The sequence below is a fragment of the Fulvivirga sedimenti genome, from assembly GCF_020328055.1.
Genome location: NZ_JAIXNE010000002.1, coordinates 922746 through 980416, shown reverse-complemented (window position 1 = coordinate 980416; position 57671 = coordinate 922746). Strand labels below are relative to the sequence as shown.

The 57671-nt window shown below is 44.6% G+C and carries 48 protein-coding genes (2 of these 48 cut by a window edge); 33 read left to right on the top strand and 15 right to left on the bottom strand.

Annotated features, from left to right (window positions below; genetic code table 11):
- Positions 1 to 43: the 3' end of a succinate dehydrogenase/fumarate reductase iron-sulfur subunit gene (locus LDX50_RS10700; RefSeq protein WP_225698442.1), read on the top strand. The gene continues 707 nt to the left of window position 1, outside the view; the window shows 43 of its 750 coding nt (coding positions 708-750); its start codon lies beyond the left edge, outside the window; its stop codon occupies positions 41 to 43.
- A gap of 67 nt (positions 44 to 110) precedes the next feature.
- Here LDX50_RS10700 and LDX50_RS10695 read toward each other — a convergent pair whose 3' ends face one another.
- Positions 111 to 695, bottom strand: coding sequence for a TroA family protein (locus LDX50_RS10695; RefSeq protein ID WP_225698441.1), 585 nt, complete (start codon positions 693 to 695; stop codon positions 111 to 113).
- Between the two features lie 86 nt (positions 696 to 781).
- Between LDX50_RS10695 and LDX50_RS10690 the strand changes: the two genes are divergently transcribed.
- Genes LDX50_RS10690 through LDX50_RS10680 form a run of 3 tightly spaced genes read left to right on the top strand, consistent with a single transcriptional unit; the run spans position 782 to position 7685 of the window.
- Positions 782 to 1933: a THUMP domain-containing class I SAM-dependent RNA methyltransferase gene (locus LDX50_RS10690; protein ID WP_225698440.1), complete on the top strand. Its 1152-nt coding sequence runs from the start codon at positions 782 to 784 to the stop codon at positions 1931 to 1933.
- Positions 1934 to 1962: 29 nt separating this feature from the next.
- A complete protein-coding gene (locus LDX50_RS10685) occupies positions 1963 to 4257 on the top strand; it encodes a patatin-like phospholipase family protein (protein ID WP_225698439.1) in 2295 nt (764 codons plus the stop codon).
- Positions 4258 to 4316: 59 nt separating this feature from the next.
- Positions 4317 to 7685, top strand: a complete 3369-nt coding sequence (locus LDX50_RS10680; protein ID WP_225698438.1) for a methylmalonyl-CoA mutase family protein — start codon at positions 4317 to 4319, stop codon at positions 7683 to 7685.
- On the opposite strand, the gene LDX50_RS10675 is transcribed toward LDX50_RS10680, so the two are convergent.
- A complete protein-coding gene (locus LDX50_RS10675; protein ID WP_225698437.1) occupies positions 7686 to 8207 on the bottom strand; it encodes a YfiT family bacillithiol transferase in 522 nt (173 codons plus the stop codon).
- A gap of 92 nt (positions 8208 to 8299) precedes the next feature.
- Between LDX50_RS10675 and LDX50_RS10670 the strand changes: the two genes are divergently transcribed.
- From LDX50_RS10670 to LDX50_RS10650, 5 genes are all read left to right on the top strand, one after another.
- Positions 8300 to 9316 carry an LIC11966 family surface protein gene (locus LDX50_RS10670; protein ID WP_225698436.1) on the top strand — a complete coding sequence of 339 codons (1017 nt, stop codon included), beginning with the start codon at positions 8300 to 8302 and terminating at the stop codon, positions 9314 to 9316.
- A 74-nt stretch (positions 9317 to 9390) separates the two neighbouring features.
- Complete coding sequence (pyrR, locus tag LDX50_RS10665) at positions 9391 to 9939, top strand: bifunctional pyr operon transcriptional regulator/uracil phosphoribosyltransferase PyrR (RefSeq protein ID WP_225698435.1); 549 nt, start codon at positions 9391 to 9393, stop codon at positions 9937 to 9939.
- A gap of 1 nt (position 9940) precedes the next feature.
- A complete protein-coding gene (locus LDX50_RS10660; protein ID WP_225698434.1) occupies positions 9941 to 10867 on the top strand; it encodes an aspartate carbamoyltransferase catalytic subunit in 927 nt (308 codons plus the stop codon).
- Positions 10868 to 10927: 60 nt separating this feature from the next.
- Complete coding sequence (locus LDX50_RS10655; protein ID WP_225698433.1) at positions 10928 to 12298, top strand: cystathionine beta-synthase; 1371 nt, start codon at positions 10928 to 10930, stop codon at positions 12296 to 12298.
- A 174-nt stretch (positions 12299 to 12472) separates the two neighbouring features.
- Positions 12473 to 13477 carry an HAD family hydrolase gene (locus LDX50_RS10650; protein ID WP_225698432.1) on the top strand — a complete coding sequence of 335 codons (1005 nt, stop codon included), beginning with the start codon at positions 12473 to 12475 and terminating at the stop codon, positions 13475 to 13477.
- A 3-nt stretch (positions 13478 to 13480) separates the two neighbouring features.
- Here the strand turns inward: LDX50_RS10650 and LDX50_RS10645 are convergent, their stop codons facing one another.
- From LDX50_RS10645 to LDX50_RS10625, 5 genes are all read right to left on the bottom strand, one after another.
- A complete protein-coding gene (locus tag LDX50_RS10645) occupies positions 13481 to 15280 on the bottom strand; it encodes a serine hydrolase (protein WP_225698431.1) in 1800 nt (599 codons plus the stop codon).
- Between the two features lie 146 nt (positions 15281 to 15426).
- On the bottom strand, positions 15427 to 15588 hold the full coding sequence (locus tag LDX50_RS10640; RefSeq protein WP_225698430.1) for a DUF1328 domain-containing protein: 162 nt from the start codon (positions 15586 to 15588) through the stop codon (positions 15427 to 15429).
- A gap of 44 nt (positions 15589 to 15632) precedes the next feature.
- Positions 15633 to 16283, bottom strand: coding sequence for a hypothetical protein (locus LDX50_RS10635; protein ID WP_225698429.1), 651 nt, complete (start codon positions 16281 to 16283; stop codon positions 15633 to 15635).
- A 5-nt stretch (positions 16284 to 16288) separates the two neighbouring features.
- On the bottom strand, positions 16289 to 16876 hold the full coding sequence (locus LDX50_RS10630) for a hypothetical protein (RefSeq protein WP_225698428.1): 588 nt from the start codon (positions 16874 to 16876) through the stop codon (positions 16289 to 16291).
- Positions 16873 to 17325, bottom strand: coding sequence for a heme-binding domain-containing protein (locus tag LDX50_RS10625; protein WP_225698427.1), 453 nt, complete (start codon positions 17323 to 17325; stop codon positions 16873 to 16875). Before LDX50_RS10625 ends, LDX50_RS10630 begins: the two co-directional genes overlap by 4 nt.
- Positions 17326 to 17400: 75 nt before the next feature.
- Between LDX50_RS10625 and LDX50_RS10620 the strand changes: the two genes are divergently transcribed.
- A complete protein-coding gene (locus tag LDX50_RS10620; protein WP_225698426.1) occupies positions 17401 to 20847 on the top strand; it encodes a pyruvate carboxylase in 3447 nt (1148 codons plus the stop codon).
- Here LDX50_RS10620 and LDX50_RS10615 read toward each other — a convergent pair.
- A complete protein-coding gene (locus LDX50_RS10615; protein WP_225698425.1) occupies positions 20831 to 21580 on the bottom strand; it encodes a lysophospholipid acyltransferase family protein in 750 nt (249 codons plus the stop codon). The genes LDX50_RS10620 and LDX50_RS10615 overlap by 17 nt on opposite strands.
- Positions 21581 to 21704: 124 nt before the next feature.
- Entirely contained in the window at positions 21705 to 22469 is a 765-nt protein-coding gene (locus LDX50_RS10610; protein ID WP_225698424.1) for a carboxypeptidase-like regulatory domain-containing protein, read from the bottom strand.
- Between the two features lie 104 nt (positions 22470 to 22573).
- Here LDX50_RS10610 and LDX50_RS10605 point away from each other — a divergent pair, with 104 nt between their 5' ends.
- Positions 22574 to 24376 (top strand): OmpA family protein, encoded by a 1803-nt coding sequence (locus LDX50_RS10605; RefSeq protein WP_225698423.1) that lies wholly within the window; start codon positions 22574 to 22576, stop codon positions 24374 to 24376.
- On the opposite strand, the gene LDX50_RS10600 is transcribed toward LDX50_RS10605, so the two are convergent.
- Positions 24377 to 26338 (bottom strand): M1 family metallopeptidase, encoded by a 1962-nt coding sequence (locus tag LDX50_RS10600; protein WP_225698422.1) that lies wholly within the window; start codon positions 26336 to 26338, stop codon positions 24377 to 24379.
- A gap of 102 nt (positions 26339 to 26440) precedes the next feature.
- On the opposite strand from LDX50_RS10600, the gene LDX50_RS10595 reads away from it, so the two are divergent.
- From LDX50_RS10595 to LDX50_RS10565, 7 genes are all read left to right on the top strand, one after another.
- On the top strand, positions 26441 to 26797 hold the full coding sequence (locus LDX50_RS10595; RefSeq protein WP_225698421.1) for a single-stranded DNA-binding protein: 357 nt from the start codon (positions 26441 to 26443) through the stop codon (positions 26795 to 26797).
- Positions 26798 to 26867: 70 nt separating this feature from the next.
- On the top strand, positions 26868 to 28865 hold the full coding sequence (locus LDX50_RS10590) for a BatA domain-containing protein (protein WP_225698420.1): 1998 nt from the start codon (positions 26868 to 26870) through the stop codon (positions 28863 to 28865).
- Between the two features lie 24 nt (positions 28866 to 28889).
- On the top strand, positions 28890 to 30143 hold the full coding sequence (locus tag LDX50_RS10585; RefSeq protein ID WP_225698419.1) for a dihydroorotase: 1254 nt from the start codon (positions 28890 to 28892) through the stop codon (positions 30141 to 30143).
- A 1-nt stretch (position 30144) separates the two neighbouring features.
- Positions 30145 to 30675, top strand: coding sequence for a DUF4199 domain-containing protein (locus LDX50_RS10580; protein WP_225698418.1), 531 nt, complete (start codon positions 30145 to 30147; stop codon positions 30673 to 30675).
- A gap of 4 nt (positions 30676 to 30679) precedes the next feature.
- Positions 30680 to 31210 carry a DUF4199 domain-containing protein gene (locus LDX50_RS10575; RefSeq protein ID WP_225698417.1) on the top strand — a complete coding sequence of 177 codons (531 nt, stop codon included), beginning with the start codon at positions 30680 to 30682 and terminating at the stop codon, positions 31208 to 31210.
- Between the two features lie 10 nt (positions 31211 to 31220).
- On the top strand, positions 31221 to 32180 hold the full coding sequence (locus LDX50_RS10570) for a glycosyltransferase family 2 protein (protein ID WP_225698416.1): 960 nt from the start codon (positions 31221 to 31223) through the stop codon (positions 32178 to 32180).
- On the top strand, positions 32180 to 33145 hold the full coding sequence (locus LDX50_RS10565; protein WP_225698415.1) for a glycosyltransferase family 2 protein: 966 nt from the start codon (positions 32180 to 32182) through the stop codon (positions 33143 to 33145). Before LDX50_RS10570 ends, LDX50_RS10565 begins: the two co-directional genes overlap by 1 nt.
- Here the strand turns inward: LDX50_RS10565 and LDX50_RS10560 are convergent.
- A complete protein-coding gene (locus tag LDX50_RS10560) occupies positions 33132 to 33911 on the bottom strand; it encodes a class I SAM-dependent methyltransferase (RefSeq protein WP_225698414.1) in 780 nt (259 codons plus the stop codon). The genes LDX50_RS10565 and LDX50_RS10560 overlap by 14 nt on opposite strands.
- Positions 33912 to 34064: 153 nt before the next feature.
- Here LDX50_RS10560 and LDX50_RS10555 point away from each other — a divergent pair, with 153 nt between their 5' ends.
- The 4 genes from LDX50_RS10555 to LDX50_RS10540 all read left to right on the top strand — a co-directional run bounded on the left by LDX50_RS10555 (position 34065) and on the right by LDX50_RS10540 (position 38707).
- Entirely contained in the window at positions 34065 to 35348 is a 1284-nt protein-coding gene (locus tag LDX50_RS10555; RefSeq protein ID WP_225698413.1) for an efflux RND transporter periplasmic adaptor subunit, read from the top strand.
- A 37-nt stretch (positions 35349 to 35385) separates the two neighbouring features.
- Positions 35386 to 36675, top strand: a complete 1290-nt coding sequence (locus LDX50_RS10550; RefSeq protein ID WP_225698412.1) for an ABC transporter permease — start codon at positions 35386 to 35388, stop codon at positions 36673 to 36675.
- Complete coding sequence (locus tag LDX50_RS10545; RefSeq protein ID WP_225698411.1) at positions 36668 to 38155, top strand: TolC family protein; 1488 nt, start codon at positions 36668 to 36670, stop codon at positions 38153 to 38155. The genes LDX50_RS10550 and LDX50_RS10545 overlap by 8 nt, the downstream gene beginning before the upstream one ends.
- A 153-nt stretch (positions 38156 to 38308) precedes the next feature.
- Positions 38309 to 38707: a hypothetical protein gene (locus LDX50_RS10540; protein ID WP_225698410.1), complete on the top strand. Its 399-nt coding sequence runs from the start codon at positions 38309 to 38311 to the stop codon at positions 38705 to 38707.
- A gap of 3 nt (positions 38708 to 38710) precedes the next feature.
- On the opposite strand, the gene purB is transcribed toward LDX50_RS10540, so the two are convergent.
- Entirely contained in the window at positions 38711 to 40054 is a 1344-nt protein-coding gene (gene purB / locus LDX50_RS10535; protein WP_225698409.1) for an adenylosuccinate lyase, read from the bottom strand.
- Positions 40055 to 40328: 274 nt separating this feature from the next.
- Between purB and LDX50_RS10530 the strand changes: the two genes are divergently transcribed.
- Positions 40329 to 41444, top strand: a complete 1116-nt coding sequence (locus tag LDX50_RS10530) for a ferredoxin--NADP reductase (RefSeq protein ID WP_225698408.1) — start codon at positions 40329 to 40331, stop codon at positions 41442 to 41444.
- A 2-nt stretch (positions 41445 to 41446) separates the two neighbouring features.
- On the top strand, positions 41447 to 43174 hold the full coding sequence (locus tag LDX50_RS10525) for a M3 family oligoendopeptidase (protein ID WP_225698407.1): 1728 nt from the start codon (positions 41447 to 41449) through the stop codon (positions 43172 to 43174).
- Here LDX50_RS10525 and LDX50_RS10520 read toward each other — a convergent pair.
- Together LDX50_RS10520 and LDX50_RS10515 are read right to left on the bottom strand one after the other, a co-directional pair.
- The gene (locus tag LDX50_RS10520) at positions 43171 to 43662 is read right to left on the bottom strand and encodes a hypothetical protein (RefSeq protein WP_225698406.1); all 492 of its coding nucleotides are present in this window, start codon (positions 43660 to 43662) and stop codon (positions 43171 to 43173) included. The two genes, LDX50_RS10525 and LDX50_RS10520, sit on opposite strands and share 4 nt — an antisense overlap.
- Positions 43663 to 43710: 48 nt before the next feature.
- Positions 43711 to 45114 carry a type III PLP-dependent enzyme domain-containing protein gene (locus tag LDX50_RS10515; RefSeq protein WP_225698405.1) on the bottom strand — a complete coding sequence of 468 codons (1404 nt, stop codon included), beginning with the start codon at positions 45112 to 45114 and terminating at the stop codon, positions 43711 to 43713.
- Positions 45115 to 45254: 140 nt separating this feature from the next.
- Here LDX50_RS10515 and LDX50_RS10510 point away from each other — a divergent pair, with 140 nt between their 5' ends.
- The 7 genes from LDX50_RS10510 (at position 45255) to LDX50_RS10480 (ending at position 53347) form a co-directional block, all read left to right on the top strand.
- Positions 45255 to 46172, top strand: coding sequence for a dimethylarginine dimethylaminohydrolase family protein (locus tag LDX50_RS10510; RefSeq protein ID WP_225698404.1), 918 nt, complete (start codon positions 45255 to 45257; stop codon positions 46170 to 46172).
- An 11-nt stretch (positions 46173 to 46183) separates the two neighbouring features.
- Positions 46184 to 47146: a citrulline utilization hydrolase CtlX gene (gene ctlX / locus LDX50_RS10505; protein ID WP_225698403.1), complete on the top strand. Its 963-nt coding sequence runs from the start codon at positions 46184 to 46186 to the stop codon at positions 47144 to 47146.
- A gap of 3 nt (positions 47147 to 47149) precedes the next feature.
- Positions 47150 to 48121 (top strand): deoxyhypusine synthase family protein, encoded by a 972-nt coding sequence (locus LDX50_RS10500; RefSeq protein WP_225698402.1) that lies wholly within the window; start codon positions 47150 to 47152, stop codon positions 48119 to 48121.
- A 2-nt stretch (positions 48122 to 48123) separates the two neighbouring features.
- Complete coding sequence (locus LDX50_RS10495; RefSeq protein ID WP_225698401.1) at positions 48124 to 49683, top strand: bifunctional GNAT family N-acetyltransferase/carbon-nitrogen hydrolase family protein; 1560 nt, start codon at positions 48124 to 48126, stop codon at positions 49681 to 49683.
- On the top strand, positions 49665 to 51449 hold the full coding sequence (gene argS / locus LDX50_RS10490) for an arginine--tRNA ligase (protein WP_225698400.1): 1785 nt from the start codon (positions 49665 to 49667) through the stop codon (positions 51447 to 51449). Before LDX50_RS10495 ends, argS begins: the two co-directional genes overlap by 19 nt.
- Positions 51430 to 52356, top strand: coding sequence for a 1,4-dihydroxy-2-naphthoate polyprenyltransferase (locus LDX50_RS10485; protein WP_225698399.1), 927 nt, complete (start codon positions 51430 to 51432; stop codon positions 52354 to 52356). The genes argS and LDX50_RS10485 overlap by 20 nt, the downstream gene beginning before the upstream one ends.
- A gap of 139 nt (positions 52357 to 52495) precedes the next feature.
- Positions 52496 to 53347 carry a universal stress protein gene (locus tag LDX50_RS10480; protein ID WP_225698398.1) on the top strand — a complete coding sequence of 284 codons (852 nt, stop codon included), beginning with the start codon at positions 52496 to 52498 and terminating at the stop codon, positions 53345 to 53347.
- Here the strand turns inward: LDX50_RS10480 and LDX50_RS10475 are convergent.
- Positions 53344 to 53886 (bottom strand): hypothetical protein, encoded by a 543-nt coding sequence (locus LDX50_RS10475; protein WP_225698397.1) that lies wholly within the window; start codon positions 53884 to 53886, stop codon positions 53344 to 53346. The two genes, LDX50_RS10480 and LDX50_RS10475, sit on opposite strands and share 4 nt — an antisense overlap.
- A gap of 94 nt (positions 53887 to 53980) precedes the next feature.
- On the opposite strand from LDX50_RS10475, the gene LDX50_RS10470 reads away from it, so the two are divergent.
- Positions 53981 to 57133: a UvrD-helicase domain-containing protein gene (locus tag LDX50_RS10470; protein ID WP_225698396.1), complete on the top strand. Its 3153-nt coding sequence runs from the start codon at positions 53981 to 53983 to the stop codon at positions 57131 to 57133.
- Positions 57130 to 57671, top strand: partial view of a PD-(D/E)XK nuclease family protein gene (locus LDX50_RS10465; RefSeq protein ID WP_225698395.1) — the beginning only. The gene runs 2245 nt beyond the window's last position; 542 of the gene's 2787 nt are visible here — the first part of the coding sequence; the start codon lies at positions 57130 to 57132; the stop codon falls past the right edge of the window. The genes LDX50_RS10470 and LDX50_RS10465 overlap by 4 nt, the downstream gene beginning before the upstream one ends.

Sequence of the window (57671 nt, the reverse complement as noted above, 5' to 3'; positions counted from 1 at the left end):
CCGTGAGTATTTTTCCGCTAAAGTTTCATCGGAAAATATCTGATTCATCAAATAAGGACATAAAAAAAGCGCTGTGGGAACAGCGCTTTTTTTATTTCTTCAGAAAGGATTTATACGCCTCCCTGTTCAATTAATCCCCAGGCAATCAGACCCACACCAACGATAATGGCTACGGCACCCAGACCACCAGAAGCAAGGATAGCGATAACAATACCGGCTGCGGCGATCACAATACCAATGAAAACTTTTTTATTCATTGCCTGTGAAGAATCGGTATCCTTTACACTCTTAATTTCTTTGATCTCGCGCACGAGCTGTTTCTTCACCTCTTTGTGTGCACGTTTTTCTTCCTTGCGGATTTCTTTCTTGAGTTCCTTCTGATCAAGTTCTGAAGATTTCAGGTTGGCAACATTTTCCTTATGTTCCTCAACGATCTTTTTTATGGACGGAATTTCTGCGAGTTGCGCTACAACACTTTTATTGGTGCTGGCAACCATGGTTTCTTCGGGTTTGATTTCAGACACATTTTCTTCTTTAATGGTCTTCTGATCATCCGTTTTTACCACCTGCTTTTCATCCTTATAGAACTCCCTGGAGTTATTGAAACTGGCTGTGTATTTCGGAGCACATGAAGAAAATACAATTCCTCCGAACAGCAGGACGAGCGAGCTTATTTTAGTAACTTTTTTAAACATAGTATTTAATTTTAATTAGGTTGGGTAATGAAATTTTAATTTACGGATTAAATTTTAAATCAAAACTCAACCATAACGAAAAAATTGTGCAAAATAAACTCAGGCAGCGCATAATTATTCAGTGTTTTCCATATCTCACTGAATACCTCGAAAAGGAAGTATCTCATCTTGGCTTCCAGATAGAGCGCGTTGAACGCACCGCTGTGTGGTTGCAGGGCAATCTCGAAGATACGATGAGATTGAATCTCAACCTTCGTACCGCTAACCGTGTACTCTTGCTGATCGATGAATTTCAGGCAGCCGGGCCCGATATACTTTACAGGGAACTATTGCGTGTTCCCTGGGAGAAAATCATCCCAAAAGACGGCTATTTAAGTATACATGGCTATGTGAAGAACGACTTCATACGTGATAACAGGTTCGCATTCATGAAGATGAAGGATGCGATTGTCGACCGTATGAACGAAAAGAACGGGGTTAGGCCTGATTCCGGTCCGGATATGTCAGGAACAGTCATTTATTTACACTGGGTGGGACCCACCGTTGCTGTGTATTTGGACACTTCCGGAGAAACGATCGCAAAGCATGGATACCGTAAAATTCCAGGCAAAGCCCCGATGATGGAGTCGCTGGCAGCCGCCGTGGTGATGTCGACCGGCTGGGACACGCGCTCTGCCTTTATCAATCCCATGTGCGGTAGTGGAACAATCGCCATCGAGGCGGCCCTTATGGCGCGAAATATTGCCCCGGGAAGTTTCCGTTCAAACTTTGGGTTCATGCATTGCAACGCGTATCGGCAGGAAGTTTGGGATAAGGTTAGGTCCGACGTCAGCGGCGGTGAAAAAACCGCACCCGTTATTATTGCTTCGGATCATGACCAGCAGGCTGTCCGGGATGCGCAAATGAATGCCCGTGCGGCGGGTGTTGAGGAGATGATCACTTTTGAGCATTGTAATTTTACCGAAACTTCCATTCCCGAAGGAGAGGGGATTATAATCCTTAATCCGGAATATGGCGAACGATTGGGAGTAACCAATGCATTGGAAAAGGTATATAAGGATATAGGTGATTTCTTTAAATCGAGGGGTAAAGGTAAAAAAGGGTATGTTTTTACAGGAAATCCCGATCTCGCCAAAAAAGTTGGCCTGCGTACGAGTAGCAGAACACCTTTTCTGAATGCACGCATTGAATGTCGTTTACTTGAGTATGAACTATATGCGGGATCCAGAAAAAAATGATACATTAAACAAAGTATGGTCGCATTTCTATGAAACAGATCAAGATTCTAGCAGAGCTTCTCTGGTATTCGCTGCCTGTTCAGTTGTTGCTGAACCACTTCAAGCGAAACCAGATGTTGTTGCTGTGGTGGGTGTTTCTGTTTGCGATTATATCCGGAAATTTCGGCAACTATCTCGGGGTCCCCTACCTGTTTCTTGATCCGGTTTACCTTGATGATGTAGGGTTTTTTAGTTTCCTGGCTATGGGAGCTGTTTTTGCCGGTTTGTCCATGATCTTTCACATAACCTCGTACATCCTCGACGGACCGCGGTTTTCATTCATCGGTACGGTTAGTCAGCCGTTCTTCACCTTTTCTGTAAACAACAGTCTCATACCCCTTTCCTTCATGATTGCTTATATGGTTCTGGTTGTGCAGTATCAGATCACCAATGAATTTACCGAAGGATCAACGCTTCTGATTTACATCCTGGGGATCATTACTGGCTTCAGTCTTATGACCATAGCGTTTTATGTCTACATCCGGTTCACCAACAAGGATATTTTCAGATATGTAGTGTGCAAGGTGGATGAAAAACTGAAGGAGAATATTACTGTTACAAGGGCGAGCGCTATGAAAAAATTGCAGCTTGCACGGAAGCGGCAGTTGCGTGTAGATACATTCATTGACAGGAATTTTGATTTCCGAAAGGTGCCGAACAATGAAGGGTTCTATGATAAGGCTACTATTCTCCAGGTTTTTGATCAGAATCACCTGAATCTGGTAACCGTAGAGTTGGTCTTGTTTCTTATCCTCCTGTTTATCGGGGTCTTTAATGACTACCCGGTATTTCAGATTCCTGCCGCGGCCAGTACGGTAATTCTTATTACCATTTTTGTCATGTTTACCGGCGCATTTTCATACTGGTTCGGAAGCTGGGCAGGTACCGCAGCATTAGTGCTTTTGTTCGTGGTTAATTTCATGGTTCAGCAGAATGTGCTTGAAAAGACGTATAAGGCATATGGCCTGAACTATTCAGTTGAGGAAAAACCGGTTTATTCCGATAAACAAATCCGGAGTATGACTAAGCCGGCAATGTTCAGAAAGGACAGTCTTGAAACGGTTGAAATACTGAACAACTGGAGGGCGAAATTTAATCGTCCCCCAAAAATGATCTTTGTTTGCGTCAGTGGCGGGGGCCAGCGGGCTGCTCTTTGGTCTTATAACGTACTCGATGAAATTGATCATCAGACCAGCGGAAAATTTATGGAGCAGACGATGCTGATCACGGGTGCTTCGGGCGGACTTATTGGCGCTGCATATTTTCGTGAGTTGATCTATCAGCAAAAGATTGGTCAGTTGGAGAACAGGGATGATCCCATGTTTCGTGAACAGCTCGGAAGGGATAACCTCAATGCAGTTATTTTTAGTTTTTTAATGAATGATCTCTTTTCGGGGTGGCGAAAATTTGAGTACGGAGGATACAGATATGCCCGAGACCGGGGTTTTTCCTTTGAGGAACAGCTTAATAAAAATACCGGAAAGCTTTTTGATAAATCGCTCCACGCCTTCAAAGAACCTGAGCAGCAGGCCCTGATTCCAATGATGATTCTGGCGCCGACGATCGTGAATGACGGACGAAAGCTTTACATTTCCCCACAACATATTTCCTATATGGTGAATCCGGTGACGAATAATTATCCGGAAGAAAAAGTTACAGGAATTGAATTCCAGCGGTTTTTTGAAAGCGTGGGGGGTGAAGATCTGCGGTTTTTAAGTGCTCTGCGGATGAATGCCACTTTCCCCTATATCACACCGAACGTAACGTTGCCAAGTGAACCTGCGCTTGAAATTATGGATGCCGGCGTCAATGATAATTTTGGGATTTCGGATGCAGTCCGGTTCATGTTTGTATTCAGGGAGTGGATTGCCCGAAATACCAGTGGAGTGCTGCTTATTTCGATTCGTGATTCCGACAAAAACCCTGAAGTGCTGCCGCGTAATTCTCTTTCACTTTTCGATCGGATCACATTGCCCATCAGTACGATTTACCAGAATTTTGAAAGTATGCAGGATATCACCAATGATACCCAGGTTGAATATGCCAATAGCTGGATGAAGGTGCCTTTCGACCGAATTGATATTCAGTATATTCCGGATGAGTTATCAAAGGAAAACCTTTCCGTTGCAGATAGTCTCAGGATGGAAAATGCCCAACGGGCTTCGTTATCGTGGCGGCTTACCCAGCGTGAAAAGGAGAGCTTGCTGCGAAACCTTCAGACAGAAAAAAACAGAAACGCTTTTCTCCAAATAAGATCAATTGTTCAGGAAGGGCAGGCTAACTAATGATTGTTAGTAAAATCAGGTGATAATCTGTAATTTTGGCGCAATTTTAGAGATACCTGATGAAAGATACCAAACCATACAAGCCTAAAAATAAAATTCGAATTGTCACTGCAGCCAGTTTGTTCGACGGGCATGATGCAGCGATCAATATTATGCGCCGGATCATCCAGGCCACAGGTTGCGAGGTGATACACCTGGGGCACGACAGAAGTGTTGAGGAGGTTGTAAATACAGCCATTCAGGAGGATGCCCAGGCCATCGCTATGACATCCTATCAGGGCGGGCATATGGAATATTTTAAATATATGCACGACCTTCTGAAAGAAAGGGGGGCTGGTCATATTAAGATCTTCGGCGGCGGCGGTGGCGTGATACTTCCGGATGAAATTGCCGAGTTGCATGCCTATGGTATTACACGTATCTATTCACCCGATGACGGGCGGTCACTGGGGCTTCAGGGTATGATCAACGACCTGGTGCAGCAGAGTGATTTTCCTACGGGTATGAATCTGAATGGTGAAGTCTCTCATTTGAAGGAGAAAGATGTACAGGCAATCGCGCATCTGATCTCGGCGGCGGAAAATTTCCCTGAAAAAGCTGAGCCGGAGCTTAAAGAAGTACATCAGATCGCCAGCAAGGTAAAAGTGCCTGTGTTGGGAATCACCGGTACCGGCGGGGCGGGAAAATCTTCGCTTGTTGATGAGCTGGTGAGGCGATTCCTGCTGGATTTTGAAGATAAGAAATTAGCGATCGTTTCAGTGGACCCCTCAAAACGTAAGACAGGAGGCGCGTTGCTTGGCGACCGTATTCGAATGAATGCAATAAATAATGAACGGGTATACATGCGTTCCCTGGCCACACGTCAGTCTAACCTCGCCCTGTCCAGGCATGTGAATGAGGCGATCCAGGTGCTTAAGGCGGCGGCATTTGATCTGATCATCCTGGAAACTTCAGGTATCGGTCAATCGGATACGGAAATCACGGATCATTCAGATGTCTCCCTTTATGTGATGACCCCGGAATATGGTGCGGCAACACAGCTTGAGAAGATCGACATGCTGGATTTTGCAGATGTTATTGCCATCAATAAATTCGATAAGCGAGGTGCACTGGATGCGTTGCGGGATGTGAAGAAACAGTACAAGCGCAATCATAACCTGTGGGATGCTAACGATGAGGATCTCCCCGTTTATGGCACTATTGCCTCCCAGTTTAATGACCCCGGAATGAATCAGCTTTATATGAAGCTGATGGATGTTATTTCAGAAAGGACCGAAGCACCGTTGAAATCCAATTTTGAGCGAAGCGGTGAGATGTCTGAAAAAATATGGGTCATTCCACCGAAACGAACCCGATACCTTAGTGAAATCGCCGAGAGCAATCGTTCCTATGACGAATGGGTTGAGCATCAGTCTGCACTGGCGCAAAAACTTTACGGACTGCATGTATCCATTAAGTTGCTGGAAGAAAATGACGGTGATCCGGAATTGCTGAAATCCCTGCGCGGGACCTATGATAAGTTTGCGTTGGATTTCGATAAACGCAATGATCAGCTCCTGAAAGAGTTTCCGGGTAAAGTGAAGAAATATAAGGATGATGTGTACACTTTCCAGGTGCGGGATAGGGAGATTTCGATTAAAACGCATTCAGAATCTTTGTCCCATCTTCAAATACCGAAGGTGGCGCTGCCGAGATATGAAGCCTGGGGCGACCTGTTAAAATGGTTATTGCAGGAAAATGTCCCGGGGGAATTTCCATATACGGCTGGTATCTATCCCTTCAAACGCGAAGGTGAAGATCCTACGCGCATGTTCGCTGGTGAAGGCGGACCGGAACGAACCAACCGGAGATTTCATTATGTAAGTCTGGATATGCCGGCAAAGCGGCTTTCCACTGCGTTTGATTCGGTAACGCTGTACGGTAACGATCCTGATTACCGTCCGGATATCTATGGGAAAATCGGGAATTCAGGCGTATCCATATGCTGTCTAGATGATGCCAAGAAGTTGTATTCAGGCTTCAACCTTGCTGATCCCGGCACTTCGGTTTCGATGACCATCAATGGTCCGGCCCCGATGCTGTTGGCATATTTCATGAATGCAGCCATTGATCAGCAATGTGAACTCTACATTCAGGAGAATGGTTTGGAAGAGGAAGTTGAAGCGAAGATTAAGGCCATTTATAAGGGCAAGGAGAGACCTGCCTACCAGGGGGATCTTCCTGAAGGAAATGATGGTCTCGGACTCATGCTCCTTGGCGTAACCGGGGATCAGGTTTTACCCGCTGATATATATGAGAAGATCAAAAAAGAGACGCTTAGTGCTGTGCGGGGGACTGTTCAGGCGGATATTCTTAAAGAGGATCAGGCGCAAAACACGTGCATTTTCTCCACAGAGTTTGCGTTGCGCCTGATGGGCGATGTGCAGGAATATTTTATTGAAAATAATGTTCGAAATTTCTACAGTGTATCCATATCGGGCTATCACATTGCCGAGGCAGGTGCAAATCCGATCACGCAGCTGGCCTTCACGCTTGCCAATGGGTTTACATATGTTGAGTACTACCTCAGCAGAGGAATGGATATTAATAAATTCGCCCCGAATCTTTCATTTTTCTTTTCCAACGGGATCGACCCGGAATACGCTGTAATCGGCCGGGTAGCACGTAGGATATGGGCGAAGGCTATGAGGGATAAATATGGCGCGAACGCGCGATCGCAGATGCTGAAATATCATATTCAGACTTCAGGCCGGTCCCTTCATGCCCAGGAAATTGATTTTAATGATATTCGAACTACCCTCCAGGCTTTATATGCCATCTATGATAATTGTAATTCCCTTCATACCAATGCGTATGATGAGGCGATTACCACCCCTACAGAGGAGTCAGTGCGCAGGGCAATGGCCATTCAGCTGATTATAAATAAGGAGCTGGGCCTGGCGAAGAATGAAAATCCACTGCAGGGGTCATTTGTTATTGAAGAACTTACCGATCTGGTAGAAGAAGCTGTACTGCTCGAGTTCGACAGAATTACCGAACGCGGTGGAGTATTAGGAGCCATGGAAACCATGTATCAGCGCAGCAAGATCCAGGAAGAAAGTCTGTATTATGAAACACTGAAGCACAACGGGGATTATCCCATCATTGGTGTAAATACTTTCTTAAGCTCGAAGGGTTCGCCAACTATTATTCCAGGCGAAGTGATCCGTGCGACAAGGGAGGAAAAGGAGTACCAGATTTCCATGCTCAGAAACTTGCACGATCATCATCGGGATAATATCGGAAAGGCACTGAAACATGTTCAGGAATCAGCCATTCAGAATAAAAATATTTTTTCTGAATTAATGGAAGCCGCAAAAATCTGTTCGTTGGGCCAGATCACGCATTCTCTGTTCGAGGTGGGCGGCCAGTATCGACGGAATATGTAATCAGGAATTTTGATTGATGGCAAGTTGCAGGTGAGCCAGATGGTGCCTGCAATGCCAGCTGTATTGTGCCGTGGCTTCATCCAGCGTAAAGATGCTGTGCGCGTGTTCCGGATGAATATACGTACGTGAGAACTCTGCTTCGGTCATATTTTCAAGCAGTGCAGTCCATCGTTTATGGAGCCCTTCCAGAAGGCGGACAGACCACCAGATATCTACTTTCTGTGTATCGTATAGTTCTGCCCATGCTGATTGTCGGTATGGAAGAATAGTTGGCTGATCTTCGGTAAGAGCAAGTTTGAATCGTATTACTGCATTCATATGACTATCGGCGCAATGATGAATGAGCTGCTGGATTGTCCACCCACCGGGACGATAGGTATAATGCAATCCTTCGGGCTGCAGTGGCTCTATCAGGTTTTTGATTTGCTCGGGAAAATTACGGATATCTTCAATGCGTTCAGCTCTGGGACGGTTGGTTTCCCTGATACTGAACGGTCCGATCGGGAATTTTAATGGATCCATGGTGGAAATATTCGTGGCTGTAAATATGGGGCAAAAACATGATCGACGGATCACGCTTTTAAATCGTCATCTAAAATGGTAATTTCACACGAATGCTGCGAATTTTAGTCCTTTTATTTTTCATTTCGGCTGCTGCACTCGGACAGGACGGACAGCCTCTTGCATACCTGGAGGAGATCAATGACGCCTATGAGCCCGTGTTAAAACAGCAGTGGGAATTTGCCCGTGCTCTTGCGCAGGGACAGCCTGCAGATCTTATTGACAAGCAGAGAACATCACTCCTGGGGGAAATCCGTGAAGCACGAAATGAGATTCGCAGGATGCCACCGCATCGGGGAAATTCTGCACTACGTGATTCGGTTGTGAGATTCCTTGATATAAGCTATGATGTGGTCCGCGAGGATTATGCCCGGATTGTTGATATGGAACGTATTTCCAGGGATAGTTATGACAAGATGGAAACCTACCTTCGTGCACAGGAAGAGGCGTACGTCCGAATGAGTGCCGCTGCTCGGGCAATGAAGAAGTCGGAGGAGGAATTCGCCAAAAAGTTCGGGATCCGGCTTGTTAATTCTGATGACAAGTTTGCACAGAAGTTGAAGGAGTTAAACGATACCTTTGGTTATTACAACCGTATATATCTCACCTTTTTCAATGCCTATCAGCAGGAACTTCAGATGTTCAGGGCTGTTGAAAAGCAAGAGGCAGATGCCATCAATGCTGAACGAAGAACGCTTGAAGCCATGGCCCAAACTGGGCTTGAAAGTCTCGAGCGGGCAGGCGCATACAAGGGTGACAGAACACTTAAGTCGGCCGCTGCAGAAAACCTGCGATTTTACCAGGACGAGGCAAGTGTAAGGCTTCAGCCGATGGTAGATTATTACCTTTCCCTGAAGGAACTGAAAACCCTCAAAGGAAAACTGGATTCCGAATCATCCGCTGATCAGCGCAAAATTCTTACAGATCGTTATAATGAGCTTGTGAGGGGCATAAATGATTCGGCCAGAAACCTGGATGAGCTTAGTGAACAACTCAACGACGAACGCGCGATGCACCTGGATAAGTGGAACAGGGTGTCTGAATCATTCCTTAGAAAATTTATTGAGTAGGAGAATTCAACATCTTCCTGATAGGCAATTTTTCCACTGATATCTATTTGAACTTTTCCTATATTTGTCCAGCCATGCAGCGCAAACTAATATTAGATAGCCCGCTTCTGGATATAACCATCAACCGGTTATGTCAGCAACTGATTGAAAATCACGGTAATTTTAATGATTCGGTCATTTTGGGTCTTCAGCCTCGCGGAGTTTATCTGGCTGAGTTGGTGCATCATACGCTTGAAAAGGAAACAAATAACAAAATCCCCCTCGGGTATCTCGACACAACGTTTCACAGGGATGATTTTCGCAGGAGAGATACCCCGGCGAAAGCAAATGCAACCAGGGTTTCCTTCATCATCGAGGATAAAAATGTGGTACTAATCGATGATGTCCTTTTTACAGGTCGCTCGGTGAGGGCAGCCCTTGATGCCATGATTGCCTTCGGCCGGCCGCGAAAAGTCGAGTTGCTCGTTTTAATAAATCGTAAATATACCCGTGAACTTCCTATTGAGGCAGACTATATCGGGCGGAGCGTGAATACCATGGAATCACAACGTGTTCTGGTGGAATGGAAGACACAAGGTCATAAAACAAACAAAATCTGGTTGATCAATAAGGAATTGAAATAAAATGTCGCAACTGAGTCAGAAGCATTTACTGGGAATCAAGGATATCACAAAAGCGGATATGGATTTGATTTTCCAGACGGCAAAAAGTTTCAAGGAAGTCATCAACCGGCCCATCAAGAAAGTTCCATCACTCAGAGACATTACAATCGCCAATGTCTTTTTCGAAAACAGCACCCGTACCCGGCTTTCTTTTGAACTTGCTGAAAAACGATTGTCGGCGGATGTAATAAACTTCTCATCTTCCAGCAGTTCGGTGAAAAAGGGAGAGACACTCCTGGACACAGTGAACAACATTCTGGCAATGAAGGTGGATATGGTGGTCATGCGCCACAGTAGTCCGGGCGCACCTCATTTTCTGGCCAAGCATATCGACGCTAATATTGTAAATGCCGGAGATGGCACACATGAACATCCTACCCAGGCACTCCTCGATACATTCTCGATCCTGGAAAAATACGGAACCCTCGATAATCTCAAAGTAGCGATCATTGGAGACATTCTTCATTCACGAGTGGCGATATCAAATATTTTTGCTCTAAAAAAGATGGGGGCTCAGGTAATGGTATGCGGACCGAATACGCTGCTTCCCAAATATATTGCAGAACTGGGGGTTCGCGTTGAACTTGATGTGAAAAAGGCCCTGCAATGGTGTGATGTGGCCAATGTCCTGCGCATTCAGTTGGAGCGTCAGCAAATTAAATATTTCCCTTCACTGAGGGAGTATAGCCTGTATTACGGTATTAATAAGAGACTTCTGAGTGAAATTGATCATCAAATTACCATCATGCACCCAGGACCAATCAATCGGGGAGTCGAACTAAACAGCGATGTGGCCGATTCGGATCATAGCATAATTCTTGAACAGGTTGAAAACGGAGTGGCGGTACGAATGGCCGTTCTCTATTTACTCGCAGGCAAACAGGGATAAAGCGAATCCCTGAAATGCACGTATTTCTTGCTACTTTTGTTAATGAAATAAATACCTTCCATGTACTACAATTCAATCATCGAAACCATTGGTAACACTCCAATTGTCAGGCTCAATAATGTGAACCGGGGGATCAGGGGTACCATTCTTGTGAAAGTTGAATATTTTAACCCGGGAAATTCCATGAAAGACCGGATGGCGTTAAAAATGATCGAAGACGCTGAAAAAGACGGCCGGTTGAAGCCGGGAGGAACCATCATTGAAGGTACTTCCGGAAATACGGGAATGGGTCTTGCGCTAACGGCCATTGCCAAGGGTTACAAGTGTATTTTTACTCTTGCCGATAAACAATCACAGGAGAAAATAGACATTCTTCGTGCCGTAGGTGCAGAGGTAATCGTCTGCCCGACAAACGTGGCGTCAGATGATCCTAGGTCCTATTATTCAGTTGCAAGGAAGTTGAACCAGGATATCCCCAACTCTTTCTATCCGAACCAGTACGATAATCTTTCAAATACCCTTGCACACTACGAAACCACAGGTCCTGAGATCTGGCAGCAAACCGAAGGTAAAATCACGCATTATGCCGCAGGGGTTGGAACGGGAGGATCCATGTGTGGAACGGCGAAGTATCTGAAGGAGCAAAATCCGGATGTGGTATCTGTGGGGATCGATACCTATGGTTCGGTATTCAAGAAATATAAGGAAACAGGAGTATTCGATGAGAATGAAATCTATCCCTACCTTACCGAAGGGATCGGCGAAGATATATTACCCAAGAATGTTGATTTTGATCTGATCGATCACTTCATAAAGGTGACGGATAAGGACGGCGCCATAATGACGCGGAGACTGGCCCGCGAGGAGGGATTATTTGTTGGCTGGTCCTGCGGATCTGCTGTGCACGGTGCATTGGAATATGCGCGGGAACATTTGTCAGACGATGACATGATGGTCATTATTTTACCTGATCATGGAACACGTTACCTGGGTAAGATCTACAACGACAACTGGATGAAGGATCATGGGTTTTATGAAGCCCGGGATTTTGCCACTGCCAAGGATATCATTACCGGAAAGAATGGACGGGACCAGTTATTTACCGTTTCCAGGGAAACGCGAGTGGGCGATGTGATCAGAATGTTAAATTCCAACGGTATAGACCAGGTGCCGGTGGTGGATGGAGATCATTTTGTCGGGAGTATAACCACAGGGAAAATTCTGGAAACACTTGTTGAAAGACCTGAATGCAAGGATGAACCGGTTGATAATATCATGGATGATCCGATGCCATTCGTGGCGATGGATAATACCCTGGATGTGTTGTCATCGATGATGAATAAAAATACGAAGGCAGTGCTCGTGCGGGATAATAATGATGAGGTTCATATTGTTACCCAACATGATTTGCTGGCTGCCATTACCTCATAATCTGGCATGGTCATTGCTAAATTAATGCTGGTTGATAACATGTTTAAGTAAGTTTTGGGAGAGCCCCGGTCGCATGACCGGGGTTTTTTTGTTCGGATTTAGAATTTACAACAACCCTTGTGTGTTGAACGACTTAATAATCCGTAATTTTCTAATTCGAAAAATGCGAGTGTCATGTTGAGAATTCTGTTTCCATATATTTTTATTTTACTCTTGGTTTCAGGTTGTGGTGAAAATTCAGCCACGACAATAGAAACTGTAGATCCGTTGCCTTCCTGGCAGGGTGACTCCAGGGATGCCTTAATTGAATTTGTAGAGTCGGTGACGAATGAAGGCGGGGCGAATTATGTGCCGCCCGCAGACCGTATTGCGACCTTCGATAATGATGGCACACTGTGGGCAGAGCAACCGGTATATTTTCAGCTTATTTTCGCTTTCGACCGCGTAAAACAATTGGCAGACCAGCATCCTGAATGGCAGGGTGATTCGTTGATGTCTGCCGCCATTCGCGGAGACGTCAAGACGGTTTCCGGATTTGGAATGGGAGGATTACTAAAGATTGTTGCTGCGTCGCATGCAGGAATGACCACAACAGAATTTGAAGGAATTGTGACCGAATGGATAGAGACAGCCCGACATCCGGTTTCGGGCAGAAAATATACCGAGATGGTTTATCAGCCAATGCTGGAATTGCTGGCCTATCTTAGAGCCAATGATTTTAAGACATTCATCGTTTCCGGTGGGGGTATAGAGTTCATGCGCCCCTGGGCCGAGGCCGTTTATGGTATACCGCCTGAACAGGTTATGGGAAGCAGTATCAAGGTGGAATGGGAAGAATCCGGGGATAGCTTTGTTCTAAGGCGGCTTCCTGAACTGAATTTCATTGACGATAAGGAAGGTAAGCCGGTCGGGATTCATTATTTCATTGGAAAAAGACCGTTGGCCGCCTTCGGAAATTCAGATGGAGATCTTCAAATGCTTCAGTGGACCGACGGCCGTGAAGGTCCTTCATTCCAGATGTATATACATCACACCGATGCGGAAAGGGAATGGGCATATGATCGCGATTCACACATCGGCGGATTAGATAAGGGTCTCGACATTGCAGCTGAAAAAGGTTGGGTTGTGGTCGATATGAAAAATGACTGGAAAACCATTTATCCCCCTGCTTCAGAGTAATTTCTATTCCTTTCGTTTCGCGGCAAATACGCCATTGGGCTGTGTAAATACAGCTTCTGTTATTTTGCCGGAGTCATTGGCGGTAAACTTCACCTTGAACCCGTCCAGTCCTTTGATCGCAAAGGAATCATCACCCGTGGGAATCAGTGTATATTCCGGCTGGTTTGGAACAATGAGGTGTAATTCATCATCTTTCGTAAAGAACCTGGCGACCATACCGCCCAATTCATATTCCCCTGTATATTTTTGAAGTTCTCCCTCGGTGATATCAACGGCTTCGATGGCGCGTTTGAACAGGATAGGGTCCAGTGTAGGTTCGATGTTTAACGTAAATCCCGAAATATCCCCGCTTGCATCTGTTTGATAAACTACGCGAAGCAGACTGGAAGTGGTATCAACGCCATACTTATTTATAAAGTGTGGTTCGAATACATCGTAATGATAATGCTCCAGCCAGAGTGAGGCATCATTAGAGTTGGCAAAGAGTGAATCATTCCTAAAGGTCACCCTGATTTTTCCTGCTGCAGGATTCTCAAAACTCCCGGTATAATCTGTTATGGGATGAGAAAGTTGCGTATTTTCCTTACGATTAGAACTGGTGGATTTCACTGTTTCCTGTTGGGCAGCTATTTGCTCATCACGCTGTTTCTTCAGTCGGTCGCTCCAGTTAATCTTATTCAAACCCAGCATTCGGTCTGCAACCAGGTTTCGTACGATACCGGGAATGGGCGATCCATTTTGATTGGTAAGTACGACAATCCCTAAACTGTCGGAAGGAAAGAATGACGTGCTGGCTGAAAAGCCATCTATGTTGCCGCCATGCTCTACACGGTAATGGCCCCGGTACGATGAAAGGAACCAGCCATACCCATAATTGGCCAGAAAGGCATCCGGAAGCTCTGCCGAAGGTAATCCGGCCGTAACGACCATTTGGGAACTCATCGCCTCCTGTGCATAATCGGCCGGGATGATTTCTTTACCGTTGAATTTGCCACCGTTGATCCAGACTTTCAGCCATGCTGTCATTTCATTCACGCTGCTGTTAATGCTTCCTGCGGGTGCCATCCCCCGGATTTCATAATAATCCATGGAGCGAATGACTTCATCATTTTTCAATTCATATCCGGTAGCATAATCTGCACGGCTGGTCATTTCCTTAATATCCACTGCCGCAGTATTCATCCCGAGCGGTTTGAAAAATCGTTCACGGATGTTATCCTCCCATGACTTTCCTGTGACTTCTTCTGCAATTACCCCCTGGGCAAGGAACATAAAGTTATTGTATTGCCATTGTTCCCGTACACCGAATGTTGGCTCCTGAAACTCAATTCGGGCCATGAGGCTGTCCCGGTTGTCAGTCGGAAAGAAATACCAGGAATAGTCATGCCGTGGAAGTCCGGTGCGGTGACACATCAGATCCCGAATTGTGATCTGGTCATTCATTTCATTATTGTAGAATTTAAGTCCGTCGATATACTTTCCAGGAGGGTCATCGAACGTTAGCTCCGTTTCACTGCGAAGAATGCCTAACAGTGCCGAAGTAAATGATTTACTGCAGGATCCGATCGCAAAGAGGGTGTTCGCCGTAACAGGGAGTCCCTTCTCTATATCCCGTTGGCCGAATCCGTTGGAATAGATTACCTCATTCCCTTCCACAACCGCGACGGCAAAACCCGGGGCCTTCCAGTTCCCGAGCAATTCATTGAGTTCTTTTTCAATGCCTTTTAAGCGTTTGTCGGTTGCCTGAGTAAAAGCGATTGACGGGATTAAAAACAGCAGTAACAGTAGTCGGACAGATTTCATTTTTTAGCAGTTGGATATGCCTATAAGGTACTAAAAAAGTATAAATGCCCCTAGCATTCGTGCATGATGAATTTGTTTAATCCAGTTTTACTTTTTCTCTTTTTGGATATGATGCAAACTCAGGTCATTTTCCATAAAGGAAAAAATTATCTCTTAATTGCGTTGCTTACCAGGGAGATGACAAATAAGATGAGAAAGACGAAGAAGAGAACTTTAGCAATGCCTGCAGCACTGGCTGCGATGTTTCCGAAACCAAAAACAGCAGCGATCAGGGCAATTATCAGGAATATGACTGACCAGCGTAACATGATAATAATATACAAAATCGGCGGAATAAAGTAAACTTACCGACTTAGTTGATCGGTAAATTCGATTTCTTTTGAAGCTTTTTTATCGCATAGTTCAGGGCGTCTTTCTGAATTTTGGCATTTGACCTGTTGATGATCATTTGATTCACGTCGTCATCAAAATCAGATTCAGAAGGGGTAACTTCCCAAGCGGTCATTCTGTGGTGGTAGATCATTTCACCATCGGGTACCGTAAATACCATCAGTTCAACACGTGCAGAATTTTCGGTATTATCCTCTCCGTCTGCACCGATGGAAAATCCCCCACCTTCCGATTCATTCCCCTCCAGGTTAAGCTGAAGCACGTAACGGAATCTTTTATCACAAAGAGTGGAGAGCATTTTACCGTCAGAGGCATCGATATCAGCGGGTGCCAGTCCATTTGCTATTGCCGCCGTGATGAACATAACAGAATCACCGATTCGTTTTTCCGTCAGCTTTAAGATCTGTTCGGTTAGTTCGATCCGGCTTTCCTGTGATACATTTGTTGCAAGGGCATTGATCAACCAGCTGGTTGATTTGAAGGTAACCTTATTAGGGGTGAGATATTTATCCTCGTAAGTGGTTGAGGAAGATTGTACCTGGGTAATGCTGCTGCACCGTTCAAGGTTAAACAATACGATCAGAAGGATTACGGTGATACAAAGACGGTTCACGATGATTATACCAGTATAATTTTTTTTCGTGGACCGACTTCAAATTCCGATGGCGGTCCGAAATGCCGCCCGATAAAATCATCCATTTCACCCAATGTTTTATCTGACAGGAGATTCGCCAGTTTGTCCAATACCATATGACTGATCATATAGGGCATTGCCGGCAGCAGCAGACGGTCATAAATGCACTGTGCGTAGATCTGATATTCAGCGGTTTCTTCCCTCGACGCCCCGGTGATCAGACATTCATCGATCCATTTCTCCGGTTCATCGGGAAAATCTTCGATAAGCTCATTCCGCCGCTTCTGATTCATATTCTTTTCCAGGAACTGGCCGATTTTCTGCATCGATTCCAGTGACATTTTCTGACGCATTTGATCTGCACAGTTGATACAAATGGCATATTCAAAGATCACATCATATCCCCTGAGGCCTTCATATTTCTTGATTGCTTTTTCAATAAAATACGGAATTTCCTTGTCCAATAAATACCGGTCACATTCTATGCATCGGTCAAAAAGTGTTCCGGTTGCATAGGACTGAAAAATTTCAGGGATCGGTTTTGCGGAAAATCGCAGTTCCTCTTCGTTCATTTCGTCGAAATAAAAGGTCCGTTTTTAACCCAACTGACCAGGGAATTTACCTGATCCTGGGTAAGTCGTGCTTCTTCGTGTGTCCAGGTGTAGCTGTCAAGGGGCATTTCTCCTTCACCTACTTCTTCCATGAGCTCTTCAAGCTTGTGGTTTTGACGTTTTGTTTCATAGTTGCCCCATTCCGAAAAATTCAAATGCTTCCGACCGTCATTGATATGATCTTTCAGCCAGAATTTCACAGGGGCGATATTGGAATACCACGGGTAAACCGTCTCATAGGAATGGCAGTCATAGCATGCCTGTTTAAGTATAATGCTAACTTCCTGCGGCGGATTGGTCATTGCAATAAAGTCTTTCGATGCTTCAACTTCAGGCACATCTGTATCAATTGGAATAAACTGAATAACGATGAGTGCCACCAAAAGGACTAATAAAATTTTTCGTATCATCTTGGTTGGTGATTCAATTGTCATTAATAACCGAATATAGTAACTTTTGCATCCATTTAGAATACTTCGTTTCCCATGAATACAGAATTAAAAGAAATAAACAAACTGATGGTCGCCAACCGGGGTGAGATCGCCATACGTATTTTACGTGCGGCATCTGAACTCAGAATCCGCACTGTCACCATCTTTACTTTTGAAGACAGGTACTCCCTCCATCGATATAAAGCCGATGAGGCGTACCAGATCGGGGCTGATAATGATCCGCTCAAACCCTACCTCGATATTGAGGAGATTATTTCTCTAGCGAAACGAAATAATGTGGATGCGATTCACCCGGGATATGGTTTTTTGTCGGAAAATGTGAAACTGGCAAGGCGTTGTCGTGAGGAAGGCATCATTTTCGTTGGACCTGAACCGGAGGTAATGGAACGTCTCGGGGATAAGGTTGAAGCCAAGAAAATTGCGCGCGCGGCTGAAGTCCCGGTTATTGAGGATAGTGATGAATCACTTACCTCCGTTGAAATTGCGAAGAAGGAAGCAGACCGCATTGGTTTTCCCGTTGTGGTTAAGGCTGCATCAGGCGGAGGAGGTCGGGGTATGCGTGTGGTACGAAAACGTGAAGATCTTGCCAATGCCTATGAAGAGGCCCGTAATGAAGCACTGAAGGCATTCGGTGATGACACAGTATTCCTGGAGAAATTTATTGATCAGCCCAAGCACATAGAAGTGCAGATCATGGCTGACAATTACGGTAATACTGTACACCTGTTCGAACGGGATTGCTCGGTACAGCGCCGTTTTCAGAAGGTCGTGGAGATTGCACCAAGTGTCACCTTGCAACAGGAAACCAGGGATAAGCTTTATGAATATGCCCTTAAAATAGCCCGGAGTGTATCCTACAATAATGTCGGAACTGTGGAGTTTCTGGTCGATCTCGAGGAAAATGTATATTTCATCGAGGTAAATCCCCGTGTTCAGGTAGAGCATACCATTACAGAAGAAATTACCGGGGTGGATATCGTTCGCAGTCAGATCCTGATTGCACGCGGCTTCGAACTTTCAGACCGACGTATTTTCCTGCGTACTCAGGATGATGTGAAGTGTAATGGATTCGCCATACAATGCCGGATTACGACGGAGGATCCTTCCAATAACTTTCAGCCTGATTACGGAACCATCATTGCCTATCGTAGTGCAAGTGGTTTTGGTATACGACTCGATGCCGGCAATTGCTATGCAGGCGTTACTATTTCCCCATTTTTTGATTCATTGCTTGTAAAGGTTTCGTCCTGGGGGCGCACGCTCAAGGGAGCATCAGAGCGCTTGAATCGTGCGTTAAGCGAATTCCGGATACGCGGGGTAAATACCAATATCGGATTCCTGGAAAATGTAATCAATCACCCGGTATTCTATCGGGGGGAGGCAACCGTAAACTTCATCAATGACCATCCGGAGCTGTTTGATATGCCCAGGAGGCTGAACCGGGGTACGCGGTTGTTAAATTACATCGGCCATATGTCGGTGAATGGGAATCCGAACATTAAGAAAGTTGACAAATCGAAAAAATTCCGGGAGCCGAAAGTGCCCGTGTATGATCGTCTGGGGGATTATCCTAAAGGAAGCAGGGACCGGCTTCATGAGCTCGGAAGGGAAGGCTTTGTAAATTGGCTCCGTGAGGAGAAGAAGATTCAATTCACAGACACAACATTTCGCGACGCGCATCAGTCCCTGTTGGCAACAAGGATGCGAACGATCGATATGCTGAAAGTAGCGGAGAGTTATGCCAAGAATCATCCGGAGGTCTTTAGTGTTGAAATGTGGGGTGGTGCTACCTTTGATGTCTGTATGCGATTTCTCCACGAAAACCCATGGGATCGGCTGAAATTGTTGAGGGAAGCAATGCCCAATATTCTCTTTCAAATGTTATTGCGCGGATCCAATGCGGTTGGATACAAGGCATATCCCGACAACCTGATTGAGAAATTTATCGAGAAATCTGCCGAAAATGGAATTGATATTTTCAGAATCTTCGATTCGTTGAACTGGATTGAAGCCATGAAGGTAAGTATACGGACTGTACGTGAACGAACCGATTCGCTGGCGGAGGCATGCATTTGCTATACAGGTGATGTAACTCACACCGATACCAAATATAATCTTCAGTATTACCTGGATATGGCGAAACAGCTGGAGGATGAGGGGGCGCACATCCTGGCGATTAAGGATATGGCGGGATTGCTGAAGCCTTCCGGAGCTGCCTTACTGATACCAGCATTAAAAAAGGCTGTTGATATTCCGATCCACCTTCATACCCATGATACATCTTCAATACAGGCCGCGACCTATCTGGAAGCTATTGCGGGAGGCGTGGATGTGGTTGACGTAGCGATTTCCTCCATGTCGGGACTTACTTCACAGCCAAACTTCAATTCTCTTCTGGCGGCGATGGAAGGCAATGAAAGGGAACAGAAAATGGATCTTCATTCGCTTAATAATTTTGCCGTCTACTGGGAAGATGTGCGGGAGTTGTATTATCCTTTTGAATCCGGTTTAAAAGCCGGAACTGCCGAAGTCTATGATCATGAGATTCCAGGCGGACAGTACAGCAACCTCAGGCCACAGGCAGCATCTCTCGGACTTGAGGATAAATTTGAGCTGGTTAAAAAGAATTATGCGGCTGTCAATAAGTTATTCGGAGACCTGGTCAAGGTGACCCCCTCATCTAAGGTGGTGGGAGACATGGCCCTGTTTATGACTGCGAATAATCTTACCGTAGAGGATGTACTGGAGCGCGGCCATACATTATCATTTCCGGAGTCGGTTCACAGTTTGTTCAAAGGAGAGCTTGGTCAGCCGTTTGGCGGTTTCCCCGGGAAGATTTCGGAGATCATCCTGAAGGGTGATAAGCCTTTTACAGACCGTCCGAATAAACACCTGGAACCCATAGATTTCACTAAGGAGTTCAAGGCATTCCAGAAGGAGTTTGATGAATACTGCGATGAGCTGGATTTCCTGTCATATAGCTTGTATCCCAAGGTTTTTACTGATTTCTATCATGCATGGCAGGAGTATGGTGAAATATGGAGACTGCCTACCAAGGCGTTCTTCTACGGACTGGATGACAGTGAGGAGATCTTCGTGGAAATAGGCAAGGGTAAGGCGATCATTATTAAAAAATTGTACACAACTCCTACCGATGAGAAGGGTATCAGTAAGGTGTATTTTGAAATGAACGGACAAACCCGAGTGCTGGAAGTGAAGGATATTCATTTTAAATCCGACAGGCCGGCACACCTGAAGGTGAGCAGTGATTTACATGTAGGTTCGCCCCTGATGGGTAGAATTGCAGAAGTAAAGGTGAAGGAAGGGCAAAATATCTCTGAAAGTGATCCGCTGTTCGTTATTGAAGCTATGAAAATGGAATCTACTGTTAGCGCTCCCCGGGATGGGAAAGTGAAAAGGATTTACATTCAGGCCGGAGAAATGGTCGAACAGGATGATCTGGTCATTGAGCTTGAGTGACCTGGAGGTCTTCTCCGGTCAGCATCCTGTACATGGTTGCATAGGTATGTGATCTCAAAGCTGCCGGTGTTTCAAAATCTTCCGGGGATATGGGTGATTCAAAGATTACCTTTATTCTTCCTGGGCGCACGCGCAGGGTTCCGGGTGGCATGAGATTTCCGGCATTCACAATCACAATGGGTACTACAGGCGTGGCCGTTTGAAATGAAGTTCGAAAAGCCCCGTCATAAAATGGCTGCAACGGCTGGTCGGTCCTGTTTTGTGTTCCCTCAGGGAAGATAAGGATCGATATGCCATGGCTCAGGATTTTTTTCAAAAGATTAAGGCTGGCTTTTCGGCTTTCCGGACTCGAGCGATCCACAACGATGGTAGCCGCCGCGACAATCCATCCGAAAATGGGTATTTTCTTTAATTCCTTTTTTGCCAATGGCCTGAATTGAGACACAATGCCCAGGCTGATTCCGGGTGCATCCAGAAACGATGTGTGATTGGAAACAAATATGTATGAATTCTTCCAGTTGACTTTTTCGCGGCCCGAGACATCATATCGGATGAAGGTGAGCATGCTGAAAATCCATGACCAGACCTTGAGTGCTCCGTAGGTAATGAATCCCAGCTTTTCACTGATCATTACCGGAAAAAGAATGAATGGCAGCAGGATGATCATGAAGACGGTAAAAACTAAAATCACCCATCCAGTATAAAGGCCACCCACGATATTTCGTAACATCATGCGGACAAATTACATACAAAAAATCGGTTTGTAAAAATCCAATTAATGCAGTAGTTTGGCTGAATTAAATTAATTATTTAACTCTTTGCTTGCATACACCTGTCCGGAAGGGCAGGTGTTTTTTTTAATCCCCGGGCTGTTCGTTAAATTTTTTAAGGCAATCTGATACCAGGAGTGCGATATCATATTCAGTGGCCGAGTAGATATAAGCTTCATCGATCTTGCAGAAATTCATGAATTCCTCAACCTCGTCCTCGGGCAGGCCGGTCAGTTGCATTACGACCTGTTCATTGTATTTCGCTTTCAGGATTTTTGTATAATCGTAGGTGGCAATGTCCTTCTCCAGTTTCCTGGAAGCTTTGGCCTCCCGGCTGAATTTGTTATGGAAAAACGAAAAAGGACCTCCAATCTGAAATACCGGATTTTCAGTCATCGGACCCGTACGGACACCCGGGATTTGTAAAGCCACGTTTTGATTATCATCCGGAACCTCAAGTTCAATGAGCGCCTGTTTGAGACTTTCCTCGTCGCGATAAGCGAAAATATTAACTGGCTTAAGGACCTGAGTGGAGGTATTTAGTTCAATTACAATTCGAAGTCGCCGGCTGTTCTGATCAGGATTTAGTGTGAAAGCATATGTTTCATAGCCGATGGCGGAAAACAGAATTGTATCGGAGGGCATCATTTTCATCCAGAACCTTCCTTCTGTATTACTCACCGTTCCCAGTCCGGAATTCGGATTCATGATGTGGACGTAGGGTACAGGATCTTTGGTATCGGATTCACGTATTTCACCCTCAATTTCTATGAATGGTAAGTTGGTCTGACCAAAAACAGCTGCCTTACATGCAATAAGGCAGAATAAAATCGTGAAAATACGCAATGGCATATGTAATGGTACGCAATTTTTGCCATTTGGATACAAAATCTTACAACTGTTTTGCCTGAACACCTTCTCAGCGTTTTTGCAACGGGCTGGTTCGTACATTTAATATGAACCAGTTTGTTAAACTCATGAAGAAGATCATTCTACTCTTACTTATTACAGTTGGAAATGTCTTTTTAGCTGTATCTCAGCCGTTTGGCGAGAATATGGAGCTAGTGAACCTGGGCAGAAAAGTGAATACAGGCTATCATGAAGCCGGTCCGGTTATATCACCGGATGGACGTACTTTATACTTTTTTGTGCATAATCATCCCGAAAACAACTATGGTAAAGAGGGTAGTCAGGATGTATGGTTTGTTCAAAAAGACGACGAAGGACAGTGGGGTGAGGCTAAACACCTTGATAAACCATTCAATATTCATCGCTCAAATCAGGTCTTTGGAATGCTCGAAGGAGGAAGTGTCCTCTTTATTCGTGGTGGTTCACGCAAAAACAATAAGGGATTCTCATTTATCCGAAAGAATGGCGATGGCTGGTCGGAGCCCCAGGAGGTAGAAGTCGATCAGTTTAAGCAAATGAATAAGGGGAAATTTTACGGTGCGACAATTTCAGCCAGCGGGGAGTTTCTGATACTTTACTTCAGCGAACGTGAGAATAGTAATTTCAGTGATCTGTACATAAGTAAACGCAAGGACAATGGTGATTATGGCGTACCTGTGAAGCTGAATGGACTGAATACCGGTCGTGATGAATTTGCTCCCTACCTTGCGCCGGATGATAAGACACTTTATTTTTCAAGTGGTCGTAAAGATGTTGGAATTGGAAGTGCGGATATTTATATGACGCGCCGTCTTGATGATACCTGGATGAAATGGTCTGAACCGGAAAACGTTGGAAGGCCTGTGAACACGCGTGCATTCGATGCATATCTGTGTGTTGATAAAGACATGAATGTTTTCGTTACACAGTCTGGCCGCACTATCGATGGCGGTAATCTTGACATTTTTACCCTCAAGCCACGTGAAATCAATATTCGTCTGATGGGAATGCTGGTCGATGAGGAGAACCGCCAGTCAATCGATGGAGAAATACGTATTGTGAGCCAGCATAATGAAGCAGATACTCTCTGGATTTCCGATGGAAAAGGTTCGTATGAAACCATGATCAATGCACAAACCAGCTACCAGTTTGAGGTAATTGCAGATGGCTATGAGCCACTGGAAGCTTCACTTACAGTGGGCGAGGTTTTGTCTGACTCCACAATTGTTCGTGATTTTGCCCTGAAGGCTAATGAACGAGCAGTAATGCTTACTGGTATCCTTTATAATGCAGAGACGCTTGAACCCATTTCCGGAACCGTAATGATGGATAATCCTGCGGGTAATGGAAAAGAAATCATTATCAAAACGAACAGTGATGGGTATTTTGAAAAAGAGCTCAACGTAGAAGGTTGGTATATGCTTACGGGTACCTCTGAAGGCTATATGAATGCAAACGACAGCATTCACAACGACCGATCGGAATTACTCGTTCAGCGCGATTTGTATCTGGATCCGATTGAGATTGGCGCGACCGTAAGACTGGATAATATTTTCTTTGATTTCGACAAGACTACCCTGAAGCCGGAATCTTACGGGGAACTGAATAAGGTGCTAAACTTCCTGGAAAGCAATCCTTCGGTGAACATCGAGATTGCCGGACATACCGATAATAAGGGATCCGATGAATACAATATAAATCTTTCCCAGGGAAGGGCACAGGCTGTAGTGAATTACCTCATCGATCAGGGAATTGAAGATGAACGGATCATTGCCCACGGTTATGGCGAAAGTGTTCCGGTGGACACCAATGATACAGATGCCGGTCGTGCGATTAATCGCCGTGTTGAATTTACTATTCTGAGTAAATAACTATTCAATCAGAATTTTTTGTTGGTAGCGCTGGCTGCCGACATTCACAAGTAACAAGTATATACCGGGACCCAGGTTTCCGGTATATACTGTTCTTTCTGTCATTGACAGGTTTTCCTTTTGCAAAAGGATCCGTCCCTGCATATCCATCACCTGAAGAAGCCTGAGTGGCTCAGTTCCCCCCTGTATTTGAATATACCCTTTCGCCGGGTTTGGATAGACGGAAATGCCGGCTGTGTTCAAGCCTTCAATTCCCGTTACACCTGCCCTTGTAATTGAATTTACCCGCTTTACCAGGTAGCGGTCCGGATCAAATGTAATTTCATTCACTTCACCTGGAAGATAGATTTTGAAAGTTTCACTGGCAGAAGCTGGTACCAGCCGAAGCAACGTATCAGAGCCGTTCAGAACTGCATTAACCGGCATCGGCGTTGTGAAAAAGGCTACTCCTCCGGCGGCTGAAGGAGATTGCCGTGCATTCACAATCAGGCTGTCATTTCTGTGTTCCCAAATAATATCATAGACCGGATTGCCCTGACCGAAATACCACTCATTAAAGAATGTAGTAAGGTCCAGCCCGGTTTCGGCCGACATAAGATCTCTGAAATCCTCACCGGTTGCCACATCGTCGCCGTATGCAGAGAGATAAGTCCGGAGGCCCTGAAAAAATGCATCGTCATTGTTTATCAGGTATCGAAGCATGTGGAGAATGGCCCCACCTTTATTATAGGTCAATCTGCCATCGAAAATTCGAAAGGGGTCATCGGCCTGTCCCGAGGGTACATAGACAGATCCGAGTGGTGCGCTGAGGATACTTTGGTGGCGTGAGTCCATCCAGGACCTTGCAGTATTTTCATCGATAAGGAATTCGATCGCCAGGTATTCACAATACCGTGCAAAGCCTTCGTTGATCCAGATGTCGTTCCAGGTTTCGCAGGTTATATGATCGCCAAACCATTGGTGGCCTAATTCGTGGGCATCGATGGTGAACGAGAAGAAATCCATGGTCGACATAGTCTGATGCTCCATCCCACCTCCAAGTGGTGCCATGGTATGGCCATATTTTTCATCGGAGTAGGGATAAGGTCCGAAAAGTTCTGAAAAGAGTTCCAGCATATCTCCAACCTGATCCAGGTCATCCTGATACTGAGGAAGTGTGCCTGGATGGTCATAGATGTAATTCACTACTGGAAATGTGGGCTGCCCGGCCAGGGAAACATCGTAGGAATAATCCTGGTAATCAGCAATTGCCATAGATATAAGGTAGTATGCAATCGGGTGCCTGGTTTCCCACTCATAGCGAGACCGGTTATCGGGTAATTCCGTAATGCGGGACAGGGTCCCGGCAGCGCCTGCCTTCAGAGAGGATGGTACGGTGATGTAAATGTAGGCGGAATCTGCTTTATCGGTCAGGACCTGTTTGGTTGGCCACCAATCCAGTGCGTTGAAGGGTTCCGATAACGTCCAGGTTACACGTCGATTCCAGTCGGGATCCAGCTCACTGCTGATTCCTTTGAAAAATCCGGCATCCACAGGCGGTGTGCCATGGTAGTAAATTCGAATATCAACAGGATCACCGGCAGTGACCGGGTCGGGGAGTGTGATGACAACGAGATCGTTGGCATGGGTGAAAGGGATATCCGAGGATGTGGAAAGGTCTTCGATTCTGTCGATAATCAGGGCGTCGGTAAGTTCAAGAACCATTTCTGCCAGCGGGTCCTTCAGGGCGGTTGCCAGTATTCGAACAGAACCGTCCAGGTCGGTTGACAGATTATCTGCACTAATGTCCAGGTGATAGAAGTTTACATCATAATCATGCAGGCGGCTGTCTTCCAATGGCCGCGAAGCATAGCCTGGCCGATTAACAGGACTGGTGCCTTTTACACAAATAGCTGGTGTAAGATCCTGTCCGTAGGTGGTTCCGTAAAGAATCAAAAACAATATAAGTACCGATTTTCTCATAGTACAATGTAAAAATATTTCCTGACTTAAGCAGATATTATGTACTTGTGGTAGTCCGTCACAGTATTCATATTTCGACATGTTTAATCAAATTATATAAAGATGAAGAAATTAAAGAATAATGTTCGCTTGATCGGTCGGTTAGGAAAAGACCCGGAAGTCCGGAATCTTCCGGGGGGAAAAATGGTGGCGAATTTTTCCCTTGCGACTTCTGATAATTATAAAAACGGTGACGGGGAAAGGGTGGAGGAGACTCAATGGCATAATATTGTGGTATGGGGAAAACTGGCTGAAATTGCCTCGGAATATCTCAAGAAGGGGAACGAGGTAGCCCTCGAAGGAAAGCTGATACACAGAAAATATGAAACAGGAAAGGGAGAGGTTCGTTATATTACAGAAATTAATGTCGACGAAATCCTGATGCTCGGCCCAAAATCGGCAAAGGCTGTTAAAGGTTAGTTGTTGATTGGCGGAGTAAATGCGGAAGCATGTAGCACAGGTATGACTGTTTTTACTACTTTTGCATGAAATGAGTTTTCAGAATCCTCAGCTTCTTTTTGGTCTTTTTGCACTGGTCATTCCCATTCTGATCCATTTTTTTAATTTTCGTAAAACGAGGAAAGTCTATTTTTCAAACACGAGATTTCTTCAGAAAGTTAAAGAATCGACAGCAACGCGGAAGCGGCTAAAGCACTACCTTATTCTCGCATCAAGACTGTTATTCATTTTCTTTCTGGTTTTGGCATTTGCCCAGCCTTTCCTGCCGGCACCAGAAAGCAGTTCGTCGGGGGATCCGGTATTCGTTTATTTGGATAATTCATGGAGTATGAGCAATGAGGTGGATGATGGTGTACCCGCACTGGATCGAAGCATTGGTTTTCTGGATGAATTAGTGCGTCAATTTCCTCCAACAACGCAATATAAGCTGCTCACCAACGACTTTCTCGCTTCTTCCAGGACCCTGAAAAGTGCAAGGGAAATGGAGGAATTGATCACAGAAATTGAATATAGCGGGGTGCCCCGCCGTATGGATGAGGTGTTGAGCCGGCTGGAAGCAGACACGCAGGGTAGCAGTGTCAATCTTTTCTGGCTAAGTGATTTTCAAAAAGCAACGTTGGGTGCTGATGTATTGAACTTTGATTCAAGCCGGCAGATCAATATTGTTCCATTTGAATTCAGCAATGACGCAAACGCTTTTGTCGATTCACTTTATGTGGAAAATCCGCTGATGATCACCGATGAGCAGGTTCGTCTTCATGTGATTTTCAGCAAAGTGGGTGGATCCGGTTCGGGCGAGGTTATTGCAAAGGTATATCTGGATGGTGTTCAGTCGGGAACTGCCAGCGTATCATTATCGGCCAACAGTCGCCAGGAACTGGTTTTTGATTTGTCTGTTGATCGCTCCAGGCCGCACCGGGGGAAGATAGTCTTTGAGGAGTTTCCTGTGACCTTCGATAATGAGTTTAATTTTGTGCTAAATATCCCTGAGACCATTGTTGTCCTGGATATTAAGGGGGGGGATGCGATAACACCGGTAGAACTTGTTTATGGAAACTCCGATTTATTCGACCTTGTTTCGCAACCGGCCTCAAATTTGGATTACAACCAAATTGAATTGTCAGACCTGGTGATTATCAATGGAATAAATGTACTTGATCCTCCCCTGGCAACCGCTCTCAACCGGTATCTTGGTGCAGGCGGTACAGTTATGATGATCCCGGGAGAAAATATTTCGGTCGAATCTTACAGAAACCTCAATGGTTTGGGAAGCTTGCAACTATATGATTCTATGGGTCTGAATACGTTGTCAACCCCGGATTATGATAACCCATTCTTTGATAATGTATTTGAAGAAAGAAATGATCGGCTTCAGATGCCGGCAGCCATTCCGATCGTAACATCAGATATCTTCAGGGAAAAAATATTATCCTTTCCGGATGGAAAACCATTCCTGTCGGTCCGCCGTGGAACCGGAGATATTTATTTAATGTCAACCCCTCTTTCCGAAGCATATGGGAATTTCTCAAGACATGCATTATTTGTGCCGGTTATGTACAAGGTAGCTGTTTCAGGTAAATCAGAGAGGAATGAATTATATCGTTACATCAATCGCAGTTCGTTCTCTTTGAAACAGGACAGCACAGCTACGAACTCATTATACAAACTTATTCGGGAAGATGAAGAGATTATCCCTCAACAACGGGTTGATGGCAACAGAATTTATTTTGAGGTTCCGAGGTTCACACTCTCCACAGGGTTCTATGAATTGTACCGTGATGAAACGTTTCTTGGCCTTGTGGCTTTTAATACAGATCCCGAAGAATCGGATATCCGGCAAATGAACCGGGAAGAAGTGGTTCAGGCATTTCAGGGAAAGCTGGTTGATGTATTAAGTGTTGATAGTCAGAGCGATTTTGCCGGTGTAATTTCAGAGAAATTCATTGGGAAGACGTTATGGAAGGAGGCGTTGATGCTTGCTTTGTTATTTTTATTGCTGGAAGTTTTACTGATACGATTTATGCCTTAATTTGCAATTAATTAATTATCCCGAATGAAATTATTGATAAAAGGAGCAAGGATCTGTGACAGAAACTCACCATTTCATGGTAAGGTCAAGGATGTACTCATCGACAGGGGCAGGATTGGCATAGCAGCCGAAGGATTAAAGACGGATAAGGTAATTAATGGGAAAGGTATGTTTCTTACCCCGGGATGGGTTGATATGTGGTGCTGGCTTGCTGATCCGGGTTTTGAACATAAGGAAACGCTTGAGTCTGGCCTGAGCGCAGCAGCTGCTGGCGGATTTACCGGCATTGCTCTTCTTCCTAATAATCAGCCGGTTACACAATCAAAGAACGATATTATTTCCCTGAAAAATGCAGCGAAGGGTGTAACCGAAATATTCCCGCTTGCTGCCGTTACGAGGGAAACGAATGGTACAGAACTGACGGAAATGATTGATTTACATTCCGCAGGTGCTGTTGGTTTTACCGATGGCTTCAATCCAATTTGGCATTCAGATATTTTATTAAAGAGCCTGCAATACCTTCAAAAGTTTGATGGTATTCTTATCAACAGGCCGGAGGATCGGCATTTAACGCAGTTTGCTACGATGCATGAAGGAATTCAAAGTACGATGCTCGGAATGAAGGGAATGCCTGAACTGGCTGAATCACTAATGATCAGCCGGGATATTGATTTGCTCCGTTATGCAGGGGGAAAAATTCACTTCAGTACGATCTCAGCCGGAGAATCTGTTGCACTTATCCGACAAGCCAAAAAGGAAGGACTGAATGTAACCTGTGATATGGCTGGTTTTCAGACTGAATTTCTTGATGAGGACTTGAATGATTTTGATACAAATCTGAAAGTGAATCCTCCATTTCGTAATAAAACCAATCGTCGGGCTTTGATCCGGGGACTGAAGGACAATACTGTTGATGTCATTGTATCTGCTCATTGTCCGCAGGACGAAGAAAGTAAGAAACTTGAATTTGATCTCGCTGATTTTGGCTTGATCAGTTTGCAAACCCTTGGAGCAAACCTGGTATCGCTATCTGAAGAAATTCCTCTGGAGCAACTGCTGGATAAAGTCTCTGTAAGGCCCAGGGAGATACTGGGAATGCCTGCAGCTGTTATCGATGATGGACGAGAAGCGAACCTGACCCTGTTTGATCCAAATGCCGAGTGGGAGTTCAATGGAAGTTCAAATCGAAGTAATTCCAGGAACAGCCCGTACATCGGTAAAAAGTTAAAAGGAAAGGCGGTTGCAGTGATTCGGGGTACAACTACTGAACTCCTTTGAGATGACTATTCCACCAATTCTTCGTGTCCCTCTTAAGTATGGCTTTTTCGGTGGATTGCTGGGTATTGCCGTGATGGTGTTTATTTTTTATTTCGGCACCAATCACCCGCAGCTGTTTCCAGTCTTCCTCGATTTCAGGATTCTCCTGTTTGCTATTTTTATATTCTTCAGCATCCGTGAATTCCGTGATTTCAAACAAGCCGACGTCCTGCATTTCTGGCAGGGAATGATTATTGGAATGGCGTGTTATCTGACCATCTCACTGGTAGTTTCCGTTTTTTTGGGAGTCTTTGGAACCCTCGTTCCTGAATATACCCAACATTATATTGATGAGATCGGCACCATTTTACGAACAAGTGAATCTGAGATAATTGAGAAGGTAGGAGAAGAAGCATATAAAAATCAGGTTGAAACCTTGCCGTTCACCACGATAACCGACCTCGCAGTGGATTATTTGCTTAAAAGTATGTTCATTGGGTTATTTTTAACCATCATAATTTCTGTTATCTTAAGACGTCAACCTAAAAATTAGAAACATGGAAGAACAATACGTAAATCCTCCTTCAGTTGGGAAAGTTGCCTTTAAGTGGGGCCTTATCACTGGACTGATCATGATCGTTTATTCACTGGTGATTAACATGATGGGTCAGTTTGGCAATCAGGCACTTGGAGCTGTTTCCTACGTGTTCATTATTTTCGGCATTATCATGGCCCATAAGGAATATAAAGATTCGGGCGATGGATATATGTCTTACGGAAAGGGACTTGGTATAGGTACATTAACAACCTTGATTGCAGCGGTTCTTAGTGCCATCTTCAGCTATATCTACATGACCATGATTGACCCTACGGTTATGGATATGATCCGCGATCAGCAGATCTCCGATATGGAAGGAAGAGGCATGTCCGACGCACAGATTGAGCAGGCAATGAGCATGACAGAATCCTTCATGTCCCCGGGATTCATATCATTTATTGCGGTTTTCATAATTACATTAGTCGGGTTTATTTTATCTTTGATCATCACTGCGTTCACAAAGAACAGCAATCCCGAATTAGAGATGTAATATGACTAATATGCCTGACGTTTCGGTTGTTATTCCCCTGTACAATGAAGAGGAATCACTCTCGGAACTAAATGACTGGATAAGCCGTGTGATGCAATCACACGGCTTTACTTATGAGGTAATTTTTGTAGATGATGGCAGTACCGACCGTTCCTGGGCTATCGTTGAGGACCTGAATCAAAAGTTTGAACAGGTTCGGGGAATTCGTTTTAACAGGAATTTTGGAAAATCCGCAGCCCTGAATACCGGATTTAAAGCATCATCCGGCAAAGTAGTTATCTCTATGGATGCAGACCTGCAGGATTCCCCCGATGAGATTCCTGAACTGTACCGAATGATTACCGAGGAGGGTTTTGATATGGTTTCCGGTTGGAAGAAAGTAAGACATGATCCCCTGAGTAAAACCATACCCTCGCGTTTTTTTAATTCGGTTACCCGGCAGATTTCAGGAATTAAGCTGCATGATTTTAACTGTGGTTTGAAAGCATACAGAGGCGAGGTGGTTAAACACATTCAGGTATATGGTGAAATGCACCGTTACATTCCTGTGATCGCCAAGTGGAATGGATATAAGCAGATTGGCGAAAAGGTTGTGGAGCATCGCCCGCGAAAATACGGCACGACAAAATTTGGTCTGGAACGATTTATTACGGGATTCCTTGATCTTCTGTCCGTCACATTTGTTTCCAAATTTCGGCAGAAGCCAATGCATTTGTTCGGAACGCTCGGGACCCTTTCATTTCTCTCCGGTTTTTTCATAACCTTATGGCTGATCGGACAAAAGGTCTATGGTATATATGCAGGTAAAGAAGTTCGTGAAGTGGTTGATCAGCCGTTATTCTTCCTGGCACTTGTAGCACTCGTTGTGGGTGTCCAACTTTTTCTTGCCGGCTTCCTTGCCGAAATGATGGCCATGCGGTCACAATCCAGCAAAGAATACCTTGTTTCCAAAAGGGTTGGTTTTGAGTAATGTATTTTTATTCTGTAATCATACCTGTCTACAATCGCCCGGATGAACTTGAAGAACTTCTGTCGAGTCTTACACGACAGCACTATACTAATTTTGAAGTAATTGTCATTGAAGACGGTTCCTCCCGTCGCTGTGAAGATGTTGTGAACAGATTCAAGGATCAATTAGCTGTTACATACATTGAAAAAAAGAATAGCGGTCAGGGATTCAGCAGAAATGTAGGCTTTGAGGCTGCGAAAGGAGATTATTATCTGGTATTTGATTCCGACTGTATCATTCCGGAGACCTATTTTCAGTCGGTGGAGAAATTCTTATCGGCAGACAGACTTGATGCTTTCGGAGGGCCGGATCGGTCACATCCTTCATTTACATTGTTACAGAAGGCGATCAGTTGCGTCATGACATCCCCATTAACTACCGGAGGAATCAGGGGCGGGAAAAAGCGTCTTGGTCCGTTTCATCCACGCAGCTTCAATATGGGTATTTCAAAAGAAGTCTTTGAGGCCATCGGAGGCTACAAAATTACCCGTATGGGAGAAGATATAGAATTCAGTATTCGAATCCATGAATCGGGATTCAGGGTCGGCCTGATTCCTGATGCCTTCGTGTATCATAAGCGAAGAACTAATTTGGTTGATTTCTACCGTCAGCTGCATTTTTTTGGACGTGCAAGAATCAATATAGGGAGGTTTTTTCCCGGTGAGATCAGGACAGTTCATTTCTTCCCCGCGTTGTTCACGGTTGGTTTTCTCCTGCTCTGGGTTTTGCCATTTATCTCATTACAGCTTTTTAATATTGGGATAAGCTTGTATGGTGTTTATTTTTTGCTGCTGTTTATTACTTCGTTGTTCAAAACTAAAAACCTGCTCGTTGCTGTGCTTAGTATTCCAGCGGGATTTATTCAATTGTTCGCCTATGGAATAGGTTTTATTACCGAAGGGATACGCCGGATTACAAAAGGCTAGGTTTTCTGGAAAAGTAAATGATCTCACGGGGCGGCAAGGCATATTTTTGAACAGTTTCAGGTCCAAGTTCCTCGGCATAGTGATCCTCGCGCACATCAAAGCCCACCGATCGTATTCTGGCGCCATAGTCCTTTCCGTACAACCGAACGTGATCATCCTGTCCGTAGGCTTCTTCCCTGTCCTTTGGTTTTACAATTGTCTTGTCTTCCTGCGTAACCTCAGGGATGGGCGAAAAGAACGGTACCTGCATAATGGCCCATCCGCCGGGCTTCAGCACCCGAAAAATTTCCTGCATCGCCTGGATGTCATTATCTACATGTTCCATCACATGATTACACATGACGATGTCAAATGTACCTTCTTCAAACGGGATCTGGTGGATATCCATTTTAACCTTCGCCAACGGTGATTCCAGGTCGGCAGTAATGTACCCCTGCCCGTGCATCTCCTCAAAGGGTTTCATGAAACACTGCTCCGGTGCAATATGAAGGAAGGAGGCCGGCTGTGAGAAAAAGTCAGTCTTTTCTTTTAGATAAAGCCATAGCAGTCTGTGTCTTTCCAGGGATAGTGAATCCGGGCAAAGCGCATTTTCGCGCGGATTGAGCCGGCCATAAGGCAGAAATTTGCGATAGCTGCGGTTTATTATCGGACAAGTGACATTATTTCCGCGCAGAAATAAACCGGCAACTTTCAGTGCCGGTTTGTTGATCAGCTGCAAGTATTTCCGTGGTACGTTCCGAAGTAAAAAACTAACGAGTCGTTTCATGTGTTGTAAAGATAGAGATTGTACGGAAAAAAGCAGTTTTACCTCTAGTTGATGAGTGCAGATACAATTATATCGACGGTATCGTAGTTGTTTTTATGGTAAGACTTTTACGACTGTTATGATCTAACTTTGACTTATAAAACGTTGTCTACTATGAAGAAGAGATATTGGATTTACATTATCGTGGCGATTGCTGCAATTGCACTCACCTATATACTTACTCAGGGTGGAGAAACCAGTGAACGTGATATCCTGGTAACAGCGAAGAGAGGTGACTTTACCGTCGAAATCACTACTTCAGGTGAATTGGAAGCACGAAACTCCGTGAATATTCTGGGGCCTTCAGGGCTGCGGTCTGTAGGGATCTGGCGGGTTGAGATTCGTGATATCGTAGATGAGGGAACAAAAGTTAAAAAAGGTGATTACGTCGCCCAATTGGATCAGACAGAGATTCTGAGCCGAACTGAATCGAGTGACATTGAAGTGCAGCAGAGCATTTCTGAGTATACACAGGTTCAGCTTGATACAGCACTTGAATTACGACGCGCAAGGGACGAATTGATCAATTTGAAATTTGCTGTGGAGGAAAAGGAGATTATTCTTTCTCAATCTCAATATGAACCACCGGCAACGATCAAACAGGCTGAAATTAACGTGGAAAAGGCACAGCGTGCCTACAGGCAGGCCCTTGAGAACTATAAATTGACAAAAAGAAAAGCGGCAGCCCGAATGTCTGAGGCGGCTGCAGATCTAAGAGAGGATCAGATGGAGCTTGACAGACTGAAGGCGTTGCTTTCGCAGTTTAGGATCACTGCCCCTGAAGACGGCATGGTAACGTATAAACGCGGACGAAACGGACAAAAACAGGGTGTTGGCGCCACCGTTGAGCCCTGGGATCCTACTGTTGCTACACTGCCCGATCTCGGAAGAATGATGTCCCGCACATTTGTAAATGAAATAGATATCCGTTCTGTACAAAAGGGTCAAACTGTTAAAATTGGTCTGGATGCCTATCCTGAAAAAGAATTGACAGGAGTTGTGATAGATGTTGCCAATATCGGTGAACAGCGGCCCAATTCAGACGCTAAGGTATTCATGGTGAATATTGAAGTAAATGAGACCGATACGACCTTACGTCCGTCCATGACCACGAGTAACACCATTCTGGCCGACCGTATTCCTGATGTTGTTTTTGTACCACTTGAGTGTTTGCATAATCAGGGGGACTCGCTCACCTATGTGATCCGTAAAAACGGTTTGACGTATTCCCGTCAGCAGGTTCTGGTGGGTAAGACCAACGCAAATGAGGCTGTAATCCTCGACGGCGTTTCTGAAGGTGATGAACTCTACCTTTCGATCCCTCCGGATGTTGAGGATACGCCCCTTGCTCTTCTCACAGATGTTCCTGAAAACGTCGCAGTAAAAGAAGAAAACTAGTATGTGGCAAAAAATAGTCTCCAATTTCCAAATTGCAATGGATGCAGTCTTGGCTAACAGGCTGCGTTCCGTGCTGACTGCCCTGGGTATCATTTTTGGTGTGGCAGCTGTTATTTCCATGCTGGCCATCGGAAATGGTGCACAACAGGAAATACTTGACCAGATCAAGCTGGTGGGTGTAAATAATATAGTGATAACACCAGTTGTCGAACAGTTTGAAGAGGCAGTAAGTGAAGAGCAGCAGGCACAAGCTGAAAAGAAGCGGTTTTCTTCTGGGCTGACTTTGCTTGATGTAAGAAGCATGGAAAAGCTGCTGGGTGACCAGATTAAATTTGTGAGTCCCGAGATTGTGGTTGATACCTATGTTTTGCGGGAAGGATTGCGGAGATCTGCCAAGGTCGTGGGAGTCGAAAATTCCTATTTTGATATTTCCCAATTTGGTCTCACAGAAGGAAGTTACTTCAATAGTTTTCAACTCGAGAAAGGGGAGGCGGTTTGTATCATTGGCTCGGCAATCAGAGCAAAATTTTTCCCGCAGGAGGATCCAATCGGGAAACTGATCAAAGTTGGTCCCCACTGGCTAAAGGTGCAGGGTGTTCTTGAAGAGCGTTTCATAAGTGAGAAAAGTATCGAAAGCCTGGGTATCAGGGATTATAATCTTGATATCTATGCCCCGGTAAATACAGTTTTGTTGAGGTACAAGAACCGCGCGCTCATTACGCAGGCCAATATTCAGAATGCGAATAGTAATAATCCGCAGCAAGGCAGCAATAATTATCATCAGCTGGATCGCATTACCATCCAGGTGAATGATTCTGAACATTTAAATCCCGTTGCTGATGTCACTTCCAGGCTCCTGGAGCGCCGCCATAATGAATCGATCGATTATGCGGTTAGTATTCCGGAGCTGTTATTAAAGCAACAGCAGCGTACGCGTGATATTTTTAACCTGGTACTGGGCGCCATTGCCGGGATATCCCTGGTGGTAGGTGGAATCGGCATTATGAATATTATGCTTGCCTCCGTTCTTGAACGAATCAAAGAAATTGGTCTTCGTCTGGCAATTGGGGCCAAAAAGGCCGATATCATCTGGCAGTTTCTTCTTGAAGCGGTCATGATCAGTATATCAGGTGGTGTACTGGGCGTAATCCTGGGAATTATTCTTGCCACTGTAGTATCCAGTTTTGCTGAAATTCCTACGATCGTGTCCGTGTCATCTGTGATATTGTCATTTGGAGTTGCTGCATCTGTTGGTCTAGTTTTTGGAATTGCACCGGCCCGTCGTGCAGCCAGTCAGAACCCTATATCCTCTCTACGATATGAATAAGAAATCTATCATTTCTTTTTTGCTGCTGTCCTTTATACTAAGCCTCCCCTCGCCGGGACAGACACGATATTTTAATCTGGAGGAGATCATTCAGCGCGCTAAGGAACAGTCTCCATCCGCTAAACAAGCCGAAACGCGTAGGGAAAACCGCTATTGGCAGTACCGACTGTACCGATCCAATTACAATCCACAACTGCGCCTGAATGGTCAGGCACCTGATTACAACAGGGACTTTTTCAGTAACCGGCAGGATGATGGTACGATTGTTTTCCAGGGACGGGAGCAAATCAATTCATTCGTCAACCTGGGAATTGAACAACCTATTCCATGGACCGGAGGTAACGTTTCGGTCAATTCGAACTTAAGTCATTTTAAGGATCTTGAAAGAGATTTGACGCAGTTTAATACCACATTGCTGAATGTGCGACTTGTTCAGCCCATATTTGGCTTTAACTCCCTTAAATGGGACAGGAAAACCGAACCGCTCCGATACGAGGAGTCGCGACGGGAATATGTCGAGGAAATGGAATTTATCTCCCGTCAAGCAACGCAGCGGTTTTTTAGTTATCTGGACGCACAGATAAATCTTCAGATCGCCCAATTTAACCTTGCCAATAACGATACGATCTATAAAATCGAAATGGGTCGTTACAACATCGGTACCACATCCAAGGATAAACTGCTGCAGGTAGAACTGCAATTATTGAGATCTCAACAGGATGTTGCCCAGGCTCGGCTTGATCTCGAGACGTCCAGACTTAGCCTGCAAACTTATATCGGTTTGAATGATAATATTGATATTGAGCTCATTCTGCCTACCGATATCCCCAACTTCGATGTGACCTACCCGGAAGCACTCCAGTACGCTCAGCAGAACAGGTCAGACTACCTCGCCTTTGAAAGACGAAGGCTTGAGGCAGAACGAGAGGTGGCACGAGCCAGGTCGCAGCGTTTTCAAACAGACCTGATAGCCTCCTACGGTCTGAATAACGCAGGAACGCAGATTGACGGACTCTATCAGGATCCAAATAATCAGCAACGTGTAAATGTTGCATTTAACATTCCCTTAATTGACTGGGGAAGAAATAAAGCCCGGATGCAAACGGCCCTGGCCAACATGCGTCTGAATGAATATATTATCAGTCAGGATGAGCAAAATTTTGACCAGGAAATACTTACCCAGGTTCGCCAATTTGAAGTACTTCGCTCTCAACTTGAAATTACGCGGAAATCTGATGAGGTGGCCCAGGAACGTTATGAGGTGGCTCAGAACCGATACCTGATCGGAAAGATTGATATTACCAACCTCAATATCGCTCTTACTGAAAAGGATAATGCGAAACGAAGCTATATTAATGCGCTTCGTGCGTTCTGGACAGCTTATTTTGATTTGAGAAGGCTGACTCTTTTTGATTTTGTGGAGAAGGAGTTGCTTTATGATCAGGATGCGGAAGTAGATGAAGATCAATTCAAAAATTAACCTTCTGTTTTCATTTATTTACTGCTAAACGGGGACTCGATTTCGGTAGGGTAGGCAGGGACCTTTTGTAAAATTTGTCATCAGTCTTTCTTGCCCATGGTCCCGCCGGTTGTGAATGTTTTATTCCGTTATATTTTTTTGCATCTTCCCGTTATGAAGATTTGGCTGTTTATCCTGATGTTGAGTGTGCCGTCTCTGCTGATGGCACAGGATGATGATCTCAAATTTGGTGATACAAATACAACCAATATGGATCCTACCTATAAGACACGAAAAAAATCCAAATCAAAACGTCCGATTCAATGGATTAAGAACGATAGCGAAGGGCTTCTGCTCGGTAACCGTTGCATGACCGATGTAATTGACGAAATGCGGTTTGAATACGTGATTCAGATAAAGGGACAGCCCGGTTATCGTAATGAACTGGGAAGACTCGCCCATAATTTTGGCGCCAAAATTGGGATCATGTTCAGAAATGGTCCCTTTTGGAAATTCAGACTGAAGAAAGAGCGCAAGAAATGCAGAGAACAGACCGGTGATTTTGTCGGCTAAGAGCTATATTCCTGTGTAGTTATACGGACTGATCCGCGATAATTCTTCTTTTATTTCATCCGATACATGGAGCTGGGCTATGAAATGGGCCATGGTATTCCGTGTAATTTTCTCATTTTTCCGGGTTAACTCTTTCAGCGCTTCATAGGGTTTTGGGAATCCCTCTCTTCGTAAAACTGTCTGAATCGCTTCGGCGACTACAGCCCAGTTGTCTTCCAGGTCCTGTTCGATTGCCGGAATATTGATTTCAAGTTTGCCCAATCCTTTTTCCAGTGATCGCAATGCAATCAGGCTGTGCCCCAGTGGTACGCCAATGTTTCTTAGAACTGTAGAGTCTGTCAGATCTCTCTGAAGTCTCGAAATGGGGAGCTTTGCCGACAAATGCTCGAAAAGTGCGTTGGCAATACCCAGATTACCTTCAGCATTCTCAAAATCAATCGGGTTTACCTTATGTGGCATAGCCGAAGATCCTACTTCACCTTTACGGATCTTCTGGTTAAAGTAATGCATGGAAATATACTGCCAGATGTCTCTTGAGAAATCAATAAAGATGGTATTGATCCTTTTCAAAGCATCGAACAGTGCCGCAAGATGATCGTAATGTTCAATTTGTGTAGTGGGCTGACTTCTTTTCAATCCCAGAATTTCCTCAACAAAGCGGTTTCCGAATAATTTCCAGTCTGTTTTGGGATAGGCCACATGATGCGCATTAAAATTGCCGGTAGCACCTCCGAATTTAGCGGCGAAAGGGATAGCCTTCAACTGACTGATCTGCTCTTGTAACCGTACGGCAAAAACTTCTATCTCCTTGCCCATTCGGGTAGGCGAAGCCGGCTGACCGTGTGTTCGGGCCAGCATGGGGACATCCTTCCATTCTTTTGACAGCGTTTGTAATGTTGCTACCTGTGCTTCAAGAAGTGGCATAACGACTTCTTCCATTGCGGCCTTTAAGGACAGGGGAATGGCTGTGTTATTAATGTCCTGGGACGTAAGTCCGAAATGAATGAACTCCTTCTGTTCAGAAAGCCCAAGGTCATCAAACTTTTCTTTGATGAAATATTCAACAGCTTTTACATCATGATTAGTCGTTTTTTCTATCTCCTTGATCTGTGCGGCATCTTCAGATGAAAATTCAACATAAATATTTCTCAATGAATCAAAAACTGACTGATCAACCGATGCCAGCTGGGGTATTCCTGCATTAACAAGCGCGATGAAGTATTCAATTTCAACCTGAACTCTGTATCGGATCAGACCAAATTCTGAAAAGTATTGAATTAAATCCGATGTTTGTTTCCGGTACCTTCCATCGATCGGAGAGATGGCATTTAATGCAGCGTTATCCATAATTTCAATTATAAGTTGCAAAAATACCAAATTAGACCAGACTGAACGATAAATTCACCGGTTAAAAGTATTCCATCAGTCTTTGCCGAAAGTGAGCTGAACATTGAATGGATACACGAATACTTGCTACCTTTGCAGAAGAATTAAAAGGGTTGTTGAATCCGTTTATTACCATGAACCTACGGCTGATTTAATTGTTCTTTTAACAGGCCAATGGTGAACGCTGCCGCCGGCATCATTAATTTGAAAATTTACTGTGATTAAAAATTGAATTATGGCATTTAACTTTTTCAAAAAGAAAAGCGAAAAAAAAGAAGAAACTAAGACAGGGAAATACAGGGAACTGCGGGTAAGGGAAATCATTAAGGAAACCCGGGACGCCATATCGATTGTCTTTGAAAAAGCGGAAGGCTTGCCGTATAAATCAGGTCAATTCCTTACGCTAATACTTGATATCAATGGCAAGGAAGTTCGACGGGCTTATTCCCTGTGTTCTTCGCCGGATGTGGATGAATATATGGCTGTAACGGTAAAGCGTGTTGATAATGGACTGGTTTCCAACTGGCTGAACGATAACCTTCATGCAGGTGATGCCATTCGCGTGATGGCTCCTATGGGGTCATTTACAACCGAATATGATTCGGATAATAAACGGCACCTGATCCTTTTTGCTGGAGGAAGCGGGATTACCCCGATGATGTCGATCGTTAAATCTATGCTCAAACTGGAACCCAACAGCATCACTTCGCTGATTTACTGCAATCGAAATATCGACAGTATAATTTTCAAAGATCAACTGGACAAACTGCAGACTGATAACCAGGGAAGATTACATGTGATCCATATTCTTGATGATGCGCCTATGAACTGGCAGGGTCATTCGGGTCTTTTGAACCATGATATGCTCGTGAAAATATTTGAGCGGATTCCGGACTGGGGCATTGAACACACGACATACCTGATGTGCGGACCGGAAGGAATGATGAAAAATGTTCAGAACCTGTTGAAGGAACATGATATCCCCGAGACTAATATTTACAAGGAAAGCTTCGTTACAGGAACGATTGATAAGGAGCTTAAGTCTCCCGAAACTGCTGCCACGGCAGATACTATTCAGGAACGGGAAGTGACGGTTATTTACGACGGGGAGGAGCACAAGTTTACTGTGAAACCCGGAGATACCATTCTCGAGACCGCGCTGGATCTGGGTATTGACCTGCCTTATTCCTGCCAGAGTGGATTATGCACAGCTTGTCGTGGAAAGTGTAAATCCGGAAAAGTAAAGCTTGATGAGGAGGAAGGACTTTCAGAGTCTGAATTGGCCGAAGGATATGTCCTCACTTGTGTGGGACATCCGTTAACAGATGATGTTGTAATTGAGATAGGATAGAAATGAGTGAACAAACAGTACAAGTACCCGCAAGGCCTGAACGAAAATTTTTACCGGAAAACTTCAAAGTTGAATCCTGGGAAGGCCTGAAGCCCTATTTCGATGATTTGTTGAATCGGGATATTTCCGATAAATCGGAACTTCGAAAATGGTTGCAGGACAGGAGTGAACTTGAATCTGTTATTTCTGAGGATGCCGGATGGAGGTATATCCGGATGACTCGTTTTACCGACAATGAGGAATACAATAAATCATATATCGATTTTGTTCAAAATATTCAGCCTCATATCGCACCGTATTCCGACAGTTTGAATAAGAAAGTCGTTGACAGTCCGTTCGTCGCAGAACTCGAAGCCCAGCCCGGGTTTGATATAATGCTGCGGGAGATCCGTAAGGATATCGAGATATTCCGGGAAGAAAACATACCATTATTCACCGAAATACAGACACTTACGCAGAAATATGGCCAGATATCAGGTGCCATGACCGTGGATGTGGATGGGAAGGAATTGACATTACAGCAAGCGGGAGTAATGTTGCAGGAAACAGACCGTGACTTACGGGAGCGTATCTATTTTAAAATTGCCGGACGCCGGATAGAAGACAAGGACAAACTGGATGACCTTTTCAATCAGCTCATTGGATTGCGGACCCAGGTAGCCAGAAATTCCGGGTTTGATAACTTCAGGGATTACATGTTCAGGGCAATGGGCCGGTTCGATTACTCACCTGAAGATTGCTTTAATTTTCACGATTCGGTGAAGGATGAAATAGTGCCGATGCTTTCCGCCCTGGCGCAGAAGAGGAAGGAAAAATTGGGTCTGGATGAGCTTAAACCGTGGGACAAGGCGGTGGATCCTGAAAATCTGCCTCCGCTCAAACCTTTTAAAGACAGTAAAGAACTAACTGAAAAAACGATCCGCGCATTCAGTAATCTGGATCCCTTCCTGGGTGAATGTCTCAGAATAATGCGGGAAATGGGGCATTTAGATCTGGAATCGCGCAAGGGCAAGGCGCCCGGTGGATATAATTATCCGCTTTCAGAGATTGGTGTGCCTTTTATTTTCATGAATGCTACCTCCACCTTGCGTGACCTGGTTACTCTGTTGCACGAAGGAGGTCATGCTGTTCATTCATTTCTGACGCGTGACCTGGAGCTGACAGACTTCAAACATACACCTTCCGAGGTAGCTGAACTTGCATCCATGAGTATGGAGTTAATCAGCATGGATCAATGGCATTTATTCTTTGAGAATGAAAATGATTTGAAGAGGGCCAAACAGGAGCACCTGGAACAGATCATCGAAACATTGCCATGGGTTGCCACCATCGATAAATTTCAGCATTGGATCTATGAAAATCCGGGTCACGATGTAGCGGAACGCACAACGGCCTGGAATGCGATTTTTGCTGATTTTACAGATACCGTAACCAGCTGGGAAGGGCAAGAAAAATTCAGGGATAACCTGTGGCAGAAGCAACTACATTTATATGAGGTGCCTTTTTACTACATCGAATATGGAATGGCCCAGTTAGGGGCCGTTGCGGTATGGAAAAATTTCCGGGAGAACCCGGAGAAAGGCCTCGCCGGTTATCTGAATGCCCTCAAGTTGGGCTATACAAAGTCTATCCCGGATGTGTATGCGGCGGCTGATATCCGATTTGATTTCAGCAGGAACTACATCAGGGAATTAATGAGCTTTGTAAGGGAGGAACTGGATAAACTCTAGGGGCGTACAAATTCCTCAAATATAATGTCATATTCGACTGCATTCGTGGATACACGAAGGTTGGCGGTAATTTTCCATATACCCTGGGAATTCATCACACCCGATAGTGTGCCGGCCAGCACAGGATAATATCCCGGATCTGCGCAATAGCAAAATCTTCCGAAAAGAACAGTCGCATCTGAGAGTTCCTGATCCGTGAATTTGAATGATTCTGCTTCCTCCGGAACTTCAAAAACCAGGATTTCGGTGAGTTCATCATCGATGATTTCTCTGGAATCATCATACGTGTAGGTGCGCTTAAAGACCAGTTTTTCACCCTCGATTATATCGATAAACAATCCATGGAATGTGATCGCTGTAATTTTGATGGAAGAATTTGGCAATACTTCCATGGAACATTTCCCGTTGGGGCAAAAAGGATCATTTTCCTCTTCATTACATCCAAAGAAGAGTAATATCAGAGAGAAAAGGATATATCGGATCTTCATCTTGCGGGTGTTTGTTGAAAGACCCGCAATTCTTCCTTGCCGTTGGAACTACCCGCTGTAACCCAGCAATTGTAACATGCCGTCGCTATTTTGTTCGGCAGCAAACAGACGTGTGGTAAACTCGCCATTTTTGTCCTTGTCGACCAGCACATGTTGTGGTGCAGGAATCAGGCAATGCTGAATACCTCCATATCCGCCCAGTGATTCCTGGTAAGCCCCGGTATGGAAGAAGCCGATATAGAGTTTGTCTTTCTTGTTTTTCGGATCAAGCATGGGAAGAAAAACCTCGCTGCTGTGTGATTCGGAATTATAGTAATCCTGGCTGTCACATGTGAGTCCGCCGAGGTTGACCTTATGATAAATATCATCCCACTTATTCACCGCAAGCATGATATATTTTTGGCTTAAGCCCCAGACATCAGGCAGGTGGGTGATAAATGATCCATCGATCATATACCATAATTCCTTGTCGTTCTGCAGTTTCTGATCCATTATCGAATAAAGGGCCGCGCCGCTTTCACCGACGGTAAAACTTCCGAATTCCGTGAAAATGTTGGGAACCGGAACATTATTCTTACCGCAAATCCATTTAACATTCTCAACAATCTGCTCGGCCATATATTTATAGTCGAATTCAAATTGCATCGAGGTTTTGATGGGAAATCCTCCACCGATATCAATCGTATCGAGTTCAGGACATTCTTTTTTCAATTCACAGTATTTAAAAATGAACCTGCTTAGTTCACTCCAGTAGTAGGCCGTATCCCGAATCCCCGTGTTGATGAAAAAATGGAGCAGTTTCAGTTTTGCTTTCTTGCTTGGTTTTATCTGTTCACGATAAAGGGTATTCACGTCACTGTATCGAATACCCAGGCGGGAGGTGTAGAATTCGAAATTGGGTTCTTCGTCGGCTGCGATACGGATGCCTACCTTATAGGATTTTTTAACATGTTCCTCGTAATGGCTCAATTCATTCAGATTATCCAGTACCGGTATGGTATTTTTAAATCCGTCATTCAGCAGTTCACTGATGTATTCCCGGTACAACGGTCTTTTGAATCCATTACACACAATGAAGAGGTCCTTATCGATCTTGCCAGCCTCATGAAGTTTCCGGATTATCGGAATGTCATAGGAAGAAGAGGTTTCTATGTGTGCACCGTGTTTCAAAGCCTCTTCAAGTACAAAACTGAAATGTGAGGATTTGGTACAGTAGCAATAGGTATAGCTTCCACTGTAATTATGTTTTTTTATGGCGTTATTGAATATTCTACGCGCATACTTAATGTTTTCGCCAATTTTGGGAAGATAGGTGAGTTTTAGCGGGGTGCCGTACTTTTCAATAATCGGCATCAGCGGGACTTCATTGAATAATAATTCGTTTTTTTCAACCCTGAATTCCTCTTGTGGGAATTCGAAGGTCTGTTCTATGAGGTCAATGTATTTTTTCACCTATAAAGTATAATTAATTTTTTTGCAATTGTACGCATAATATCAGATAAGATAAAAGGAATAAACTCATATCGAAAATCACATCCTGCTTTTTAATCAGGTATGCCATCCTTACCTTTGCAGCCTATCAAGTCTGAGCTATGATCAAAGTATATGTTAATGATGAGACTTCCCTCTTAAAAGCGGTAGTTTTAGGTACTGCGGAAAGCTTTGGCGGGACACCAAAACTGGAGGAAGCCTATGACCCAAAAACCAGGGAACATATTTTGAATGATTCATTTCCGCTCGAAGCCGATTTGCGGTCAGAATTGACTGAATTTGAAACAGTATTAAAAAAATACGGAGTTACAGTATACAGGCCACAGATCATAGAGAACTGTAACCAGGTATTTTCACGGGATATCGGGTTTGTAATTGAAGATAAATTTATCATTCCAAATATTCTGAAACACCGCCGGAAAGAGATCGATGGAATCGATTATATCGTGGATCAGATTGATCCTGACCATTTGTTGGAGGTGCCAGATGAAGTTCGTATTGAGGGAGGGGACGTAATGCCCTGGAAGGACCATATTTTTGTCGGTTATTCGAAATCCCCGGATTTTGAAAAATATGTTGTGGCGCGGACCAATGAGAAGGGTGTCCAATTCCTGAAGGAATCATTTCCTGCCAAGAAGGTTATGGCGTTCGAATTAAAGAAGTCCGACACAGACCCGCGGGACAATGCGTTACACCTGGATTGTTGCTTTCAGCCCATTGGCAGAGATTCAGCGATTATCTATAAGGGTGGATTTAAAAATCCTGATGATTATGAATTCCTTGTGGAATTTTTTGGACGCCAAAATCTTATAGAGATTACCCGGGAGGAAATGTATTTTATGAATTCAAATGTATTTTCCATTGCACCCGACGTTATTGTTTCGGAAAAAGGCTTTACCCGGTTAAATGGCATTTTACGAGAGCGGGGGTTTATTGTTGAAGAGATAAACTTTGCTGAAATATCAAAGATGGAGGGTCTGCTGCGATGTGCCACACTTCCACTTTTGCGAACCTTTTAAATTTACTTCAGATGCCTAAGTTTATTACCGATACAATCCTCATGGTTAGGCCGGTGAATTTTCATTTTAATGAACAAACCGCTGTTAATAACTATTATCAAAAGGTGCTGGATGACCTGGATCCGGCTGAAGTACAACAACGGGCACAGACTGAATTTGATAATTTTGTGGCCATTTTACGTAAAAATGGTGTGCGTGTCATAGTTATTGAAGATACACCCTATCCTGAAACTCCTGATTCAATCTTTCCGAACAACTGGGTTTCATTTCACGCTGACGGTCGTGTCGGGCTATATCCGATGTTTGCTGAGAACAGGCGGAAAGAACGACGAGCAGATATGTTTGATAAGCTGGGTACTGAATATTCGTTGAAGGTTACTGATAAAATCGACCTGACACGATTTGAGGACGATGGGAAATACCTCGAAGGAACCGGCAGCATGGTCTTCGACAGGGAAAACCGAATTGCATATGCTGCGTTGTCTGAACGGACTGATATTGATGTGCTCGAAGAGTTTTGCAGGTCGTTCGATTATAAGGCAGTCACATTTACCGCGTATCAGAGTGTGGGCCAAAACCGTCTGCCTATTTATCACACCAATGTAATGATGTGTGTAGGGGATACATTTGCGGTGGTTTGTGCTGATTGCATAGATGACCCTGATGAAAAATTGAAGGTAATAGAAGTCCTTGAACAAACAGGAAAGGAAATTATTTATATTACGGAGGACCAGGTACAGCAATTTGCCGGGAATATGCTTCAAGTACGTTCATATGATACTCCTGAAAATAAATATTTGGTGATGTCTGAAGCGGCATATCAATCACTTACTGAGAAACAACTCAATCAGTTGCAGGCACATTGCGAAATTATTTACAGTTCGCTGGATACGATTGAAGCTCTTGGCGGCGGGAGTGCCCGTTGCATGATGGCTGAAGTATTCCTCCCTGCAAGCAAAACCATTAAAACATAAAAAATGCACAAGTCAATTTCTGAATTCATCGAACACCACTATCTTCATTTCAATGCAGCTGCATTGGTTGACGCCGCCCGTGGTTATAAAAAACACCTCTCAGAAAATAAGAAAATGCTCATCTCCCTGGCGGGCGCCATGAGTACAGCTGAACTGGGAAAATCACTGGCCGAAATGATTCGTCAGGATAAGGTTCATATCATCAGTTGCACCGGAGCCAACCTGGAAGAGGATGTAATGAATCTGGTTGCCCATAATCATTACAAGAGGGTTCCCAACTACCGGGATCTCACACCTCAGGAAGAGTGGGATCTGCTCGAACAGGGACTGAATCGCGTGACCGATACCTGTATTCCGGAAGAGGAGGCCTTCAGAAGAATACAAAAACACATTTTTAAGATTTGGAAGGATGCGGAAGACAATGGTGAGCGCTTGTTCCCCCATGAGTATCTGTTTCGCTTACTGAACTCGGGTGTGATGCAGGAATACTATGAAATAGACCCGTCCAACAGCTGGATGATTGCAGCTGCCAAAAAGAATTTACCAATGGTGGTTCCAGGGTGGGAAGATTCAACACTTGGAAATATATTCGCTTCCTATTGTTTAAAAGGAGAATTGAAGCCGTCAACGATGAAATCTGGCATTGAATACATGACCTTCCTGGCCGACTGGTATACTGCTTCTGCCGGGGATGAAGGAGTGGGATTTTTCCAGATCGGAGGAGGTATTGCAGGAGATTTCCCCATTTGCGTTGTTCCTATGCTATATCAGGACATGGAACGTCACGATACGCCTTTCTGGAGTTATTTTTGTCAGATCTCTGATTCAACCACCAGTTATGGTTCCTATTCCGGTGCTGTTCCTAATGAGAAAATAACCTGGGGAAAGCTGGGCATAGATACTCCAAAATATATCGTTGAATCGGATGCGACTATCGTGGCACCCTTGATATTCGCCTACATACTGGGCTGGTAATTATGATCGAAAATAAAAATGAAAGTACCCAACATCTGCTTGTAACCCGGAATCTGACAATCCGGGATTATGATCGTATTGCTGAAATCATGGCGGTCTCCTATCATTTAATGCATGATGTCTGGAGTAAATCACAGATTAAGAAATTACTGAAATTATTCCCTGAAGGACAGATAGGTGTTGAGGATCATGGTGAGATCGTAGCATTTGCCTTGTCATTGGTAGTGGATTACAAAAAATTCGGCGATAACCATACGTTTCAGAAAATCACGGGTAATGAAACCTTTGACACACATAACCCCAACGGGGATGTTCTGTATGCGATAGAAGTTTGCGTTGATCCTGAGTACCGTGGTATGCGTCTGGGACGGCGGCTATACGACGCACGGAAGGAACTTTGTGAACAGCTGAATCTGCGATCGATCATTGCGGGTGGACGGATGCCAAACTATCACAAATACAGTGATGACCTGAAACCAAAGGATTATATACAGAAAGTAAGAACCAAAGAAATCTATGATCCGGTGCTTTATTTCCAGATCAGCAATGATTTCCATGTCAAGAAAATTCTCCACAACTACCTGCCGGGTGATAAGGCTTCCCGTAATTATGCGGTGCTGGTAGAGTGGAATAATATTTATTATGAAGAGTCGGAAGATCCTATCCGCGTTCGTAAGAGTTATGCCCGGATCGGTGTGGTTCAATGGCAATTACGTGCAGTTCGGTCGGTTGAGTCTTTCTTCGATAACGTTGAGTTTTTTGTGGATGCGGTAAGCGGGTATAAAGCGGATTTCCTTGTTTTCCCGGAATTATTCAATGCCCCGCTCATGGCTGAGTTCAATGAAAGTGATACCGCACAGGCGATCCGGAAGCTTGCAAATTATACCGAACAGATCCGTGAGAAGATCGTGGAATTCGCCGTTAGCTACAACATAAACATAATCGCTGGAAGCATGCCGGTTTATGAGAATGAACGGCTTTACAATGTGGCCTATCTTTGCCGAAGGGACGGTACATTCGAGGCTCAGTATAAAATTCACCCCACACCGGCGGAACGGGGCGACTGGGGTATGTCGGGAGGTGATAAGATCCATGTTTTTGACACGGATGTGGCGAAAATTGGCATTCTCATTTGTTACGATGTGGAATTTCCCGAACTCAGCAGAATTATGGCAGAAAAAGGGATGGAAATACTTATTGTCCCCTTTGCCACCGATATGCAGAACGGCTACCAGCGCGTGCGTGTTTGTTCCCAGGCCAGGGCTATTGAAAATGAGTGTTATGTAGCAATTTCGGGAAGTGTGGGTAACCTGCCTAAAGTGAAAAATATGGATATTCAGTTTGGGCAGTCGGCGGTTTTTTCACCATCTGATTTTGCTTTTCCTCAGAACGCGGTGGTTGCCGAGGGCACTCCGAATACAGAAAATACGATCATAGCCGATGTAGATCTGGATGATTTGCGGGAACTTCATATGCATGGAAGTGTTCGAAACCTGCTGGATCGCCGCAAGGATCTGTATGAAGTAAAACTGAAGAAAAAAGAATGCTTGAAGAACAACTGATCAAAGATATCATTCGCGCATTTGGTGCCTGCTTTGATGCTGAAATTGCAGAAGGTGATGTAACGTTGCAACCAACCAGAAAGGATTTCGAAGGTTCGCATACTCTTGTTTGTTTCCCCTTTTCAAGGATTTCAAAAAAAGGACCGGAACAAACTGCCGAACAACTGGGGGAGTGGCTGGCCGCTAACTCACCACTGGTTCGTGACTTCAACGTTGTTAAAGGATTTTTGAATTTGTCGCTCCATGACTCAGCCTGGATCAGTGTGATTGGCAGTATACACGCCAATGCACAATATGGGTTCAGTACAGCGCGTGGAGAGGAAGTGATGATAGAATATTCATCACCAAATACAAACAAGCCGCTGCACCTGGGGCACCTGAGAAATAATTTCCTCGGCTGGTCGGTCGCGGAAATACTGAAAGCCAACGGTTATACAGTGCACAAAGTCCAGATCATTAATGACCGGGGTATACACATTTGTAAATCGATGGTTGCCTGGAAACGTTTTGGAGAAGGAGCAACACCCGATTCTACCGGAAAGAAAGGTGATAAGCTGGTAGGCGACTATTATGTGAAATTCGATAAAGAATATAAAAAGGAGATCGCTTCACTGATTGATCAGGGCAAGTCACAGGAGGAGGCTGAAAAATCGGCTCCCATCATGCTGGAGGCCCAGGACATGTTGCGTAAGTGGGAGCAGAAGGATCCGGAGGTTTATGCCTTGTGGGAACAAATGAATCAATGGGTTTATACAGGATTCAATGCCACATATAAACGAATGGGTGTGGATTTTGACAAGCTCTACTATGAGTCCGAAACATTTCTGCTCGGGAAAGAGGAAGTATTGAAAGGACTTGAACAGGGAATCTTCTATCAAAAAGAAGATAATTCTGTTTGGGTGGATTTGAGCGAGGATGGACTGGATCAAAAATTATTGCTTCGGGCCGATGGCACATCGGTTTATATGACCCAGGACATTGGTACGGCGATACTCAGATATCGTGAATTCCCCGATATTATCAGGCAGATCTATACGGTTGGCAATGAGCAGGAATATCACTTTAAAGTCCTGTTTCTGATCCTGGATAAGCTCGGTTATTCGTGGGCAAAAGAATGCTATCACCTCAGCTATGGAATGGTGGATCTTCCAACCGGTAAAATGAAATCACGCGAGGGGACCGTGGTAGATGCAGATGATCTGATGGAGGAAATGGTTGAAACAGCCGGTCAGCATACCCAGGAGCTTGGAAAAATTGAGGGTTTTACCAATGCCCAGGCTCGAGAGTTATATGAGACACTCGGACTGGGCGCGTTGAAATACTTCCTGTTGAAGGTTGATCCAAGGAAACGTATGTTATTCGACCCTAATGAGTCCATCCAGTTTCAGGGCAATACCGCACCGTTCATTCAATATACTCATGCACGAATCTGTGCTATCCTCCGAAAGGCGGAACAACTTGAAATTGGATTTGATAACATCGACTCAGATACCAGTCTGCTGGAAGTTGAAACATATCTTATTCAACTTGTAAGTCAGTATCCCATAAAGGTGAGCGAGGCAGGTGAAAATTATGCCCCTGATATCATTGCCAATTATGTTTATGACCTGGCCAAGGAATATAACCGGTTCTATCAGGAGATACCGATTTTTGCGGAAGAGGATACGAATAAACTGAAGATACGGGTGCTCATTTCATCGGAAATTGCCCGGGTTATCCGGCTTGGAATGAGCCTGCTGGGAATTCATGTACCAGAACGAATGTGATATGGCAGTTTCTCCCTGGATAACCGCATTTCGTCTACGCACATTGCCGCTCGCACTTTCGAGTATCGGCATGGGTTCCTTTCTGGCTGCCGGAGACGGTCATTTTCAATGGCCCGTCTTCGTCCTTTGTGCGCTAACAACCATCTTGCTTCAGATTCTTTCCAACCTGGCCAATGACTACGGAGATTCGGTACATGGCGCAGATCACGGCGAACGGACTGGTCCCAGTCGCATGGTACAATCCGGTGTGATCTCCCTGGCGCAAATGAAAACCGCCATGGGTATCTTTGTCGCATTCGCTCTCATTTGCGGGATATCATTGCTTTATGTTGCCTTTGGGTGGAATCCTGAGGCCCTTTTGTTTTTCTTCGGACTGGGATTATTATCCATTCTTGCAGCTGTCGCCTACACTGCCGGCAGAAAGCCTTATGGATATATGGGATTGGGTGACCTGTCGGTTTTATTATTTTTTGGATTGGTAGGGGTTCTGGGATCCTATTATCTCTATACTCAGCAATTCATTTCAGCCTACCTTCTGCCCGCTTATTCCTGTGGCGTATTTGCCGTGGCAGTGCTGAATGTGAATAATATCCGGGATATCGAATCTGACCGTAAAGCCGGCAAATATTCCATTCCTGTTCGAATCGGACGTGAAAAAGCAGTCAGATATCACTGGTTTCTGCTTGTGAGCGGAATGGCTGCCTCGGTCGTATTTGTATTACTGAATTACCAGGATGTCTGGCAGTGGTTGTTTGTAGTATCATTTCCGGTGATCATCCGAAATGGGATTGCTGTTAAAAATGCACGCACAAGTGCAGCCCTTGATCCGTATCTGAAGCAAATGGCGCTGAGCACACTGTTATTTGTTCTTACCTTTGGCGCTGGAATAATCCTATCAAATTCCTGAAAGGAAAGGCTGAATGCCTTCGAGAAAACGGACTGTTTACAAGTTCAAATAACTGACAAATCTCAGGCCCTGTAAGGGGCTTTTTTCATACATTTACTACAGGTTAATGGTTAGTTTGTAGCAAACAGAGAAAAAAGCAATGAAACATATACTCGTACCCACAGATTTTAGCACTCAGGCGGGATACGCCGTGGATTTAGGTGCATATCTTGCCCGAAAGCTTAACGCCGAATTAACATTTCTTCACGTAGTGGTAGATGGTACCCTGCCCACTGTTCATTATACCGGTGAAGTGGCCTTACCAGATATGCAGGATCGCCTGTTTGTGCTGAAATTGATTGAAAAAGGAAAGGAAGAGCTTGCTGAAATTCTGAAAAGGCCTGACATGAAGGACCTTAAGGTGAATACTGAATTACACGTTGGCGATATTTATTATGGAGTGAAGGATATCATTTCACAGAAGAATATCGATCTGGTGGTAATGGGCACCAAGGGCTCGAGCGGGTTCGAGGAATTTATCATTGGTTCCAATGCAGAGAGGGTCGTACGCCATGCGAAGTGTCCTGTACTTACGATCCATGAGCCCATGAAGGCATTGAAGATCGAGAGAATCGTTTACGCAAACTCACTCGAGAAACCTGAACATTCTTGCGCAAGCGTTTTGAAAGATATTCAGGAAGCTTTTAACGCTACGATCCATCTTGTCAGGGTAAATACACCGAATAATTTTAAGGCTGATCATGACTCCTTGCCATTACTGGAAAAGATTGCAGAGAACTCCTCCCTGAGAAATTTTGAATTGCATGTGTACAACGATGCCACTGAAGAAGCAGGAATCCTCAATTTTGCCGAACAGATCGATGCAGACATGATAGCCATGGCAACACATGGCAGAACGGGTTTAGCGCACTTATTAACCGGCAGCCTGGCAGAATCGGTTGTGAATCACACTCACCGTCCTGTTCTGACCTATGTGGATAAGGATATTTAAAGTATTTCGCCGGTAACCTTTAGATACATCGTCGCTTTGATACGGAACGAAACCGGCTTACCGGTTATGTAGGAGTGGAATTGAACAATAATTCCCTCGTCTGCAATGAAGTTATCCGCGATCACCTGCGACTCCTCGTCGGTAAACCGAAGAATATAGTCTTCACCCTGTTCGCTAAATTCATAAAGGGAAATGTCCGGAACATTAACGGCGGGTAATAATTCATTTCGATCCAGATCCATCAGCAAAAGCTGGTTAGACCGGAGTTCGATGTCCATATCTCCTACGTATTCGGAAATGGAAAAGACCAGTGAATCAACGTCAAAATCTGATATCCGTTCCTCGAATTCTGCGATTTCGGGATTGGTCGCTGTACTCAGTATCCGTTCACCGGTAATTTCGTTCGGCATTGCTTCCAGAACCACGGCAACAAGACTATCACTGATGCTGGTGGATCTGGTTGCTGATATGAATTTTGTTTCATCACAGGATGAAATTGCAACTAAGCCGACAACTAAAAATAATAACAGTGATCTCATATACTCTTTATTCGCTTTTTAAGGAACGGGTAACCTGAAATGATCTGTATGTGAATATTGCCAAAACCGGCATTAAATCCTAGTTTAGTCAGACATGATCACACAAGATTTCCTGGAGACTGAGTCACTCACCATTTACCGATCCTCTGCGGGCTCGGGTAAAACATATACGTTAACGCGGGAATATATTCTGCTGGCATTATCAGCCCGAGATCGCTATGCCTACAGGAAGATCCTGGCGGTGACGTTTACCAATAAGGCGATGAAGGAGATGAAAGATCGGATCATCGCGAAGCTTGACCAGTTTTCCAGGGGTGATCTGGAGGATACTATGGCGAAGGAACTTCAGCGCCAACTGGATTGGTCTCCGAAGGAGTTTCAGGAACGCTGCGCAGCGCTGCTATCTGAAGTCCTGCATCACTACAGTCATTTTGCCATTACCACTATCGATGCCTTCTTTCAGCAGATCATTCGCAGCTTTGCGCGGGAGCTTCATATTGCTGGTGGGTACCGGCTTGAACTGGAACAGGATCTGGTTTACCGGGAGGTGATTCGTGACCTGATGGAAGAGGTTGATTCGAACAAACACATCCGCAGCTGGCTGGCAGAATTTAGTTTTTCCAAACTGGAGTATGCAAAGGCGTGGGAAGTGGAGAGAGAACTGCTGGCATTTCTCAAGGAGCTGGATCAGGAGTCATTTCGTTCCATCGAAAATGAAATTAAAACGTATGAAGATTCAAGGTTTGAACAGCTTCGTGAAATTGCTGCCGGGAAAGTCAGGGGATTTGAAGATAAGCTCCAGCAGCTGGGTCAGAGGGCTGTAAGCACCATTCATGCTTGCGGACTGGAACAGCATGATTTCATGCGGGCAAGCGCAGCAAATTTCCTGTTTAATCTTTCTGCCCGAAATTATGATGAGAAGAAACTAACCAAAACCTTCCGAACCTGTGCCTCCGGTGAAGGAAGTTGGTTTTCCAAAGCTAATACCAAGATACTGGCTGGTGAAATAGCCACCCTGGATGCATCAGCTTTTCAGGAAATTGCATACCAGGTGCTAACCTTCTGGGATGACCACATTTTTGAATATAAAACCGCAAAGGCAGTATATAAAAATATTTATCTCTTTGCGCTGGCAAGGGATCTGCTCCGAAAACTGGATACTAATAAAAAAGAGCACGATATTCTCTTTATATCCGATGCAACCCGACTTATTCGAAAACTTGTCAAGGAGACGGATGCGCCCTTTATTTATGAAAAGGTAGGCTCCTTTTTTGAAAACTATCTTATTGATGAGTTCCAGGATACGTCCAGGTTTCAATGGGACAGCTTTCGTCCACTCATAGAAAACAGCCTGTCTGAAGGCAAGACGAACCTTATCGTGGGAGATGTAAAACAATCTATATACCGGTGGAGGGGAGGAGATCTGGAATTACTGCAAACCGAAGTGGAGAACACCTTCCAAAGATTTGGTCCGCGTGTCCTGAACCTGGCTACCAATTATCGAAGCCGCAAGAATATCGTCGACTTCAATAATGCGGTTTTTTCAGAGATTCCGGCAGTATTAAAAAAGTCTTTTGAAAAACTCACTGAAGATCCGGTATATGATATTGAATTGAGATTACGGGACATTTTCAGTGACGTTAAGCAAAACTTTGCTGGCAAAGCATCGGATCCGGAAGGCTACGTAGAGGGTAGGTTTCTGGATAATGATACGTATGATGAAATGGTGTTTCCGCAGATTGTGGAAGTGCTTAAAAATCTTCAGGACCGGAAGGTTCCTTTGAAAGAAACGGCAATCCTGGTACGGCGTAACAAGGATGGGAAAAAGATCGCGGAGTATCTCATGCAATACCATGAAGAGGGATATTCATTTGATGTGGTTTCCAATGAGACCCTTCATCTGTCGGCCTCCACCGCAGTGAGCTGTTTAATTGCTGCGCTTCGTTATATAAATAATGCAGAAGATGATTTAACCCGTGCGGCACTTCTGCATTTTTACAGACAGCTGAATTCTTCGGGATCGGAGAGGCATGTTTTTCAACAGGATGAAATGGAGCAGAAGTTGCTTTTGCACATCGCCGCACTAAAGCGCCTCCCGCTTTTCTCCATGGTTGAAAATTTGATAAGCATTCTTGGGTTGCAGGATTCCAGGGGTCATTTTCCCTATTTACAGACATTTCAGGACCATGTCCTTTCATATATGAAAAGGGAGAAAGGGGATGTTCAGGGTTTTATTGATTTCTGGGATGACAAGCTTCATAAAGAAAGCATTCGAATTGCCGATGACCTTGACGCCATCCGCATAATGACCATTCACAAGGCTAAGGGGCTTGAATTTCATTCTGTGCTGCTTCCTTTTTTGAACTGGGATTTGAATAATGACAAGGGCGTTAACTGGTTCATATATGAGACGGATCCTACCGGTCCGACACGTGTGCCGGTTAATTTCTCCAGCGGGCTGAAGGATACAGCCTTTGCTGGTGAATTCAGAGAAGAATCGTATAAGAACTACCTGGATAGTCTGAATATGTTGTATGTGGCTTTTACACGCTCGGCACACGACCTCTGGTTTATGGCAAAGAGAGGCGATTGGGACTCAAGAATTTCAAAGGTAGTGGAAGAACTTTTGCTGAATCCTTCTTTCCCGCTTCCCATACAGCGGGAGGAAGATATTATTAGTTATGGCAATCCTGATTTTGTTTATGCCGGAGCGCCAGGGACACCCTTCCCGGAGATAGAAATTGATCATTATTCATTCTTTGACTGGCAGAAAAAAACGAGGTTAAAACCTGTTCCGGAGCGAATTCGTAATGAGCAGCAGCAGATTTCCATTTCCATTGGAATTCTCGTGCATGATATTCTTTCAAGGGTTAAATATTTGGATGATGTTTCCGGGGTACTTACCGAAACACGTTTTGCTGAAGGTCTGACTGATCAGCAGTTTGAAGGGCTCCGGTCGCGACTTAAGGAAGCTTTCAGAACGCCTGAAGTGCGACAGTGGTTTGATAATTCCTGGGAAGTAAGAAATGAACAGGCTATTTTTTCGAATGGTCAGGAATTCAGGCCTGACAGGGTAATACACCGGCAGGGCCATACCATGGTGATCGATTATAAAACCGGAATCCCCAAATCAGCGGATATGGAACAAATGAAGACTTACCTCTCGCTTGTAAAGGAACTATATACCGGTAAGGTGGAGGGAAGAATTTTATACCTGGAAGATTTAAATATAATTCAAGTACAATGAAGGGGTTTTTATACCAGGTTGCGGAAGAATTGATCCGGGAACATGGCGACGATATGAGTCGTGTAACAGTGGTATTTCCAAACCAGCGTGCCGGATTGTATTTGCGCCAGATTTTAAGAACCAGGGCAGAACGACCTGTTTGGGCCCCGTCCATCATTTCTTTTCGGGAGCTTGTTCAACGTGAATCAAACCTGGTTGTTCCGGATGCGCTTTTTCTCACCTTTGAGTTGTATAAGGTTTATCATAAAATTATTCCCACAGGCGAAGCCTTTGAGGATTTTTACTTCTGGGGGCAGATGTTGCTCCGTGATTTTGATGAGATTGATAAATACCTCGTTCCTGCTCAGAATATCTATAAAGATTTGAGCCGCCAGAAAGAGCTTGATATGGCGTTTGATTTTCTCAGTGAAGAACAGAAAGCGCTTATTCAGTCATTCTGGCGTGGATTTGATGGTGATCGATCTGAGTCACAGGAACAATTTCTTAAAATATGGAACCGGCTGAATGATGTATATGACGCATTCACAGCGCGTCTCAA

Bases quoted from the DNA above. Each gene is read 5' to 3' on its own strand.
- LDX50_RS10555 (WP_225698413.1), top strand. From the start codon at position 34,065: ATGAAGAAGAGATATTGGATTTACATTATCGTGGCGATTGCTGCAATT.
- LDX50_RS10600 (WP_225698422.1), bottom strand. From the start codon at position 26,338: ATGAGAAAATCGGTACTTATATTGTTTTTGATTCTTTACGGAACCACC.
- LDX50_RS10595 (WP_225698421.1), top strand. From the start codon at position 26,441: ATGAAGAAATTAAAGAATAATGTTCGCTTGATCGGTCGGTTAGGAAAA.
- LDX50_RS10500 (WP_225698402.1), top strand. From the start codon at position 47,150: ATGCACAAGTCAATTTCTGAATTCATCGAACACCACTATCTTCATTTC.
- ctlX (WP_225698403.1), top strand. From the start codon at position 46,184: ATGCCTAAGTTTATTACCGATACAATCCTCATGGTTAGGCCGGTGAAT.
- LDX50_RS10675 (WP_225698437.1), bottom strand. From the start codon at position 8,207: ATGGATCCATTAAAATTCCCGATCGGACCGTTCAGTATCAGGGAAACC.
- LDX50_RS10480 (WP_225698398.1), top strand. From the start codon at position 52,496: ATGAAACATATACTCGTACCCACAGATTTTAGCACTCAGGCGGGATAC.
- LDX50_RS10655 (WP_225698433.1), top strand. From the start codon at position 10,928: ATGTACTACAATTCAATCATCGAAACCATTGGTAACACTCCAATTGTC.
- LDX50_RS10620 (WP_225698426.1), top strand. From the start codon at position 17,401: ATGAATACAGAATTAAAAGAAATAAACAAACTGATGGTCGCCAACCGG.
- LDX50_RS10590 (WP_225698420.1), top strand. From the start codon at position 26,868: ATGAGTTTTCAGAATCCTCAGCTTCTTTTTGGTCTTTTTGCACTGGTC.
- LDX50_RS10670 (WP_225698436.1), top strand. From the start codon at position 8,300: ATGCTGCGAATTTTAGTCCTTTTATTTTTCATTTCGGCTGCTGCACTC.
- LDX50_RS10695 (WP_225698441.1), bottom strand. From the start codon at position 695: ATGTTTAAAAAAGTTACTAAAATAAGCTCGCTCGTCCTGCTGTTCGGA.
- LDX50_RS10585 (WP_225698419.1), top strand. From the start codon at position 28,890: ATGAAATTATTGATAAAAGGAGCAAGGATCTGTGACAGAAACTCACCA.
- LDX50_RS10610 (WP_225698424.1), bottom strand. From the start codon at position 22,469: ATGCCATTGCGTATTTTCACGATTTTATTCTGCCTTATTGCATGTAAG.
- LDX50_RS10540 (WP_225698410.1), top strand. From the start codon at position 38,309: ATGAAGATTTGGCTGTTTATCCTGATGTTGAGTGTGCCGTCTCTGCTG.
- LDX50_RS10570 (WP_225698416.1), top strand. From the start codon at position 31,221: ATGCCTGACGTTTCGGTTGTTATTCCCCTGTACAATGAAGAGGAATCA.
- LDX50_RS10470 (WP_225698396.1), top strand. From the start codon at position 53,981: ATGATCACACAAGATTTCCTGGAGACTGAGTCACTCACCATTTACCGA.
- LDX50_RS10550 (WP_225698412.1), top strand. From the start codon at position 35,386: ATGGATGCAGTCTTGGCTAACAGGCTGCGTTCCGTGCTGACTGCCCTG.
- pyrR (WP_225698435.1), top strand. From the start codon at position 9,391: ATGCAGCGCAAACTAATATTAGATAGCCCGCTTCTGGATATAACCATC.
- LDX50_RS10660 (WP_225698434.1), top strand. From the start codon at position 9,941: ATGTCGCAACTGAGTCAGAAGCATTTACTGGGAATCAAGGATATCACA.
- purB (WP_225698409.1), bottom strand. From the start codon at position 40,054: ATGGATAACGCTGCATTAAATGCCATCTCTCCGATCGATGGAAGGTAC.
- LDX50_RS10545 (WP_225698411.1), top strand. From the start codon at position 36,668: ATGAATAAGAAATCTATCATTTCTTTTTTGCTGCTGTCCTTTATACTA.
- LDX50_RS10575 (WP_225698417.1), top strand. From the start codon at position 30,680: ATGGAAGAACAATACGTAAATCCTCCTTCAGTTGGGAAAGTTGCCTTT.
- LDX50_RS10680 (WP_225698438.1), top strand. From the start codon at position 4,317: ATGAAAGATACCAAACCATACAAGCCTAAAAATAAAATTCGAATTGTC.
- LDX50_RS10475 (WP_225698397.1), bottom strand. From the start codon at position 53,886: ATGAGATCACTGTTATTATTTTTAGTTGTCGGCTTAGTTGCAATTTCA.
- LDX50_RS10650 (WP_225698432.1), top strand. From the start codon at position 12,473: ATGTTGAGAATTCTGTTTCCATATATTTTTATTTTACTCTTGGTTTCA.
- LDX50_RS10525 (WP_225698407.1), top strand. From the start codon at position 41,447: ATGAGTGAACAAACAGTACAAGTACCCGCAAGGCCTGAACGAAAATTT.
- LDX50_RS10615 (WP_225698425.1), bottom strand. From the start codon at position 21,580: ATGATGTTACGAAATATCGTGGGTGGCCTTTATACTGGATGGGTGATT.
- LDX50_RS10630 (WP_225698428.1), bottom strand. From the start codon at position 16,876: ATGAACGAAGAGGAACTGCGATTTTCCGCAAAACCGATCCCTGAAATT.
- LDX50_RS10645 (WP_225698431.1), bottom strand. From the start codon at position 15,280: ATGAAATCTGTCCGACTACTGTTACTGCTGTTTTTAATCCCGTCAATC.
- LDX50_RS10625 (WP_225698427.1), bottom strand. From the start codon at position 17,325: ATGATACGAAAAATTTTATTAGTCCTTTTGGTGGCACTCATCGTTATT.
- LDX50_RS10530 (WP_225698408.1), top strand. From the start codon at position 40,329: ATGGCATTTAACTTTTTCAAAAAGAAAAGCGAAAAAAAAGAAGAAACT.
- LDX50_RS10520 (WP_225698406.1), bottom strand. From the start codon at position 43,662: ATGAAGATCCGATATATCCTTTTCTCTCTGATATTACTCTTCTTTGGA.
- LDX50_RS10510 (WP_225698404.1), top strand. From the start codon at position 45,255: ATGATCAAAGTATATGTTAATGATGAGACTTCCCTCTTAAAAGCGGTA.
- LDX50_RS10605 (WP_225698423.1), top strand. From the start codon at position 22,574: ATGAACCAGTTTGTTAAACTCATGAAGAAGATCATTCTACTCTTACTT.
- LDX50_RS10580 (WP_225698418.1), top strand. From the start codon at position 30,145: ATGACTATTCCACCAATTCTTCGTGTCCCTCTTAAGTATGGCTTTTTC.
- argS (WP_225698400.1), top strand. From the start codon at position 49,665: ATGCTTGAAGAACAACTGATCAAAGATATCATTCGCGCATTTGGTGCC.
- LDX50_RS10565 (WP_225698415.1), top strand. From the start codon at position 32,180: ATGTATTTTTATTCTGTAATCATACCTGTCTACAATCGCCCGGATGAA.
- LDX50_RS10485 (WP_225698399.1), top strand. From the start codon at position 51,430: ATGTACCAGAACGAATGTGATATGGCAGTTTCTCCCTGGATAACCGCA.
- LDX50_RS10560 (WP_225698414.1), bottom strand. From the start codon at position 33,911: ATGAAACGACTCGTTAGTTTTTTACTTCGGAACGTACCACGGAAATAC.
- LDX50_RS10640 (WP_225698430.1), bottom strand. From the start codon at position 15,588: ATGTTACGCTGGTCAGTCATATTCCTGATAATTGCCCTGATCGCTGCT.
- LDX50_RS10685 (WP_225698439.1), top strand. From the start codon at position 1,963: ATGAAACAGATCAAGATTCTAGCAGAGCTTCTCTGGTATTCGCTGCCT.
- LDX50_RS10495 (WP_225698401.1), top strand. From the start codon at position 48,124: ATGATCGAAAATAAAAATGAAAGTACCCAACATCTGCTTGTAACCCGG.